General features: G+C 41.1%; 49 protein-coding genes, 2 riboswitches and 1 other annotated feature (2 of these 52 only partly in view). Of the genes, 15 read left to right on the top strand and 34 right to left on the bottom strand.

The genetic code is table 11. The features are described from left to right. The 4 genes in view from trmB to pepV are tightly spaced (at most 32 nt apart) and all read right to left on the bottom strand, a layout consistent with a single transcriptional unit that may run on beyond the window. A protein-coding gene (gene trmB, locus MKX62_RS15385; RefSeq protein WP_067207493.1) for a tRNA (guanosine(46)-N7)-methyltransferase TrmB crosses the window boundary here: on the bottom strand, positions 1-397 show its 5' portion. Its footprint begins 251 nt before the window's first position; only the first 397 of its 648 coding nucleotides appear in the window; its start codon is at positions 395-397; the stop codon falls past the left edge of the window. 19 nt (positions 398-416) lie between these two features. Next, a complete protein-coding gene (locus tag MKX62_RS15380) occupies positions 417-1,397 on the bottom strand; it encodes a nuclease-related domain-containing protein (RefSeq protein ID WP_187047284.1) in 981 nt (326 codons plus the stop codon). 32 nt (positions 1,398-1,429) lie between these two features. Then, complete coding sequence (dat, locus tag MKX62_RS15375; protein WP_340741794.1) at positions 1,430-2,284, bottom strand: D-amino-acid transaminase; 855 nt, start codon at positions 2,282-2,284, stop codon at positions 1,430-1,432. A gap of 2 nt (positions 2,285-2,286) precedes the next feature. Next, positions 2,287-3,693, bottom strand: a complete 1,407-nt coding sequence (pepV, locus tag MKX62_RS15370) for a dipeptidase PepV (RefSeq protein ID WP_187047282.1) — start codon at positions 3,691-3,693, stop codon at positions 2,287-2,289. Between the two features lie 271 nt (positions 3,694-3,964). Between pepV and MKX62_RS15365 the strand changes: the two genes are divergently transcribed. After that, complete coding sequence (locus MKX62_RS15365) at positions 3,965-4,186, top strand: DeoR family transcriptional regulator (RefSeq protein WP_067207480.1); 222 nt, start codon at positions 3,965-3,967, stop codon at positions 4,184-4,186. A gap of 348 nt (positions 4,187-4,534) precedes the next feature. On the opposite strand, the gene MKX62_RS15360 is transcribed toward MKX62_RS15365, so the two are convergent. From MKX62_RS15360 to MKX62_RS15345, 4 genes are all read right to left on the bottom strand, one after another. Beyond that, positions 4,535-5,254, bottom strand: coding sequence for a pseudouridine synthase (locus MKX62_RS15360; RefSeq protein ID WP_187047281.1), 720 nt, complete (start codon positions 5,252-5,254; stop codon positions 4,535-4,537). Positions 5,255-5,264: 10 nt separating this feature from the next. After that, on the bottom strand, positions 5,265-6,875 hold the full coding sequence (locus MKX62_RS15355; protein WP_187047280.1) for a putative polysaccharide biosynthesis protein: 1,611 nt from the start codon (positions 6,873-6,875) through the stop codon (positions 5,265-5,267). Between the two features lie 278 nt (positions 6,876-7,153). After that, on the bottom strand, positions 7,154-7,474 hold the full coding sequence (locus tag MKX62_RS15350) for a hypothetical protein (RefSeq protein WP_187047279.1): 321 nt from the start codon (positions 7,472-7,474) through the stop codon (positions 7,154-7,156). Positions 7,475-7,509: 35 nt separating this feature from the next. After that, positions 7,510-7,662: a hypothetical protein gene (locus MKX62_RS15345; RefSeq protein ID WP_156475988.1), complete on the bottom strand. Its 153-nt coding sequence runs from the start codon at positions 7,660-7,662 to the stop codon at positions 7,510-7,512. Positions 7,663-7,743: 81 nt separating this feature from the next. Between MKX62_RS15345 and MKX62_RS15340 the strand changes: the two genes are divergently transcribed. Further along, a complete protein-coding gene (locus tag MKX62_RS15340; RefSeq protein ID WP_340741793.1) occupies positions 7,744-9,027 on the top strand; it encodes a BaiN/RdsA family NAD(P)/FAD-dependent oxidoreductase in 1,284 nt (427 codons plus the stop codon). A 116-nt stretch (positions 9,028-9,143) separates the two neighbouring features. Here the strand turns inward: MKX62_RS15340 and leuS are convergent, their stop codons facing one another. The 4 genes from leuS to MKX62_RS15320 all read right to left on the bottom strand — a co-directional run bounded on the left by leuS (position 9,144) and on the right by MKX62_RS15320 (position 14,679). Then, positions 9,144-11,561 (bottom strand): leucine--tRNA ligase, encoded by a 2,418-nt coding sequence (leuS, locus tag MKX62_RS15335; RefSeq protein WP_067207470.1) that lies wholly within the window; start codon positions 11,559-11,561, stop codon positions 9,144-9,146. Between the two features lie 63 nt (positions 11,562-11,624). Further along, positions 11,625-11,972, bottom strand: a binding site (T-box leader). A 42-nt stretch (positions 11,973-12,014) separates the two neighbouring features. Beyond that, complete coding sequence (locus MKX62_RS15330) at positions 12,015-12,674, bottom strand: 3-oxoacid CoA-transferase subunit B (RefSeq protein WP_067207467.1); 660 nt, start codon at positions 12,672-12,674, stop codon at positions 12,015-12,017. An 18-nt stretch (positions 12,675-12,692) separates the two neighbouring features. Then, complete coding sequence (locus MKX62_RS15325; RefSeq protein WP_340741792.1) at positions 12,693-13,379, bottom strand: CoA transferase subunit A; 687 nt, start codon at positions 13,377-13,379, stop codon at positions 12,693-12,695. Between the two features lie 112 nt (positions 13,380-13,491). Beyond that, positions 13,492-14,679, bottom strand: coding sequence for an MDR family MFS transporter (locus MKX62_RS15320; RefSeq protein ID WP_067207461.1), 1,188 nt, complete (start codon positions 14,677-14,679; stop codon positions 13,492-13,494). A gap of 146 nt (positions 14,680-14,825) precedes the next feature. On the opposite strand from MKX62_RS15320, the gene MKX62_RS15315 reads away from it, so the two are divergent. Together MKX62_RS15315 and MKX62_RS15310 are read left to right on the top strand one after the other, a co-directional pair. Next, positions 14,826-15,785 (top strand): TIGR01212 family radical SAM protein, encoded by a 960-nt coding sequence (locus tag MKX62_RS15315; RefSeq protein WP_067207459.1) that lies wholly within the window; start codon positions 14,826-14,828, stop codon positions 15,783-15,785. Continuing rightward, positions 15,782-16,369 carry a tRNA (mnm(5)s(2)U34)-methyltransferase gene (locus tag MKX62_RS15310; RefSeq protein ID WP_067207456.1) on the top strand — a complete coding sequence of 196 codons (588 nt, stop codon included), beginning with the start codon at positions 15,782-15,784 and terminating at the stop codon, positions 16,367-16,369. Before MKX62_RS15315 ends, MKX62_RS15310 begins: the two co-directional genes overlap by 4 nt. Before the next feature lie 497 nt (positions 16,370-16,866). Here the strand turns inward: MKX62_RS15310 and MKX62_RS15305 are convergent, their stop codons facing one another. The 7 genes from MKX62_RS15305 to MKX62_RS15275 all read right to left on the bottom strand — a co-directional run bounded on the left by MKX62_RS15305 (position 16,867) and on the right by MKX62_RS15275 (position 25,657). Then, entirely contained in the window at positions 16,867-17,592 is a 726-nt protein-coding gene (locus tag MKX62_RS15305; protein ID WP_340741791.1) for an SDR family NAD(P)-dependent oxidoreductase, read from the bottom strand. Positions 17,593-17,982: 390 nt separating this feature from the next. Continuing rightward, positions 17,983-19,245 carry a group II intron reverse transcriptase/maturase gene (gene ltrA, locus MKX62_RS15300; protein WP_340741359.1) on the bottom strand — a complete coding sequence of 421 codons (1,263 nt, stop codon included), beginning with the start codon at positions 19,243-19,245 and terminating at the stop codon, positions 17,983-17,985. A 597-nt stretch (positions 19,246-19,842) separates the two neighbouring features. Then, positions 19,843-21,180, bottom strand: a complete 1,338-nt coding sequence (locus MKX62_RS15295) for a CitMHS family transporter (RefSeq protein WP_067207450.1) — start codon at positions 21,178-21,180, stop codon at positions 19,843-19,845. Positions 21,181-21,399: 219 nt separating this feature from the next. Further along, a complete protein-coding gene (locus MKX62_RS15290) occupies positions 21,400-22,107 on the bottom strand; it encodes a response regulator (RefSeq protein WP_187047272.1) in 708 nt (235 codons plus the stop codon). Continuing rightward, entirely contained in the window at positions 22,100-23,764 is a 1,665-nt protein-coding gene (locus MKX62_RS15285; protein ID WP_340741790.1) for a sensor histidine kinase, read from the bottom strand. Before MKX62_RS15285 ends, MKX62_RS15290 begins: the two co-directional genes overlap by 8 nt. Before the next feature lie 535 nt (positions 23,765-24,299). Further along, a complete protein-coding gene (locus tag MKX62_RS15280) occupies positions 24,300-24,881 on the bottom strand; it encodes a 3D domain-containing protein (RefSeq protein WP_067207444.1) in 582 nt (193 codons plus the stop codon). A 179-nt stretch (positions 24,882-25,060) separates the two neighbouring features. Then, positions 25,061-25,657: a 3D domain-containing protein gene (locus tag MKX62_RS15275; RefSeq protein WP_067207441.1), complete on the bottom strand. Its 597-nt coding sequence runs from the start codon at positions 25,655-25,657 to the stop codon at positions 25,061-25,063. A gap of 126 nt (positions 25,658-25,783) precedes the next feature. On the opposite strand from MKX62_RS15275, the gene MKX62_RS15270 reads away from it, so the two are divergent. From MKX62_RS15270 to MKX62_RS15260, 3 genes are all read left to right on the top strand, one after another. Continuing rightward, positions 25,784-26,302 (top strand): GNAT family N-acetyltransferase, encoded by a 519-nt coding sequence (locus tag MKX62_RS15270; RefSeq protein ID WP_067207438.1) that lies wholly within the window; start codon positions 25,784-25,786, stop codon positions 26,300-26,302. Positions 26,303-26,317: 15 nt separating this feature from the next. Next, positions 26,318-26,905, top strand: coding sequence for a VanZ family protein (locus tag MKX62_RS15265; protein WP_082786518.1), 588 nt, complete (start codon positions 26,318-26,320; stop codon positions 26,903-26,905). Positions 26,906-26,983: 78 nt separating this feature from the next. Next, positions 26,984-27,646 (top strand): GntR family transcriptional regulator, encoded by a 663-nt coding sequence (locus MKX62_RS15260; RefSeq protein ID WP_067207436.1) that lies wholly within the window; start codon positions 26,984-26,986, stop codon positions 27,644-27,646. A gap of 411 nt (positions 27,647-28,057) precedes the next feature. Here the strand turns inward: MKX62_RS15260 and brnQ are convergent, their stop codons facing one another. The 3 genes from brnQ to MKX62_RS15245 form a co-directional block, all read right to left on the bottom strand. Next, on the bottom strand, positions 28,058-29,413 hold the full coding sequence (gene brnQ / locus MKX62_RS15255; protein WP_067207434.1) for a branched-chain amino acid transport system II carrier protein: 1,356 nt from the start codon (positions 29,411-29,413) through the stop codon (positions 28,058-28,060). 234 nt (positions 29,414-29,647) lie between these two features. After that, entirely contained in the window at positions 29,648-32,725 is a 3,078-nt protein-coding gene (locus MKX62_RS15250) for an SMC family ATPase (RefSeq protein WP_340741789.1), read from the bottom strand. Then, positions 32,722-33,879: an exonuclease SbcCD subunit D gene (locus MKX62_RS15245; RefSeq protein ID WP_340741788.1), complete on the bottom strand. Its 1,158-nt coding sequence runs from the start codon at positions 33,877-33,879 to the stop codon at positions 32,722-32,724. The genes MKX62_RS15250 and MKX62_RS15245 overlap by 4 nt, the downstream gene beginning before the upstream one ends. Positions 33,880-34,029: 150 nt before the next feature. Beyond that, positions 34,030-34,133: riboswitch (TPP riboswitch) on the top strand. Positions 34,134-34,240: 107 nt separating this feature from the next. Here MKX62_RS15245 and tenA point away from each other — a divergent pair. From tenA to MKX62_RS15225, 4 genes are read left to right on the top strand one after another with little or no spacing between them, the layout of a single operon-like run. Next, complete coding sequence (tenA, locus tag MKX62_RS15240; RefSeq protein ID WP_067207426.1) at positions 34,241-34,933, top strand: thiaminase II; 693 nt, start codon at positions 34,241-34,243, stop codon at positions 34,931-34,933. Beyond that, complete coding sequence (locus MKX62_RS15235; protein WP_338652972.1) at positions 34,920-35,669, top strand: ABC transporter ATP-binding protein; 750 nt, start codon at positions 34,920-34,922, stop codon at positions 35,667-35,669. Before tenA ends, MKX62_RS15235 begins: the two co-directional genes overlap by 14 nt. Further along, positions 35,666-36,406 (top strand): ABC transporter permease, encoded by a 741-nt coding sequence (locus tag MKX62_RS15230; protein WP_187047264.1) that lies wholly within the window; start codon positions 35,666-35,668, stop codon positions 36,404-36,406. Before MKX62_RS15235 ends, MKX62_RS15230 begins: the two co-directional genes overlap by 4 nt. Beyond that, complete coding sequence (locus MKX62_RS15225) at positions 36,403-37,380, top strand: ABC transporter substrate-binding protein (RefSeq protein WP_338652976.1); 978 nt, start codon at positions 36,403-36,405, stop codon at positions 37,378-37,380. Before MKX62_RS15230 ends, MKX62_RS15225 begins: the two co-directional genes overlap by 4 nt. Before the next feature lie 208 nt (positions 37,381-37,588). Here the strand turns inward: MKX62_RS15225 and MKX62_RS15220 are convergent, their stop codons facing one another. The 3 genes from MKX62_RS15220 to MKX62_RS15210 are packed head-to-tail and all read right to left on the bottom strand — an operon-like array spanning position 37,589 to position 40,152. Continuing rightward, entirely contained in the window at positions 37,589-38,521 is a 933-nt protein-coding gene (locus MKX62_RS15220) for a metal ABC transporter substrate-binding protein (protein WP_067207416.1), read from the bottom strand. Positions 38,522-38,554: 33 nt separating this feature from the next. Continuing rightward, on the bottom strand, positions 38,555-39,412 hold the full coding sequence (locus MKX62_RS15215) for a metal ABC transporter permease (RefSeq protein ID WP_067213888.1): 858 nt from the start codon (positions 39,410-39,412) through the stop codon (positions 38,555-38,557). Further along, entirely contained in the window at positions 39,412-40,152 is a 741-nt protein-coding gene (locus MKX62_RS15210) for a metal ABC transporter ATP-binding protein (protein ID WP_067207414.1), read from the bottom strand. The genes MKX62_RS15215 and MKX62_RS15210 overlap by 1 nt, the downstream gene beginning before the upstream one ends. A 522-nt stretch (positions 40,153-40,674) precedes the next feature. Between MKX62_RS15210 and MKX62_RS15205 the strand changes: the two genes are divergently transcribed. Then, positions 40,675-41,460, top strand: coding sequence for an enoyl-CoA hydratase-related protein (locus MKX62_RS15205; RefSeq protein WP_340741787.1), 786 nt, complete (start codon positions 40,675-40,677; stop codon positions 41,458-41,460). Positions 41,461-41,475: 15 nt separating this feature from the next. Beyond that, the gene (locus MKX62_RS15200) at positions 41,476-42,510 is read left to right on the top strand and encodes an enoyl-CoA hydratase/isomerase family protein (protein WP_067207409.1); all 1,035 of its coding nucleotides are present in this window, start codon (positions 41,476-41,478) and stop codon (positions 42,508-42,510) included. Between the two features lie 54 nt (positions 42,511-42,564). On the opposite strand, the gene MKX62_RS15195 is transcribed toward MKX62_RS15200, so the two are convergent. The 7 genes from MKX62_RS15195 to mmgD form a co-directional block, all read right to left on the bottom strand. Continuing rightward, entirely contained in the window at positions 42,565-44,025 is a 1,461-nt protein-coding gene (locus tag MKX62_RS15195; RefSeq protein WP_340741786.1) for a CoA-acylating methylmalonate-semialdehyde dehydrogenase, read from the bottom strand. Beyond that, on the bottom strand, positions 44,026-44,928 hold the full coding sequence (locus tag MKX62_RS15190; protein WP_340741785.1) for an NAD(P)-dependent oxidoreductase: 903 nt from the start codon (positions 44,926-44,928) through the stop codon (positions 44,026-44,028). Positions 44,929-44,943: 15 nt separating this feature from the next. Then, positions 44,944-46,671 (bottom strand): acyl-CoA dehydrogenase family protein, encoded by a 1,728-nt coding sequence (locus MKX62_RS15185; RefSeq protein WP_445683535.1) that lies wholly within the window; start codon positions 46,669-46,671, stop codon positions 44,944-44,946. Between the two features lie 144 nt (positions 46,672-46,815). Then, positions 46,816-48,588 carry a sigma 54-interacting transcriptional regulator gene (locus tag MKX62_RS15180; protein ID WP_340741784.1) on the bottom strand — a complete coding sequence of 591 codons (1,773 nt, stop codon included), beginning with the start codon at positions 48,586-48,588 and terminating at the stop codon, positions 46,816-46,818. Between the two features lie 102 nt (positions 48,589-48,690). Beyond that, a complete protein-coding gene (prpB, locus tag MKX62_RS15175) occupies positions 48,691-49,599 on the bottom strand; it encodes a methylisocitrate lyase (RefSeq protein ID WP_067207398.1) in 909 nt (302 codons plus the stop codon). Between the two features lie 18 nt (positions 49,600-49,617). Further along, a complete protein-coding gene (locus MKX62_RS15170; protein ID WP_340741783.1) occupies positions 49,618-51,054 on the bottom strand; it encodes a bifunctional 2-methylcitrate dehydratase/aconitate hydratase in 1,437 nt (478 codons plus the stop codon). A gap of 82 nt (positions 51,055-51,136) precedes the next feature. Next, complete coding sequence (gene mmgD, locus MKX62_RS15165) at positions 51,137-52,267, bottom strand: citrate synthase (RefSeq protein ID WP_338652989.1); 1,131 nt, start codon at positions 52,265-52,267, stop codon at positions 51,137-51,139. Positions 52,268-52,507: 240 nt separating this feature from the next. Next, positions 52,508-52,705, bottom strand: a riboswitch (cobalamin riboswitch). Positions 52,706-53,385: 680 nt separating this feature from the next. Between mmgD and MKX62_RS15160 the strand changes: the two genes are divergently transcribed. Further along, the gene (locus tag MKX62_RS15160; RefSeq protein WP_340741403.1) at positions 53,386-54,570 is read left to right on the top strand and encodes an IS256 family transposase; all 1,185 of its coding nucleotides are present in this window, start codon (positions 53,386-53,388) and stop codon (positions 54,568-54,570) included. Positions 54,571-54,683: 113 nt separating this feature from the next. Here the strand turns inward: MKX62_RS15160 and MKX62_RS15155 are convergent, their stop codons facing one another. Together MKX62_RS15155 and MKX62_RS15150 are read right to left on the bottom strand one after the other, a co-directional pair. Beyond that, positions 54,684-55,946: a hypothetical protein gene (locus tag MKX62_RS15155; RefSeq protein ID WP_340741782.1), complete on the bottom strand. Its 1,263-nt coding sequence runs from the start codon at positions 55,944-55,946 to the stop codon at positions 54,684-54,686. Between the two features lie 109 nt (positions 55,947-56,055). Next, the gene (locus MKX62_RS15150) at positions 56,056-56,430 is read right to left on the bottom strand and encodes a nucleotide excision repair endonuclease (protein WP_067207386.1); all 375 of its coding nucleotides are present in this window, start codon (positions 56,428-56,430) and stop codon (positions 56,056-56,058) included. 409 nt (positions 56,431-56,839) lie between these two features. Between MKX62_RS15150 and MKX62_RS15145 the strand changes: the two genes are divergently transcribed. After that, positions 56,840-57,671 carry the 5' portion of an SAM hydrolase/SAM-dependent halogenase family protein gene (locus MKX62_RS15145; protein WP_067207381.1) on the top strand. Its footprint extends 29 nt past the window's final position, so only the first 832 of its 861 coding nucleotides appear in the window; its start codon is at positions 56,840-56,842; its stop codon lies beyond the right edge, outside the window.

Raw genomic sequence — 57,671 nt, 5'->3', positions numbered from 1 at the left:
GCGTCAATCTTCTTTTCGCATTTCTCGTTTTCGGCCACGGATCAGAAAAATTTAAATACACCCTATCTATCTCCCCTTTGTGGAAGATCTTTGCAAGGTCCATTCCATTTGCACGGAATAGTCGTAAATTTGATGGCTTTTCTGCTTCAACAGCCTTTTCAAGCGCAGATACGATAACGTTGTCAAAATGCTCAATGCCAATATAATTCACATCTGGATTGGCAACAGCCATACCAATTATAAATTGGCCCATACCTGATCCAACTTCAATGTGTATTGGATTGCCATTACCAAACAGGGTATGCCATCCATTCATCATTTTTTCTGGTTCAGCTAATAGGATATCTGGGTGTTCTGCCATGTAGTCTCTTGCCCATGGTTTATTACGAAGCCTCATTATATACACTCTTTTCTATTTATAGGTTATTGCCATCTTCTGGTTGTTCTTCATCGCCAAATAATCTGCTTATTGAAGTAGTTTGCCCCACGTCAAGTATTGCCTGGCCCGCTTTGAATTGCGTAGATTTCATCGGAACCGGCAATTTCTGAAGTGCAGAAAACCAGTCCTCATATGACCGTCTATCGATAATATCAACATCGAATGCCGAACCTGGGTGATCGATATACCCGTTACGTGAAATCAAATATTTACGTACAGGAAAATCGATACCTTGTGCTTTCAATATACTCGAAACAATCTTTTCAGTTCTGTTCAATGCTATAAGCGGGCTTAGAAATTTCGTTTCTTTTTCCCCAAGCTTCTTTAACCAGAATCTGTCCCCGCTCCCACTAAACGCTGCAACGTCTTCTTTCTCAAGCACCGTAATACACATGCATTCAACAGGTGTCACAATGATAATGTCTAGTTCAACAGGTGCTTTCTTCAGTAGTAAGATTGGATAATAGAACAACAAATAATTATCCGGAAGATTCTGAGCGAAACTTCGTAAAAGTGGATCTCGGAAAAAGCGAGATTCAACCCTTGACTTGTCCATTAACGTCGAACTTGCCCACTTGATTTGAAAATGAAATAGTTGATCCAAATAAAGTCTTCTTAAGTGCTCAAGACTTGAGGGGTTATGAATCAGATTTGGACTAAATCCAAAATTCTCTTCCTTATCACCTTTTTCATCTTCGCTATTGTCGTGATATTGCTCTGCCTCAACATCTTTACGTTGGCCGAAGACCCGAAGTAGAGGAGAAAACCATTTGTTCTCTTCCGGTTCTACTACCTCTTTAATATCCTGTTGCCATTCTGATAAATCAGCTCCACTTTCCCACTGGGTCTTCATACGTTCCCATTGATACCTTTTCAAACGGATATACTGCGAAGGATAACGCGTAAGATCTTGCTCGTAACGGGAGACATAGTCAAGCAGTTTAACAAGTTGCGCCATGTCCATTCACTCCAATCACATACTATACATTATTATTCATCTGCTATAAAAGATGGGATTTGCGAGCTGAATGCTTTTTGTAACTTCATTGTCAATGGTCCCAATATTCCCGAGCCTACAGGACGTCCGTCGATTGAAATGACTGGCGTTACTTCAGATGTCGTTGACGTTAAGAAAAATTCATCCATTTCAAAAGCTTCATCTATTGTAAAGGATTTCTCGACGACAGGAATTCCTTGCTCTTCACACAGCCCCAGTACAACTTGACGCGTAATTCCATTCAAAATAAGATTTGTCACAGGATGAGTATAGACTGTTCCATCCTTTACCCCAAACATATTCGACGAAGAACCTTCCGTAACAACACCGTCACGGTGAAGCAATGCCTCTATACAGCCTGCTTCAAGCGCCTCTTGCTTAGCGAGAACATTGCCGAGCAAGTTAAGACTTTTAATATCGCAACGCAACCAACGGACATCCGCTACTGATTTAACCCCAACTCCGTTTTCTATACCTGTCATAGGTCTTGGGTTGTTAATTGCATATCCAGTCACGACTGGCGGTACTGCCGGATCAGGGAATTGGTGCATCCTTGTTGCGGATCCACGTGTCACTTGGATATAAACATGCCCAACCAAAATGTTATTTTTTGCCACTAATTCACGGGCAATTTCCATCAATTGCACTTCAGCATATGGCATTGTCATCTTTATCTTCGTAGCACTTTGAAATAAACGATCAATATGTTCTTTCGCAGTATATAATTCTCCACCATATACTTTAATTACCTCATACACGCCATCACCAAAATAATAACCGCGATCATCAATCGAAATAGCCAATCCATCACGTTCTGTAAACTGTCCATCAATAAAGTATACTGTCATCCTTATTCCCCTTCCGTTTTTTCAGATACGAGTCGGCTGATTGCATCTGCATAGATCCCAGTTGCTTTCACTAAATCATCTATATAAACATATTCATCTGCCTGATGAGCTACGTCTTCCCTGCCAGGAAATAGCATACCAAAAGCAACCCCTTTTTCAAGGACACGTGCGTACGTTCCTCCCCCGATTGCCAATAGTTCTGCATGTTCTCCAGTATGATCAGTATACACTTCTTGCAACGTCCGAATAAGGGGGTCGTTTGCGTCCACATGATGCGGTGCAGAGTTCGATCCAATATCGACCGAAAAAGGTGTTTCCGTTAACCGTTTCATACATGTCGTCATTTTCTCTTCAAATAGATAGCTGACTGAATAACGCATACTAACATTAATTTCCCCACCACTTGTGGGATTGTATGTCACGATACCCGCATTCAGCGTTGTATCGCCTGACATTTCATCATTGAACGCCAAACCTAAGAACAGTCCTCGAGATTCATTAGCAAATGCATCAAACATGAATTGTGTAAAGTCTTTTGATTGACCTTCTTTCAATATGCGATTCAGGAAAGAAGCAAGTAGGACGGCGGCATTGACGCCATTATCTGGCTCCATTGCATGTGCTGATTTTCCATTCAAACTGATGATGGTCTTACCACTATCAGTGGAAACTCCCCCTGTTACGTCATGAATATTCAAAAATGTAACAAACTGTTCATTGTCAAATACAACTTCCTCTGCCAGGTGTGCCTCTGCATAATCTGGCACCATATTTGTCCTATTTCCTGACTTGAATAGCAATAGTTGTCCATCTGAAGTTACTACCTTTTGTTTAAATAGGATAGAAGCAATTCCTTTTTCGGCGTTAATGATGGGAAAATCAGCATCTGGCGCAAATCCAATAGTTGGCATTTCTTCTTTTTCAAAATAGCGCTTCACACATCGAAAACCACTTTCTTCATCTGTTCCGATAATGAGCCGCACTCGTTTGTTCATCGTGATACCTGAATCCCGGACTATTTTCATCGCATGCCAAGCGGCTATAGTCGGTCCTTTATCGTCAATGGCACCGCGACCAAACAGCTTTCCGTCCTCGATAGTACCGCCAAACGGCTCATGTATCCAATTACTTCCTGCTGGCACGACATCGACATGGCAAAGGATCCCGATGAGTTCGTCCCCTTCCCCCATCTCAATATGCCCCGCCATATTATCTACATTTTTCACAAGCATTCCCGCTTTTCGACCTTCTTCTAACAGCCAGTCGAGTGCACGTTTTGGTTCCGGTCCGAATGGTAAATCTTTAGTTGCCGCACTTTCATCAAGTACAGAAGGGATAGCGATTAAACTTTGTAAATCAGCTAGCAGAGATTCTTGTCTTTTTAAAGCTTCATTTTCCCAATTAGACATTCAAGGCACCTTCTTTCACAATAAGTCTATTTTCACACGTTAGCCCAAGAAAATAAAGAGGAATCATCTTTTACAGACTCTTTACAATAAAATTCATGCAAACTTCACGAGAATACGTTATACTAGTATTGTCAGAAGATTTAATCTGACTTTTCAACTTTTTCGAAAGGATGTGCGTCGTCAGGGATAATTTCAACGTGCTTTAGGCAACATTCATAAGTCTCATGACCAAACCTTTTTGGAAAATGAAGATGAAGGGGTGATTCCACACTTGAAACCTGCAACTGATCGTATGCTTACACGCATAAAGGATATCTATTTTTATATCCTTGATAATGGCACTGTAACTACCGAAAACCTGGTCGAAGAATTTGGCATCACTCACCGTACGGTCCAAAGGGATTTAAATGTCCTTGAATACAACGAGCTCATTATGAGCCCGGTACGCGGTAAATGGACGACGACAGCAAAAAAAGTGAAGTTATCTTCGTGACCCGCACATGACCTAGAAAAGCAAAAAGCGCCAGCTCTCATACCTGCTTCACGTAGGTATAAGGGAGCTGGCGCTTGGAGCCTGTATATAACAAAAGCGGAAACGCCTGTTTAGCCCCAAAAAGTAGGAGGGATGCAAGTTCAATCCCTCCCGGTAGCCTTGCTGATAAAAGCACTCTTTGCCTTTAATCAGCAAGACAGAAACTGCATGACCCGCGTCGTGTAGGGCTAGGCGCTGGAGTCTAGACGTGAAATTTTCAAATGGTAACTTATCCCCAGTACGAGATTTCATTATTTTCTAGACAAACAATAAAGAGCTGAACCGTATTCTTAAACGGCTCAGCCCTTTTTATTTTCCAGAAATCTGCATGAGTTGCTGTAATTCCTCTTCCGTCAATTCCCGGTATGATCCAAGCGCTAAAGTTTCATCCAAAGATAAAGGCCCCATCGATAAGCGTTTTAAGTAAACAACTTGCTTACCAACCGCTTCAAACATTCGCTTGACTTGATGGTATTTACCTTCCGTAATCGTCAACTCGATTTCGGAAATATCCGCTGATTTCAATATGCGCAGCTGACCAGGCTTCGTCTCATAGCCATCATCCAGAGTAACACCCTCTGAAAACTGCTTGGTATCTTCTTCTGTAACAATTCCTTCGATATGAGCATAATACGTTTTCGGCACCCCTTTTTTAGGTGACAATAAGTTGTGCGCAAGTTTTCCGTCATTCGTCAGTAACAAAAAACCTTCTGTGTCTTTATCTAACCTTCCAACAGGAAACATTTCAAAAATGTTATATTCTTCATCTAATAAATCAATAACTGTCTGGTCCCTTTTATCTTCAGTAGCAGACAAGACTCCTTGTGGCTTATTCATCATTAGGTACATAAATTCTTTATAGACGACTTTTTGACCCAGTACCGTTACTTCATCCTTCACTGTATCTACATGCAGTGCGGCATCTTTCACTGCCACTTCATTAACCCGTACGGAACCTTTTTTCATCAAAATCTTTACTTCTTTTCGCGTACCAAATCCCATGTTCGACAATAATTTATCCAAACGCATTTTATTCCTCCTAAAAGCCTAATTTCTTGGTGAATCTAGTCAATCGCTCTCCGAACAATTTCTGTGCAAGCCCCGTTTTAAGCGATAGATAACCGTAAATTGCAGCACCAACTGTAGCGCATATCAAAATATACAAGATAGACTGCATTTTTCCGTCAGCAGGACTGATTGCTGTCAGTCCTTTCAATGTAAATGTGACAGCTATTAACATAATGACATTTAATATAGCGATAAGGATAAGTCTTCTAAACACCATCTTCGACCTGTAATTAAGGGTCTTAGTAATGATGACGATATTAATGCCTACCGCGACTGTATAACCAATTGAAGTCGCCATAATGGCACCATTCGTTTCAAATATTTTGATGAGCGGTATATTCAGTACCAGTTTGAAAAACAGTCCGAGTAATGAAGTGAAAACTATCCACTTATGTCGATCGATGCCTTGCAAAATGGCTGCTGTCACTGTATATAAGCCAAATAAAATCGCGACAGGGGCATAATTCGCTAGTATCTCTGCACCCATTGCATCTTTTTCATATAGAAATTGGTAGAACTCATTTGACAAAACGATTAATCCGATAACGATTGGTACCGTCAAGAACAGCATAATCTGATAGGTCTGATCAAGTGAATTTGTAATCCCTTTTTGATCATTTTTCGCATAATAACTTGTAATGACCGGAATAAGAGCCATTGAAAATCCTGTCGCAATCATGACAGGTATCATGACGACTTTATGCGTTAAAAAGTTCAGCATCGTTAAATAGATGTCAGTTACCTTTGCAAAGCCGATTGAAGACATCGCTTCGTTAAAAGTAATCATATCAACGAATTGATAAAGGGGATTGATAACCCCTACCAGGACGAAGGGCAAGATATAAGCAAATACTTCTTTGTACATGTCTTTGAATGAAACGTCACTTGATGAAGTACTATTCGCAAGAAGATGGTCGAATTCTGGTTTATAACTTTTCCAATACTTGAACAAGACAGCGAGACCCGCAAGCGCCCCGATAAACGCCGCAAATACCGCGAAGTTCACTGCAGTTTTCGGAGATCCATGCATGAAGTTCACGACAATAAACGCTCCTGCCAGAACGACAATAATTCGCACAACCTGTTCTACTAACTGAGAAACCGAAGTCGGCATCATTTTTTGATTGCCCTGTAGGAAGCCTCGCACGATACTCATAAGTGGAACGGCAAGCAGTGCATAACTGACCCAGCGAATCACATTTGCAATCTCTTCAATTGTGAAGATTTGTTCATCATCTTTACGAACAAGTTTCGCAATCGGTTCAGCTAAAAAGTACAGCGTTAAAAAGGAAAGTATTCCTGTGACTGCCATCACAAGCATCCCTGACTTTAACAATTTTCGTCCAGTTGCATAATCGCCACGAGCATTATATTTTGCTACGAATTTTGAAATCGCAAGTGGTGCTCCTGATATCGCGATAGCTAACGCGATATTGTATGGGATGTATGCATATTGATAGAGACCGATACTTTCTTTCCCAACGATTGCGTAAAATGGAATAACGTATAATAGTCCAAGCGCTTTCGATAAAAATAGACCTATTGTCAGTATAAAGGTCCCTTTTACAAGATTTGATGACATGTTTGATCCTTCCATTCTCCCTAAATCTACTTAACAGTTTACCCCCAGACGACGCTTTTCACAATGTATATCCGTCATTAGTGTGGAATAGAGAAAAACTGAAAGTGTGGTTTCCATTATATATGACGTCATCATATGATAATTAGTTAGTCAAACGTACAGACCAGTAAAAAAAGCGGGCAGTCGCCAAAGAAAAATCAGGCTACCCATCTCCACTGGATTCTGGAGAAAAGGCAGCCTAATTTTGTTCTGTATGTGTCTCTAATTACTAGGTAAACTCAGTATGATTCATCTCGTTTTATTTTAATGTTTTCGTTAGCAATCAGTACACCTTGCTTAAATTCTTCATAGTCAGGCTCTGTTGAGTTTAGGAAGCATGTGGTAGCAATTTTTTTCGCAATCAATCTCCTACCTTTTCTGACTACATCCATTCCCCCTGCATGGCTAATCAATTTATGATAGATGCGCTGACACTCTTTGTGTTGAAAAGCATCGTGTCTTATTTTCTCGTTCTCCGCGCTCGTTGGATACGACTGCTCTTGATATCCCTCTGGCTGACTTATATGCTGTTCAACTTCGCTATTTACTTCTCTAGTCATTCCGTACCCTCTTCCTATTCTTCGTCAAAGTAACTCTACTCTGCTTCCTCATCATTCCAATTTATCACAGGCACTATCCCAGTCTTGGGAAAGAAGTTTGCAAACACTTCTACTCGCACTATTCTTGAAAGTTTTATTGTTAAACCATTTTTAATTGTACCACATGCCGTCGTTATATTTTCTTCCATTTTGACCGCCCCTACTATTTTTCAATGATGCTGTGTTAAACTGTTATTTAATAATCCATTACCGAAAGGCTTGATAACACAATGACTACTAACCATGTTGATGTAGACGTCATCATCATTGGCGGGGGACCATCAGGATTGATGGCCTCCATTGCCGCTGCTGAAAACGGAAGGAAAGTTCTCCTTCTAGAAAAAGGTAAAAAACTTGGCACTAAATTAGCCATTTCAGGGGGCGGGCGCTGTAACGTTACGAATCGCCTGTCACAAGAAGAAATCGTTAAAAACATTCCAGGGAACGGGCGATTTTTATATGGTCCTTTCTCCGTTTTCAATAATGAAGACATCATTCGTTTTTTCGAAGGTCTTGGCGTTGCATTGAAAGAAGAAGATCATGGCAGAATGTTTCCTGTGTCGAACAAAGCAAAAGATGTTGTCAATGCATTGCTGACAGAAATGGATCGCTTACATGTTGAAGTGAGATTAGAAACGCGCGTTAAAAAACTTTTGATGGATGAAGAGCAAATTCTAGGTGTCAGACTCGATTCTGGCGAAGAGATCCGTTCACACGCTGTTGTTGTAGCGGTCGGGGGAAAAGCAGTTCCTCAAACAGGTTCAACAGGAGACGGTTATCCCTGGGCAGAAAAAGCCGGACATACCGTGACGGAACTTTATCCAACAGAAGTACCTTTATTAACAAATGAACCTTTCATTGTTTCAAAGGATCTACAAGGACTTGCACTTCGTGACGTAGCAGTATCCGTCCTTAACGCCAAAGGTAAAAATCTTATCACGCATCAGATGGACATGTTGTTCACCCATTTCGGCTTAAGTGGGCCTGCCATTTTACGATGCAGTCAATTTGTTGTGAAAGAACGTATGAAAAACGGCAACAAGCCCGTTGAAATGCGAATTGACTCAATGCCCGAGCTAAATGAAGAAAAAGTATTCCAACTACTCAATACCTCACTAAAAGAAGACTCAACAAAAGCAGTGAAGAATGTATTAAAAGGGATTGTGCCTGAACGTTGGATGCTATTTTTATTCGACCGGGCAGGAATTGATCCGGCTGAAACTGGAGCTCAGATGCTAGTAGAAAAGATTAGGGCATTAGCTAAATTATTGAAAGCATTCCCAATGAACGTCAATGGTACGCAGCCACTTGAAAAAGCATTCGTCACAGGCGGCGGAGTCTCCGTAAAAGAAATCGTTCCGAAAACGCTAGGTTCCCGCAAGAAAGAAGGTCTTTACTTCTGCGGTGAAATTTTGGATATTCACGGCTATACAGGCGGTTATAATATCACTTCTGCACTTGTTACCGGCAGGATTGCTGGGATGAATGCAGGAGAGCATGCAACCGATTTATAAACGTTGATTATGGAAAAACTTTATAATAGATTGTACGAACTAAACTACAGCTATCCGATACTGGACAACAAAAAATCCGCGTAAGAGGGCCAACCCTCTTACGCGGATTTTCTTTTTTAACCTACTGCAACAATATTAATCAGTCTTCCTGGAATCGCGATGACTTTTTTCACTTCTTTGCCTTCAAGAAGTACTTTCACATTTTCATCCTCTAGTGCAAGCTTCTCTAGATCATCCTTCGTAACGTCTTTCGATACGACGATTTTCGCACGTACTTTGCCGTTGATTTGAACAGCCATTTCAACTGTATCATCGACCAGTTTTGATGCGTCAAATGTCGGCCATTGTTCATACGTAATTGTATCGCTATGACCCAACTTCTCCCATAACTCTTCTGCAAGATGCGGAATAACTGGCGCTACCATTTTAACAAAGCCTTCAACATATTCTTTTGGAATCGAATCCACTTTATAGCCTTCGTTAATGAAGACCATCATCTGAGATATTGCTGTATTATTACGCATTCCTTCAAAGTCTTCCGTCACTTTTTTCACTGTTTGATGGTAAACTTTCTCAAGCGATCCGCCCGTTTTTCCACCGATTTTCGTGCTAAGTGATCCATCTTCATTGACGAACAGGCGCCAGATACGATCTAGGAAACGACGAGCACCGTCAAGACCATTCGTCGTCCATGCTTTTGAACCTTCCAAAGGCCCCATGAACATTTCATAAAGGCGAAGTGAATCAGCTCCGTGTGAATGAACGATATCATCTGGATTAACTACATTGCCTTTTGATTTCGACATCTTCTCATTACCTTCACCAAGTATCATCCCTTGGTTGAATAGCTTTTGGAATGGCTCTTTCGTATGAACAACTCCGATATCATAAAGCACTTTATGCCAGAATCGTGCGTAAAGCAGATGTAGAACCGCGTGTTCTGCTCCACCTACGTAGATATCTACAGGCAACCAGCGTTTCGCAAGTTCAGGATCGATGATCATTTCATCGTTATCCGGATCGATGTAACGCAAGTAATACCAGCAGCTACCCGCCCATTGTGGCATCGTGTTCGTTTCGCGACGACCTTTCATCCCTGTTTCTGGATGAGTCACATTTATCCATTCATCGATGTTTGCAAGTGGTGACTCGCCCGTTCCGCTTGGTTTAATATTATCCGTTACTGGTAATACGAGCGGTAAATCTGCTTCTTCAACAGGTGTCATTGTGCCATCTTCCCAATGGATAATTGGAATCGGCTCTCCCCAGTAACGTTGCCTTGAGAACAACCAGTCACGAAGACGGAATGTAACTTTTTTATCGCCTTTGCCTTTTTCAACAAACCATGCGATTGCTTTTTCGATTGCTTCATCTTTGAGTAATCCATCAAGGAAACCTGAATTGACGTGTTTTCCATCTCCAACATATACTTCTGCAGAAACGTCCCCGCCTGCTACAACTTCAATAATTGGCAGATCAAATTCTTTTGCAAACTCATAGTCACGCTCATCATGTGCTGGAACCGCCATAATCGCGCCTGTTCCATATGTTGCAAGAACATAGTCTGCAATCCAAATTGGCATCTTCTCGCCGCTTGCAGGGTTAATTGCGTAAGCTCCCGTAAAGACACCCGTCTTCTCTTTTGCAAGATCTGTACGTTCAAGATCACTCTTCATCTTCACTTCGTTTAGGTATTTTTCAACTGCATCCTTTTGTTCTGCAGTCGTCACTTTTTCAACAAGTTTTAATTCTGGTGCAAGCACTGCATACGTCGCTCCGAAAATTGTATCCGGACGTGTTGTAAATGCTTCAAATGACAAATCAGTTCCGTCAATTTCGAAAGTCAGCTGTGCCCCTTCTGAACGACCAATCCAGTTACGTTGCATGTCTTTCAAGCTTTCCGGCCAATCAAGTTCATCAAGATCCTCAAGAAGACGGTCTGCATAATTTGTAATTCGCAATACCCATTGGCGCATTGGACGACGCTCAACCGGGTGGCCGCCACGTTCTGACTTGCCATCGATTACTTCTTCATTCGCAAGAACTGTACCTAGTGCTGGACACCAGTTAACAGCTACTTCATCGACGTAAGCTAAGCCTTTATTGTAAAGTTGGATGAAAATCCATTGCGTCCACTTGTAATAAGATGGATCTGTCGTATTAATTTCACGGTCCCAGTCATAAGAAAAACCAAGATCATTCATTTGACGCTTGAACGTTGCGATATTTTTCGCGGTGAATTCGGCAGGATCATTACCTGTATCAAGCGCGTATTGCTCTGCCGGAAGGCCAAATGCATCCCAGCCCATCGGATGCAGGACATTAAAGCCTTGCTTCCGTTTGAATGAGCTCAAAATATCTGTCGCGATATAGCCAAGCGGATGCCCGACGTGTAGTCCAGCACCTGATGGATATGGAAACATATCAAGCGCAAAAAATTTCGGTTTAGACGGATCATCCATCATTTTGAATGTTTTATTGTCTTTCCAGTACTGTTGCCACTTCTTCTCAATTTGTCCGTGATTATAACTCATTTAAAATTCCTCCTTGATAAGTAGAAAAGCACTAAAAACAAAAAACTCCCGTCCCTTAAAAAGATAAGGGACGAGAGTAGTATAATTCCCGCGGTGCCACCCAAATTGACGACAAAGCCGCCCAACTTGACTCCTTAACGCGGAAAACGGCACGGGTTAATAAATCAATTGCGCCTCGGCGTAATTGCGTCCAGATTTTGAATCGAGCTTGCTCGATTGACTCCCTTCAAAATCTGTGACATCCGCCGGAGGCCAATTTGATTTGGCAAGGAGTTTGAACTCCTTGCCAAATCAAATAATTCACCAATGCAGGCTCCAAGGCGAGTTCATCTCTATCGTACAGGCTTCCACCAACCGCCTGCTCTCTAATAAACGACAGTAAAGATTACTACTCCTCTTCAACACCAAAGCTATTGCTATTAGTTTACCCGAATCATGCCACTTTAACAACAATCATTTTACGCCTTCAATAACATCCTTCACAATTAACACCGCTTCTGTCGAATCAATGACTTCTTGAATAGTGAATCCTTCGAACACTTCTTTCAATTCCAGTCCATCGGCTGTCACGTCAATCAATGCGCGTTCTGTAATGATTTTATGGACGACCGCTTTTCCTGTTAACGGAAGTGAACATTCTTTCTTAATCTTCGCAGAGCCGTCTTTCGCAACGTGATCCATAATAACGATAATTTTTCGCGCGCCATGAACAAGATCCATCGCACCGCCCATTCCTTTGATCATCTTGCCAGGAATCATCCAGTTAGCCAAGTCCCCTTTTTCAGACACTTCCATCGCGCCAAGTATGGCAACATCGACATGTCCTCCGCGAATCATCGCGAATGATTCAGCACTGTTAAAGTATGCTGAACCTGGAATAGATGTAACAGTTTCTTTTCCCGCGTTAATGAGATCCGGATCAACTTCATCAGCAGCCGGATAAGGTCCAATACCTAACAATCCATTTTCTGATTGAAGTACAACTGTTTTTTCAGGTGATATATAATTAGCAACGAGCGTTGGCATACCAATTCCAAGATTGACGTAGTTGCCGTCCTCGATTTCCTTTTCAGCCCGTCTTGCGATTCGTTCCCTTACATTCACTTCTCCCATATCACAATTCCCCTTTCCTTAGCGAGTCGTCAGACGCTCAATTCGTTTTTCTTGTTGCGCCTGCAGAAGTCCTTGGACATAAATGCTAGGTGTATGAATAGTCATTGGATCAAGATCGCCCGTTTCCACGATTTCCTCCACCTCTGCAATTGTGATTTTCCCTGCAGCCGCCATCATTGGATTGAAGTTTTGTGCGGTCTTGTTGTAAATCAAATTGCCGAACTTGTCGGCTTTTGCTGCACGAATAAGTGAGAAGTCCGCACGAAGCGCCTCTTCAAGAACATACTCTTTACCATCATAGACACGGATCTCTTTCCCTTCCGCAACGAGCGTTCCAACACCAGCCGGCGTGAAGAATGCCGGTATACCAGCGCCACCTGCACGAATCTTTTCTGCAAGTGTTCCCTGCGGCGTCAACTCAACTTCAATTTCACCTGATAGTACCTGACGTTCGAATTCTTTATTCTCACCAACATATGAGCCTATCATTTTCTTAATCTGTTTATTTTTCAATAGTAGTCCAAGTCCCCACTCGTCGACTCCGCAGTTATTTGAAATAACCGTTAAGTCTTTCACACCTTTTTCAACAAGTGCTAGAATGAGTTGTTCCGGAATTCCTACTAGTCCAAATCCCCCAACCATTAATGTTGCACCATCTTCAATCTGTGCAACCGCCTCTTTCGCTGATGAATAAATCGGCTTCATTTTACATCCCCCTTTGAATCTTTTAAAACTTACGTAATAATCCTTCTTCTCAATTAAATCAAACTCTACCGAATGTTGCAATGATAGTAGCGTACAGAAAAAAACGGAAAGCCTATAAGCGGCTTTCCGGTTGATAGCCGGCTTTTTTAATGGGCCGGTCGTATAGCAAGCTAGTGATGATTGGAATGATCATAAATGCTGTCAATATGAATAGCATCACTTGCATACCATATTGGTCTGCAAGAATTCCTCCAATAAATGGCCCAAACATCCGCCCCATTGTCGCAAAGGAATTGACAATTCCTTGATAAAAGCCTTCCCTTCCTTTAGGAGAAAGTTGGCTCGCAATGGTCGGCACAGCCGGCCAGACAAACATTTCCCCAAACGTCACAATCACCATTGCAACAATGAACATTGTAAATGAAGCTGCAAAACTGACTACAATATAAGAAATACTAAAAATAACAATCCCGATAATTATTTGCGTTTTTATTTTATTTTCCAACCTAGAGATGACTGGCTTAATGATTGGTTGTCCAATCACAATCAGCAATCCATTTATCGTCCATAACAAACTATATTGTTTCAATGAAATACCAAGTGATAATGAGTGGGTAGAAATTGTCGTCATCCACTGGGAATAGACAAGCCACATAATCAGATAACCGCCTGAAATGATAAGTAGCGCATAAAAAGGTGCTTTTTGACGAATTTTCTTATTCTCCTTAATGACACTTGTGTGACGATCAGGTGCAATTTCAAGTTTGCGGTAACCGAAGAAAGCGATAAAGAAAAAGACCACATAAAACACCAAATTCGCAGGGAAAATATAGTCAATACTGACCGAAGCGACAAGTCCTGCTAAGGCTGGCCCAATCGCCACACCGACGTTTTGGGCCAGGTAAATCGAGTTAAAAGCTTTCCTGCCGCCCTCCGGCCAAAGCGTCGCCATCATCGCATACATACTTGGAAAAATAAGACCCCCACTGAAACCTAGAAGCGTCAAAAACCAGATGTATGGTTGCCAGTCATGCCAAAATACAAGGCCAACAAGGCCGATGATTGAAATGATGATTCCAGCCATGATAGACTTAAATCCACCTATCCGGTCAAATAAATAACCGCCAAGCAAGTTGCCCACGACACCAGCTCCTGCATTAGCCATCAAGACAAGTCCAGCGACAGAAAGCGATTTCCCTAAATAATCGTGCATATAAATCGTATTTAGCGGCCATAGAAACGAGTTTCCCATGACATTAATGAACATTCCAATCACGAGAAGCCATACTTTTTTAGGCATACCCTACGCCTCCGTCCATATATAAAGTCAGTAAAAGTGTATGACTTTTTCTACATTCAGACAAGACCCATAAAATAAGTTCCATAATTCAGATGATGCCAGTACGGAAAAACATGATACAATTAGCTGTTAGAGGAGTGAATAAAGTGGATAAATTAAACTTACCTTTCCCTACTGAAGGGAAACGCTATCATACATGGTCACGTCACTTAAAAGATGAATTCGGATTCAAAGTAATGAAAGTTGCGCTTGACGCTGGATTTGATTGCCCGAACCGGGACGGCACTGTTGCTTTCGGTGGCTGTACATTTTGCAGCGTTGCAGGATCTGGAGATTTCGCCGGGGACCGCGTCGATCCAATCGACGTACAATTTGCAGAAATCAGCGAAAGAATGCACAAGAAATGGAAAGATGGCAAATACATGGCCTATTTCCAGGCATACACAAATACCCATGCCCCGCTTCCAAAGTTAAAAGAAAAATTCGAAGCGGCATTAGCGCAAGAAGGCGTCGTTGCATTATCAATCGCAACTCGTCCAGACTGCTTACCTGACGATGTTGTCGAGTATTTAGCTGAGCTGAATGAACGAACTTATTTATGGGTTGAACTTGGCCTACAAACTGTCCACGAAAAAACGGCAAACCTTGTCAATAGAGCCCATGATTTCAAATCCTACGTTGAAGGTGTCGAGAAATTGCGCAAACACGGTATTCGTGTCTGCACACATATCATCAATGGCTTACCGCTTGAGGATTATGACATGATGATGGAAACGGCACGTGAAGTTGCAAAACTCGATGTTCAAGGCATCAAAATCCATCTTCTTCATCTACTTAAAGGAACGCCAATGGTGAAACAATACGAAAAAGGCCAACTTGAATTCTTGGAGAAACAAGAATACATTGACCTAGTTGCTGACCAACTTGAAATTCTTCCACCAGAAATGATTGTCCACCGCATTACAGGTGATGGTCCAATTGAATTAATGATTGGCCCAATGTGGAGCGTCACGAAATGGGAAGTGTTGAATGGCATAGACAAAGAACTCGAACGTCGTGACAGCTGGCAAGGGAAACATTATGCAGGGGCGGTAGAATTGATTTGAAGCTACATCGCATTCTTCCCTTCGCAAGACAATTATTTAGTGAAACAGTCAATGCTGGTGAAACCGTTGTTGATGCAACTACCGGCAACGGCAACGACACACTCTTTTTAGCTGATCTCGTCGGTGAAAATGGACATGTTTTAGCATTCGATATTCAACAGGCAGCACTCGACTCAACAGCCGAACGACTCGGTAATTTAAGTGAACGCGTGTCACTAATATTGGATAGTCATGCAAACGTCGAAAAATATGTTAGCGGACAAATTGGCTGCGCCGTGTTCAACCTTGGTTACTTGCCGCATAGTGAAGATTTGTCAATTGTTACAAAAGCCGACTCTACAATCAAAGCAATCCATACAATGCTTGGGTTGCTGAAAAAAGGCGGTATCATAGCGGTTGCTGTCTATGATGGACATGAAGGTGGCGGAGAAGAGCGGGATGCACTTCTGGCTTATGTAAAAAACTTACACCAGGCTGATGTCCATGTCATTCGTTATGAAATGATCAATCAGCGAAATAATCCCCCGTTTTTGATAGCGATGGAAAAGATGAAGGATTTTATAACAGTAAAACTAGTTGAATGACAAAAAAAGGTTGCCCGATTGAAATAAAATCAGGGGCAACCTTTTTTCTGTTGTTTTTTAGTTTCTGATTGATTGAACAGCTTATATGCTTGGGACACATGCTATATGATCGGTCAGACCAGTTATATGATTGGTTCGCAACGCTATATGCTCGGCAATCCAGTTATATGATTGGTTCGCAACACTATATGATCGGCAAACCAGTTATATGATCGGGACGCGACGTTATTTGATCGGCAATCCAGTTATATGATCGGGACGCAATGCTTTATGATCGGCAAACCTGTTATATGATCGGGACGCAATGCTATTTGATCGGCAATCCAGTTATATGATCGAGACGCAACGCTATTTGATCGGCAATCCAGTTTTATGATCGAGACGCAATGCTATTTGATCGGCAATCCAGTTATATGATCGAGACGCGACGTTATTTGATCGGCAATCCAGTTATATGATCGGGACGCAACGCTATTTGCTCGCTTCTAACTTCAGTGTCAAAAATCCCGTAAATCAGCAATCGCACCTACTGTTTTGAAGTCTTCATTCACCATAAATGCAATCAATTGGCCAGCAGTTTGTTCAGCACTGCTTAACAACCCTTTTTCCTTATAGTCTATAAAACGATCAAGGAGAGGGAATGCCTCTTCCTTACTTCCCCGAATGGTTTCCTGCATTCCAGTATCTATAATCCCCGGCGCGATAGAAACGATGTCTACTGGGTGTTCCGCGCTCCCCTGCTCAAGTGCGACAACACGCGAGAAATGATCAAGTCCAGCTTTCGTTGTGCAATATGCTCCCCATCCTTCATACGCATTGCGGCCTGCTCCAGATGAGATGTTGACGATTCGCTTCACTCCTTTGAAGTTTTTCAAAGCCCCAATAAATGTATTGGATAAAATAATTGGTGCCGTCAAATTTAATGCTACTGCTTTTGTTATATCTTCCGCATTTATAGCACCCATTAATCCAATAGGGTCAACCATTCCAGCGTTATTAATAAGTGTGAATGACACCGCTTCTCGTGGGAAAACAGTGATTATCTCATCCATTAGCGCTTCCAGTTTCTCCGTTTCAGAAAGATCTGCTCTAATGAATTTTACACCGTCTAGTTTACTTATCGTGCGTGCAATCCCGATGACGAAATGCCCCTCACTACCTAGCTGCTTTGCAAGTTCAAATCCAATCCCTTTTGACACACCTGTAATAATATAGACGTTCATTTATTCCACCCCTCCTGCATGTATTTCAACCATTCTTTGAAATCGCTCTTTTTTAACGGCTCCTGTACTTACTCTATGAATTGGATAGCATCCCTTAATTCTGAGAGATTGGTCCCGAATCAATTCCCCTCATTGTTACAGTCGACGATTAATGACTCGTTCAGAAAGCACAGCTCGATTTTCTCCAAATTTTTTATGAGCACAAATATATCGAAATCTATTTCCGAGACTTCTACTCCCACTCATCTTTTTCTTTATTGTATCATCCGAATTGACTGAATCACAGTCACCCAGTCAGTTTCGAAAACTATTCAAAATCGAGTAGGAGGGAGTGATTAACTCCCGACCTCTCACACCACCGTACGTACCGTTCGGTATACGGCGGTTCAATTAAGATTGATAACGCAAAGTTTCGTAACGTGACAGTAGACTTTTGAGCCCTTGGGAACTCCAGTAGGAGTTTCCGAGGGTTCTATGTAATACGGGACTTTTAGAAATTCTCCAGTAACTTTTACGTGAGTTACCCCATTCGTATGCCTTATCTTTCGGCGCACCTAATCCAATGAGTTTCCTCACCTTCGTACTTGGCTTTTTCCAGTTCTTCCACATACACATCCGGAGTCTTCTTTTAATCCAAGAATCGAATTTAATGAACACGCTTGGCGTATCTGCCAATGCGAAATAGCCACACCAACCCATCAGATATTGATTGAGTTTCTTTATCCGATATTCCATGGGATAAGGTTTCTTCCTTGAAGTGATTTCGCGAATTTTATTCTTCATCCGTTTCACACTTTCTTTGGCGATGCGAACCTTCGGTTCTTTACCATTGGTGAAACTGAATCCGAGAAATTTCCTCTTCCATGGACGGTCAACTGCAGATTTACCCAGATTCACTTTCAACTTAAGTTTCCCTTCAATAAATGAAGTGACAGAACTCATGACCCTATTACCTGCTCTCTGTGTTTTCACATAGATGTTACAGTCATCAGCGTATCGGACAAATTTATGTCCTCTTTCCTCCAATTCTTGGTCTAGTTCATCAAGGACAATATTGGAAAGTAATGGACTGAGTGGGCCACCTTGCGGCGTACCTTCCTCACTGGTTGTCACGATACCATTTATCATGATTCCTGATTTCAAATAGTCACGGATTAGCTTAAGCAGACGTTTGTCTTCGATTCGTTTCGAAAGTGTTCCCATTAACCTATCATGGTTCACTTTGTCGAAGAACTTCTCCAAGTCTATATCGATTACCCACCGATTACCTTCCTGTATATATCCTTTCGCTTTCCTTATTGCGCCGTAGGCGCTTCGCTTTGGTCGAAAACCATAGCTATGGTCGGAAAACGTTGGATCATACAAAGTAGATAATACTTGGGCAACGGCTTGCTGAATGAGACGATCCGTCACGGTAGGGATACCTAATAACCGCACGCCACCGTCAGGTTTCGGGATTTCGACCCTGCGGACAGGTTGCGGCTTATAAGTACCCTCAAGAAGTTCCATTTTCATGGATTCCCAGTGTTCCAAGATGTGCTTTCGTAGGTTTTGTACGGGCATTTCATCTACACCATGGCTCCCTTTATTGCGTTCCACCCGTTTCAGGGCAGAAAGCAGATTTTCACGCGACAGTATTCGTTCCATCAACATTGGTTACGCCTCTTTCCGTGAACAACGCTTCTTCTTATACCAGCTCTGCTCCACCATCTCGAAGTCCCCCGTGGGATTCACCACTTCCTCCTTCAAGCATGCCTTATCGGTTATCTGTGTTCTTCGCAGGTTACTGAATGCCAAGATGTTGTTCTCTCTTAATTGTTCAGCCCTTCCCATTCTTCTCGAGTTCGAATGGTACTATGGCTTCTGCTGACTTCTGATTGTTCAGCTACCCATCACTGAGTAGGTTACCAAGTGTACTTGGCGTATCAATCAGACCTCCCCAGGTAAGAACGTAGTCTTTCCCTCCACCTATCTGCTTCATTTACTACATACGACCTTCGGCAGAAAGGGCTTTGTTTTGTTTGGCAAACTCACCCAATCGTACATAGCCTTATATGAAGTTCGTGTTCCTCAGACCGGAGGTTTGCTGCTCGCTTCCTTCAGATTCCACGTCACCATGGACACCCTTGCGTTAAGCTAACTGTTACTTCTGCCTTCACAGTTCGGGACTTGCACCCTATAGACTACACCCATGCTGGGCGCACCAAAAAAACAACTTCCCCGAAGGAAAATTGTTTTTCAATTTTAAACTTAGATTTTAATAACACCGATCACAATAGCGATTGCCAATAGAACAACACTGAAACCCCACATCATCATAAATGAATAACGGATATGACGGCCCATTTCAAGCCCTGCCAATCCTAGTGCAAGCCATAGAGCCGGAGATAAAGGACTGACAAACGTTCCAATGATATTTCCGATAATCATAGCATAAGCGACAGAGAGTGAAGATACTCCAAAACCAGTTACAACCTGATCGACAATCGGAAGCAATGCGAAATAATAGGCATCCGTACTTAGCAGTAAATCGAATGGAACACCGAGCACTCCTATGATGATGTGCAAATATGGAATGATGAATGCGGGCAAAACAGTCACAAGATCTTTTGCAATCGAATTCAACATATCCGTCCCATTTAGAATACCTAAAAACGAACCTGCGGCCAAAATGATCGTTGCCATAAGAATCGCACCTGGTGCATGATCTTTTATGCGCGACATCTGGTCCTGTATATTAGGATAGTTAATAGGTAAAGCAATACTGACCCCAATCATAAATGCGAATCCAGCTGGAATTACGCCCCAGACCAAAACACCGATTACACTGATTGCTAATATGACGTTTACCCAATAAAACCTTGGTCGGCTCAATAACTTTTCCGCGACCGTATCTTGACCCTGATTAACATTTACCGGCAATTCAAGTGAGTCATCTACGGACATGGATTTTTCATCCGCTAATATATTTTTCGCGATGCGACGTTTTTCACGAAGTCCAAGTAAAACTGCCAAAACAACTAATAATACTAGGCCGATTATTTGAATCTTAATGAGTGGTCTCCACAGTTCAGTGACATCCATATCAAGCACTGCCGCGGTTCTTCCTAACGGGCCAGCCCAAGGAACCATATTCATTACACTTGCACTTGTTCCGACCAACATGAGCAACAAATAGGGACTCATCTTTAACTTTTTATATAACGGGAGCAAAGCGGGGATTGTAATTAGGAACGTCGAGGCTCCTGAACCGTCCAAATGAGCGATCGCAGCAATGATGACAGTACCAACAGCCACTGCAATAACATTTCCACGAGTAAGTGATATCATCTTATCAATGAGAGGGTCGAATACCCCTACATCCTGCATGATTCCGAAAAACAGTATCGCAAAAATGAACATGACAGCAACACTGAAGACAGATTGCGTTCCACTTGTGAAAAACTCACCAATTTGTTCGAAGTTGAATCCTGCACTGAACGCCCCCACTATCGGAACAAGTACTAGCCCTACAATTGGAGAGACTTTGCCACTTATAAGTAGCACAACAACAATGAGTATTGTAAATAAACCAATAATACTAAGCATAATTTCCTCCTTCTAGTAAACGGCTGTTTACTAATGAAAAGGAAGTTCACATAGTGTAAGCGGATACATCAATTTTCACAACGATTGAAAATTTGTTTCGACAGACAAAATGATCACTCTCTTTTTCAAAGTTTTCTATACTCAGAAACTTATCATAAAGAGGTTAGAAAAATAAGTTTAATTAAGTAAAAACATTATTGATCTTTCTGTGTGTTTTGTTCATTTTGTCCACGGTATGTATTTTCGTTCAGGCCGCCCGATGTCTCCATATTTTAATTGTGCTTCTGCTTCCTTAACCGACACTAAATACTCTAAATAACGTCTTGCGGTTGATCGACTTACCCCCACTCTTTTGCCAGCGTCCATTGCCGTAACGCCAGAATTATCGGTTGCCTGTATAACATCTTTTATTTTATCTAATGTAATTTGGTCAATTCCTTTCGGTAACTTTCCTATCGCAACAGTTTCAATCTTTTGGGATGTTTGCAAACCTGTCAACCAATCGATTTCATCTTGTTCAAGCTCTTCCCTTGAAGTCAAAAGGACGTGCTGATTACTGAAACGTTTCAACGTCTGTTCAAAACGGATGAAATCTGCAGGTTTCACAATATAATCAAAAATCCCGCCACGTAACGTTTCAGCAATGGTCGTTACCTCCTTAGCTGCAGTCACCATAATGACGTCAATTTCAGTGAACTCTTTTCGTAATTGCCAAAACAGACTCAATCCTTCGGTATCAGGTATATAGACGTCTAATAAAATTAGATGTGGCAACTTCGCTTTGTTCCGCAATAAAATCAATGCTTCTTCCGCAGTTTTAACAACTTCCATGACAGTAAACCCATCTACCCGATTGACGGATTGACGATTTATTTCAGCAATTCTAAAGTCGTCTTCCACTATTAATACTTGAATTGTTTCACGCATTGTTTTCTGTCCCTTCAAGTGGATTTTTCGGTATGGAGACAACAAAACAAGCTCCACCCAGCTCTCCTTCTTCTAAATAGAGTGCTCCATTCACTTCGGCTATTAGCTGTTTCGTCAAAGCAAGCCCGAAACCACGATTCGTGCCTTCTTTCGAAGTAAATCCTTGTTCAAATATCTTTTGAGCTAGCTTCTCAGTAATTCCTTCTCCTGAATCCTCTATTTCAAAAATGATATCATCACCTATATCAGTGAAAAAAATCGATATCTTTCGGTTTGAGGAAGGATTCTTTTTCACTGCGTCCATTGCGTTATCAATTAGGTTCCCTATTGTTGTCAATAACACCTCACTTTTCTTCTCAGATAATTGATTTTCCAATATACTATCCTGGTGAATTACCAAATCTATACCTGATTCATTCGCCTGATTTAATTTCCCTAATAAAATTCCACTTATTAGCGGATCTGCTACTTTCCTTATCAATATACGAATCCAGTTTTTTTGCAAGTTACTTTCTTTTTGAATATAATCAATAACTTCCTTTTTCTTTCCCAGTTGTAGTAAGCCGAGTATCATATGTAGCTTGTTTGAGAATTCATGGGTTTGGGCCCTTAATGCATTTGCGTATTGTTTAACCCGAGTCAGCTCCTTCGTTAACGACTCAATTTCAGTCTTGTTCCTAAAAGTGGATACCGTCCCGATGAACAGCTGTTCAAAGTAGATTGGAACAGTGTTTATGAAAACACTGTTATTACCTATCACTATTTCCTTATCAGATAGCCCGTTTACGTCATTCAACAACACGGATAAATGTTCAATTGGAGATACTTCTGTTATTTTTTTACCAACGTAATAATCTGATGCAATCTGTTTATCGAATAATAAAAGTTGTGCAGCAGAATTTATCATCGTGATCATTCCATTTTGATTTAATGCAATAATCCCTTCATGCGTCGACTGAAGAATCGTTTCTTTTTGGATCAGCAAATGGGTTATTTCCTCTGGTTCTAATCCATATAATACTTTTTTAATATACGATGCAATGATGATTGCACCGATAACTGCAACTCCTGCAATGAGCAACAAGACAATCCATAACTGACTATTATAGTTATGGATTATAGTTTGCATATCATTAGCTAAAAAACCGACAGATACGACACCGACAATGTTCCCGTCAAGGTAAATGGGTACTTTCGCCCTTAATGAGCTGCCTAATGAGCCGATCGCTTTTGAGAGGTACGATTCACCACGCACTAATGCCCTCTCATTGTCTTCCCCCATCATTTTCCCTCCGACTTTAGCGGCTATAGGGTGAGCATACCTTATTTCTTCCGCATTTCCGATGACGATGAATTCAGCGCCAGTCACCTCTTGAATTGGTGCAATAATCGGACCGATGATTGACGCAGGATTGTCATCCTTAAATGCATTAACCAGTTCGGGGATATGTGCAACGCTTTCAGCAACGCCGAGCGCCCGATCTCCCATCTGCGTTTCTAACATATCAGATATAAAATAATTCATAAAGACCCCGATGACCAAGACGATTGCGATGATTAATATACCAATGAGAAGAATCATTTTCAATTTCAAATTAACTGTTACATTTGGTTTGATATGGGGATTTTTTATGTCACTTTTTTGGAAATAGATCATTGCTTGAAACTCCTTAAAGTTCGATTAATAGGTGAATACGAAATATAGCAGACAGGGCTATGAATAGCAATGTACCGATATGTATTATACATTTTATGTTTCATACTCCTTTACTTCAATAAGAAAAGCGACAGGCTCCCTTTAAGACGCGACAGGTATAAGTCGGACAAAGGGAAGGCAGTCTAAGTTCGCGACATCATGTCGCAACGACTGCATACCTGCATCCTTGCAAGCACGACGTGGTGTTCTTTGACACATAGCTAGATTACTTATAACTAGAGCGGTTAACGCCTGAAGTCTAGACACTGTTCCAAATCTAAAAACTTATCCTTTCAAGAACAAAAGCGTAAGCGCCTGTTCATCCCCGACAAGCGCTCTTTGCCTTTACCTACAGGCCAGAAGTGACTCGAGGGGCTAGGCGCTGGAGTCTAGACGTAAAATCTCTACGTTACAACTTATCCACAGTACGAGATTTCATGATTTCCTAGACAATAAAAAAAACTTGCCTAATCGATCAGGCAAGCTTTGATAGTGATTATTCGACTATTGTTATTTTGACATTTTTTCGCCCCCACTTATAGGCCTCGCTTTTCGTAGGTATAAAAACATCAATTTTATTTCCTTTAATCGCTCCTCCAGTATCACCAGCAATCGCGTATCCGTACCCTTCTACGTGTACTTTCGTTCCAAGTTTAATAACATTCGGATCGACGGCGATCACTTTTAGATCTGAGTTTTTTCTTAAATTTATGCCCGTTTTTGTGATACCGGAACAACCATTACAATAAGCTGTATATGCAGTTGCCGAGACGGTAAATTCTTTGACGGCATTCGTAGACGTTGACCGTGATACAGCTTTTGATGCGGGCTTATCAGCTGCTTTCTTAGATTTCTTAGCGTTTGAACCGATACTAAGTTTTTGATTCGGGAAAATGAGATCCGATTTCAAATTATTCCACGACTTCAATTTCGCTACTGTTGTATTATGCATTTGAGAGATTTTGTATAATGTATCGCCTTTTTTGACTTTATACGTTGCTGATGAAGCGAAACCCTCATTTGCTCCGCTAATTAATAAGACAATCGTCAGGATTAATGTCAAAAGTATGTTTTTCATTTACTCGTCTCCTTGTATTTTATTCTCAGGAGACAGCTTGCCCAAGTTGTATGACAATAACATTACAACGAGTTGTCTTTTTCATTACAAAGAGCAAGCAAGATTAAGTGCACACTTTGACTGTAAATCGACGCATAAAAAGCGCCAACCCTCCAATCGGAAAGTTGGCGCTTTATCATTTAATTCAGTATTTTTATCGTCACGTTTTTACGACCCCATTTATACGCTGCCTCTTTTGTCGGGAAAAATACATCAATCTTGTTTCCTTTGATTGCGCTTCCCGTATCACCGGCGATTGCATATCCGTAGCCTTCCACATATACCTTAGTTCCGAGTTTAATGACACTTGGGTCAACAGCAATGACTTTGACATCCGGGTTACTTTTCAGATTAATACCTGTTTTTGTTACTCCTGAACATCCATTGCAATTGGCCGTAAATGCACTGGCCGAAACAGTGAATTCTTTGACAACATTATCAGAATCGGATCGAGATGGTGTTTTCGCAACTGATTTAACCACTTTTTTCGGTGCTGCTGCTTTTTTAACTACTTTTGCCCCAGAAGCGACTTTCAGCTTCATGTTCGGCTGAATTATATTTGACTTCAAGTTGTTCCATGATTTTAATTTGGAAATGGATACGTTATGCATCTTAGATATCGTGAATAACGAATCACCTTTTTTAACTGTGTAATTTGGCGATGCTGCCCAGCTTACATCTGCTCCGCTGACCAATAATGCAATCGTAAGAATGAGGGTCATTAATAATTTTCTCAATTACTCTACTCCCTGCTATTTAGTCTATACTTATAATAGCAATCGACTATTACAGGAACATTACAGAAAGCTGTCTTTACCATTACAATCAGTATGTGTATTATTACATGCAAAGAGGTGTCTGCAATGAAGACGATTACTATTCGTAGAGCGGCAAGGAACGATGCCGCGGCCATAACTGACATACTTATAACGAGTCAATGGTTTACATACGACAAGCTTTATTCCAAGGATTATATTACTAAAATAATTGACCAATATTACAGCGTGCAACGTATTGAGCAAGAAATCGTCTCTATTAATGAACAATGGCACGGTTATTTCATTGCTGAGTCAAATGGAAAAATCGTCGGTGCTATCGGCGGCGGAATGACTAGTAAAACTGCTGGAGAAGTATATGTCTTTTATTTAGACCCTTTAATGCGAGGAATGGGTATTGGCACACGACTTCTCGACTTCTTTACTAAAATACAGAAATATACGTATGGCGCAAATGAACAATGGGTTTCCGTCGCCAAAGGAAACCATTATGGCATTCCCTTCTATGAGGCTCGCGGATTCATCTTCCAGCATGAAGAACTTGCATATGGAACTTCTAAAGAGGATCAAGATATCTCTCTGAAATATAAGCGCGACATTACATAAAATAAGGTGGATTTAATGACTACAATCTTAGGGTATATCGCAGAAATGATTCCTTATCTATTCATCGCTTTGCCAATCATCCTCATCACCCGCATCATTTACAATAAAATACGCGGATACGTGAAACTTCATGTCTACCATGAAATTGGTGTTGTCATCTTTTTATTATTCATGACGGCGTTATTTTCACAAACAATCCTGACGTTTCTTTATACAGGACCGGTCGTTACACGCTCATTTTCGAATGTAAATCTTATTCCTTTCAGGGTTTTTCAAGATAATTATTATGCCATTACGGAATTGAATTTCTGGCAGCCATTTATTATAAATTTTTTAGGTAATATATGCATTTTCATGCCCATTGGTTTTATGATTCCTTTATTATGGAGCAAATTCAATCGATTTTGGAAAGTTTGTTTGATTGGGTTAAGCATATCTCTTTTTATCGAAATAACGCAGTTGTCCCAAGCCAGAAGTAGCGATATTGATGATTTATGGTTAAACACACTAGGTAGTATGATTGGTTACTACGTGTACATTGTTATGAAAAAACGCTTTCCGAAGACAAACCATCTTTTTAAAAACAGAAAAATTCACTCGTAATATATTGCATATCTTCCAACTGACCTTACTTTATTGTATACTAGAGCAATAATGACAAATACAGGATGGTGATTCAAAATGCCGGTACCGACAGATCATACGAAGCCACTTCGAATTTCCGCAAAAGAAAATGCATTTAACCAACTCCAGCAATGGATTATAGATGGCACATTACATCCAGGTGAAAAGTTAAACGATACAGAACTTGCCGGGGCGCTCGGGGTTAGCAGGACACCTATTCGTGAATCGTTGCAATTGCTTGAAGTGCAAGGGTTTGTGAGAATGTATCCTGGGAAGGCAACGCAAGTAACGGAAGTCGATAAAGAATCTATCACAGACCTCCTTCCCCCCCTCGCAGCATTGCAAGCCTTATCCGCTGAACTTGCAATCCCGCAGCTTACAGAAGAGACGATCGCCTTACTTGAAAGTACGAATAGAATATTTGCCCATGCAGTCTATACTGAAGATTACTTTTCTGCTTTAAAAATCGACGAAGAGTTTCATCAGATTATCGTTGACGCAGCGGACAATCCATACATCATAACTATGGTCGCTTCACTTCAAGCACATGTCAGAAGATTATTCTTCCATAACTCTATTATCTTAACTGAAAAATCGATTGATGAGCATGATAAAATTATCAATTCAATGAAAGAACGGGATCCTATAGCTGTTTCCTCAATTATGAGTGGAAACTGGCTACGTGCGATTGAAGAATTTCATTCTCTCAAATCAAATTAACACATGTATTGATTAACCCAAAAAACAGTAAATAACTTGATCAAACACTAGACGCTTTGTGTACAGTTATGTTTGAATTGCTTTGGATCGGAGGACCTCTATACGATTACCGAGAGGTCTTGATGTGTAGGTATGCGACAGGCAACTATTCGTAACAGAATTACCTAGGATGGAATGAACTGCAATTCCTCCCCAAAAGTGTGGCTAGAAATGACAATGTTATTTCTAGCCACACTTGCCTCTCGGTAAATATGTCATGAATAGTTCGCCAAAAGCGAACCGGAAATGATCCAGTGAAAATGGATTTTCCCAAGCCCTACTCACCAGTATTTTATGACAATAAATAGTTAATCAACAGACGCGTCAAAGTATAATAAAAAGCCGGTTCCTCAGTGAGGAACCGGCTTTTTATTATACTTCTACTGTAGGTTTTTTCCGAATGCGTGCGGCTATTCCGGTTATTAGTATGACAACGAGTACCGGTAAAAGCCAACCAAGCCCTTCCTCATAGAAAGGAAGTACACGATCATAAAAGGATATAATTGGGGCTAACCAATCAAAATACGCTATCTCAAGTGATTTACAAAGTGTTTTAAATCCATCAATAATACTAATCATAAATGCAACGACCGTTGCTGATACATACACTACACGAGCATGGTTGAATAGCGGTGACAGGAATGTCAGAATCATTAAAACGACTGACAACGGATACAAGAACATCAATACCGGAATCGAATACGTAATGATATTCGCCAATCCAAAATTCGCGATAACGAAACAGAATGTTGAGAAGAAAATAACGAAAACTTTGTAGCTAATTTTCGGCATAATTGTATTGAAATATTCACCACATGCAGTAATCAGTCCGATACTCGTAGTCAAACATGCGAGTAGGATTACTACAGCGAGCATAACCAATCCAAATGTCCCCAAATAATGAGATGATGCACCGCTTAATACAGGTCCGCCCGTATCAAAGAGTCCAAATAACTCTGTGCTCGTCGCCCCTAAGTAAGCAATTCCTACATAGATAATCGCAAGGAATGTAGTCGCAATCGCACCTGCTTTTGCTGTCGCCATTAGAATTTCACGTTTATTCGTCACACCCATCGAGCGGATTGCGTTAATGACGATAATCCCGAAGACCAATGAAGCGAGTGCGTCCATTGTGTTATAACCTTCCATAACGCCTTTTATTAACGCTCCGCTTGTATAATCGCCTTGCGGTGACTGAATTACACCCATTGGTTTTACAATAACCATAACCAACAAAGCGAACAAAAGTACGATGAGTGCTGGTGAAAGGATTTTACCTACACGGTCAACGATTTTGGCGGGATTTAATGATAACCACAATGTAAGACCAAAGAACAATAAAGTAAAGATAATTGTAGCAATCTGCATATATTCCGCGCTTATAAACGGAGAGATTCCAATATCAAATGCGACTGCACCTGTACGTGGTGCGGCGAAGAATGGACCAATTGTTAAGTATAAAAGTGATGTGAAAACAACTGCATAAACTGGATGTATCCGGCTTGCAAGTTGCTGTAAATTTTGGCTCCCCGAGAAGCCCATCGCTAAGATGCCGAGAAATGGAAGCCCTACTCCAGTAATTAAAAACCCAAGAACAGCTAGCCACATGTTCGTTCCAGCATATTGCCCAAGCTGTGCTGGAAAAATAAGATTTCCTGCTCCAAAAAATAGTGCGAATAGCATCAAGCCAATGGCAAGATACGATGAAAATGATAACTTCTTTTGCATAACTTCAGTTCCCCCTTGATGTAAATAACATTACACGTATGCAATATATCGCTGAATTAATAATACTCTTTTCCTTTACAAAATGCAATATAATAATGGCAATTTATTATGTTAAAAAGAATAATAAAACATTGATTTTTCTGATATATTAACAATAAACAAATCATAATACTATTTTCGATATAATAATTGTCCGTTTGCATGATCGAACATGCAAACGGACATAAGATTAACTCATTTAATAGTAAACTTCGTGTGACTATGGCCTTCTTTTGCTTTTTTCACTTCGAGAATCGCAGGGAATGCAGCTTTCAGTTCTTCAACGTGAGAAATGACGCCAATCATACGACCTGATTTCTGCAGATCAATTAATGTGTCAATTGCTTTGTTCAACGACTCTTCATCAAGTGACCCGAATCCTTCGTCAATAAACATCGTATCAATTGACACCGAACCTTGGAAACTTTGAATGACATCTGCCATACCAAGTGCTAGACAGAGAGAGGCATTGAACTTTTCGCCACCTGACAATGTCTTCACGTCACGTGTTTGCCCTGTATAAGCATCATATACATCGAGACCCAGTCCACTTTGTCTCCCTCGTACTTCCTGACGGTCACTGCGGATTAAGACAAACTGCCCGTTCGACATTTCTTTCAAACGTTCATTCGCCGATTGGATAATACGTTCCAAGTATTCGATTTGAATATAGCGTTCGAATGACAACTTCAAACCGTTCTGTCCTCTTACGATATCGTAAAGGTCTGTGATTTTCCCATATATTCGTTCAAGTTCAATCACTGTTACGGATGACTGTACAAGTTTCTCCTTCAAACTGAATGCGTTTTTTTCATATTCTGAAGAAGCATTATAGTCAGTAAGAGCGGCTTCATAATCAGTTTTCAATTTGGCCACTTTCGTTGCCAAATCGCTCAAATCCACCACTTCTTTCCCTTCAAGCAGTACCCGTAACTCCGCTACTGCATCGCGTAAACTATAAAGTTGTTGTTTGAATACCGCCACTTTTTCTTTCAACAAAATGCGGTCAACTTCTTGCATTTTCGCCTCACGATAAGCCTGTTCTGTTGGGAATGCCGATTCTTCTAATGCTTTTTTGAATCTACTCTCCGCCTGACCCTTCTTCCCTACAACTTCTTCCAAGGTTTCCCCAGCATGAATTTCTGCTACTTTCGCCGCCCCCAACTTCTCGCTCGTTTCCTCACGCACTTTCTGGACTACTTCCCAAGCGTAATCTAATTCTTCTTTTTTCTTTTCAGTTTCAGCAATCCGCTCCTGAAGCGTGGCTAGTACCCGTACATCTTCGGGTATCGTTTGTAATGTCATGTTAAACAGGGCTAGTTGTGTATCATAGGACGATTTTTGTTGAAACAATGCACGTTCCATTTCAGTTTTCTGCGCCACGATTTGCGCTGTAATTACTTCTTTCTTTTTCAATTCCACTTTCAGATTAACAAGCAATTTTCGATCTGCGCGAAGCTTAGCCACTTCCGCTTCTAGCTTCTGTTTTACCTCATGTAAATTATTATTATCCTTTTCTATAGCTAACCGCTTCATTTCATTTTCTTTATCAGTTAACTGCTCGATTGTATTTTGGTAGGTAATAGCCGCGGTTCGGAATTGCCCCTCGACTTCTTTCAGCCGTTCTTTCTCCACTTCCAGCTTTTCCCTTGAAATGGTTACTTCAATTGTTTTATGCGATTTAGCGGGATGATGTTCACTCCCACATACCGGGCAGGATTCCCCGTCTTTTAAAGACTCAGCCAACATAGCTGCTTGGTTATTTAGCCAAAGTTGTTCTACTGCATCGTATTCCGATTTACTTTTCTCATAACGCGCCTCGTGATCATTCTTTCCTTGTTCCAATACGTGTATCCGATTTCGAATGGCAATGAATTCATCCAGTAGTTTGCACTTTTCAATCGTTTCATTTAGTTGATCGATACGTTCATCGTACTGAACTTGTCCCACTTCAAACATCTCGATTTCTACTTTTACTTTTTCCAAGTTCTTCGTTTCTTCATCTGTCATTCTAACGGTTTTCCCAAGTTCTTTTTCCAAATGATTGTTTTCTTTTTTCATCACACCAAGAGCAGTTTCCTTCGATGCCAAACTTGAAACAGCCGGAAGGAAATCTTTTAGTCGTATCAAACTTTCCGTCAGCTTTTCACGGTCAGTTTTTCTTGCTTCTTCCACTCGAAAACGCTGCCCAGCAAGTTCCATTTTTTCTGTTACTATCTGGACTGCTTCCTTCGCATTCTTAAGATTACCTGCTTTCGTGGCAGTTTCTTCTTTCAATTTGAGTAATTGCATCTCAAGTTCACCGATTGAAACAGCTCGCTCTGCGTCGGCTATTTGTTGCTCTTTTTGTTCCACAATCGGCAAATGTTCCGTTAACTTATTTAACGATAATTCTTTTTGACGTAGTTCAATAAAACGTTCATTCATACTTTTCGCGGCGTGGTACATTTCTTGCATTTTTGTATGTTTTACATAAACTTCATCGTAACTCTTTTTAACAACAACCGTCTTGTCTTGATAAAACGCAAATTCTTCTTCTAATCCTTGAACGACTTGATTCACATTGTAATGTTCATTCGCAAGAACAGTAAAGACCGATGACTCACGCTCGGGCAGTAAGGTCGCTATTTGTCCAATATGCCCCTCGCTCTGTTGCATCTCTTTCGTTAGAGTCGCTTGTGCGCTGTCTTTCTTCCCTTTTAGCTGCTCCACTATTTCACGGTACTTATCTGTTTTAAATATTTTCCGCATGATTGTTTCTTTATTTTCTGTATCAGACGTTAGAAACTTTCGGAACTCTCCTTGCGGCAGCATAACAATCTGACTGAATTGTGCTTGTGTAAAGCCGATTAGTTCTTCTACCTTCTTGTTAATTTCAGATACAATCTGCCTGTCGACAAGTGGTACCTCCCCGTCTTCCGTCAGTTCATAGAACTCGCAGCGCGCAGACGTTTCGGACTTGTTCCCCTGTTTGACATACGGTATTTGCCGCATGATGCGGTACGTTCGATTATGAATGTCAAACGTCAATTCAACGGTCGTTTGAACTGCGTCGTCTGCGAAGTCGCTTCGCATCGCACGATTATCCGTTCGATCTTCTCCGCTCGCCTGACCATATAGCGCAAAACAAATCCCATCAAATATCGTGGTTTTCCCCGCACCAGTAGCTCCTGAAATAACGAAGAGTCGATTGTCTTTCAATTCCCTGAAATCGACCGTTTCCGTCCCTTTATATGGTCCAAATGCCGTCACCATTAATTGAATTGGTCTCACAGCTGTGTCCCCTCCTTGTGCATAACTTCATGGAGCACTTCTGAAAAGAGGGTCTCCGTTTCTACGTCTGCCGCTTCTCCTTTCATCTCTTCGTAAAATGCTTTAAAGAGTGCTAAATCATCATGCTTCCCATGTTCCATACGTTGTTCATCAACCGCATTTGCGGTCAGCATGAGCACTTTACGCTCAACATGCATCGCGTTCGGATAGACTGACCGTACTTTTTCCATCGGGAATAAAACCGGTGTCTCATCTAGCAATTTAACAAAAACATAATCCTCACTTACTGGGTGCAACAAAATATGTTCCATCGTCCCTACAACCGTCCGCATATCATGCTTTGGCTTCAACTCCCGTTTCTCAACAGATACCTGCCCTGCAGCGTCAAGTTCGATAATTAGAAACCCTTTATTATGATGTTCTTCTGAAATCGAATATTTCATTGGCGAACCCGCAAATCGCACTGTTTCATTTAACACATAATGTGCCTGATGTAGGTGGCCAAGTGCAGTATAATTAAATCCTTCGAAAAGATGCGCCGACACATATTCTGCCCCACCAATTGCCAACGGTCGTTCGGAGTCACTCGTGTTATTTTCACTTTCTCCGTGAGGTGTCACAAAAGCATGTCCAACAAATACATGTCGGACCCCCTCTGCCATTTGTTCACGGATAGTTGCCGTCACTTTCTTCATCGCATCGTTATGGTTCACAATCGTTTCATCTTCGTGCAAATGTTTTACAACAGAAGGATCCGCAAATGGTACGAGATGGAAATGAACCTCACCGTAGTCATCTGACAAAACGACCGGTTCGATTACTTTCGTCATCTGACCTGCAATATGGTAGCCATTTACTCGCATCAATCCGCTTCCAAAATGGAGGCGTCCCGGGCTATCATGGTTTCCTCCAATCGCAAGGACTGGTATTCCAAGTTCCATAGTGATTTTTCCAAGCACTTCGTCAAGTAGTGCAATCGCTTCTGTAGGTGGCACCGCACGGTCATACAAATCGCCTGCGATAACGACCGCATCTGGCTTCTCCTTTTTGACTACCTCTACGAATTGATTGAGCACATAACGCTGTCCTTCTGTCATATATATACCTTGAACGAGCTTGCCTAAATGCCAGTCCGCTGTATGGAAAAATTTCAAATTCATTTCCCCTTTCAATACTTTTTCTTTCTACTTTACAGGATAATTCTTGTAAAAGGAAACATACATTCCTTTCTAACTTTTCACAAAGTTAAGGTTGACCTTCTATTTTTAATATGCTTATAATGGGGATGAGTCCAATTTCATATGATCCACCGCTAGGGGTGCTCTAACAGAGCTGAGAGAGGCATGTGCCTTGACCCTTATAACTTGAACTGGTTAATACCAGCGTAAGGAAGAGGTGCTGACACAATAATTCTGCCGGTCTATTTTCCGGGATACTTTTGATTGTCTACAACCCACTTCTTCTTCAAGGAGTGGGTTTTTTGGTTTTCAAGAATACAAAGGGAGTGTTGATATCATGAAGTTCACTGACCGTTTGTTAGAAAAGACGTTACCAATCTGGAGACAGAATCATAGCCATCCGTTCGTACAAGGAATTGGCGATGGGACGCTTGATCCGGATAAATTCAGGTTTTATATGGTACAGGATTACTTGTATTTGATTGATTATGCAAAACTGTTTGCGATCGGGGCTGTAAAAGCTGACGACTTGGAAACGATGGGCAAATTCGCGACACTACTCGATGGGACGCTGAACAAGGAAATGGCCCTGCATCGAAGCTACGCACTGCGGTTCGGCATTTCTGAACAGGAACTTGAAAACGCTAAGCCGTCACCAATTGTTCTTGCCTATACGCACTACATGTTACACGTCTGTCAAAATGGAACCGTTGCGGAAGTGATGGCTGCTCTGCTTCCTTGCGCATGGAGTTACTGGGAAATCGGTAAGGAGCTAAATGCTATTCCAGGTGCTGCCGATCACTCGTTATATGGCGATTGGATTCAGATGTATTCTTCGGATGAATTCAAGGAACTTGCGGGCTGGTGTATTGATTTAATGAACAAATCAGCAGAAGGAAAACCGGAGCATGAACTGTTAAAGCTCGAGGAGATCTTCCTCAATACAACTCGTTATGAATATATGTTTTGGGATATGGCAAATACAAAACAAATGTGGCCTGGAGTTGAAATGATAAATGCTATCGTTTGACGGTGTTTCATTCACGTACGAATCAGGCAACAGCATACTCGATAATCTGTCATTCAACATTCTTCCCAGTGAGTTTATTTCGATAATTGGTGTTAGCGGTTCCGGTAAAAGTACGATTTTTCGTCTTGTAACCGGATTAGATGAACCCTCAGGGGGTACCATTTCTCTTGAAGGGAATCCAAATACTCAGCGCCTTGGAAAGGTCGGCTATATGCCACAACAAGATTTGTTACTGCCTTGGCGAACCATTTTAGAAAATGCATGTCTTCCGCTTGAAGTAGCCGGATTAGATAAGAAGGCCGCCAAGGAACAAGTACAACCATTATTACAAGAGTTCGGTCTTGGTGGAACAGAGGATAACTATCCAGGAGAACTTTCGGGTGGAATGAAGCAGCGCGTCGCTTTCTTACGCGCTGTTCTTTCTGGCAATTCCCTACTATTGTTGGATGAACCGTTTTCAGCACTCGACGCCATCACCCGACTGGCTATGCAAGAGTGGCTCATCAATCTGTGGGAAAAGCGCAAATCAACTGTCCTTTTCATCACACATGACGTAGAGGAAGCACTGTTTCTGTCAGACCGTATTTTTCTGTTGCAAAACAAACCTGTCACTTCATTCGTGGAAATCGAAGTGCCTCTTGAAAGACCTCGAATAAGAAACGATTTACATCGCGCTGAAATGCTCGAGCTAAAAGAACTGCTTATCGGCAAGCTCAGAAGTGAGGTTTCGCTGTGAAAAATACGGCTTCCTTAGTAATCATTGCAGGATTTCTAAGTATCTGGGAGTTGGGTGCACGCCTTTACGGTAAAGCGTTCATTCTCCCTTCCCCTATACAAATTTTTATACGTTTTTGGGAACTGAGGGAAGTATTATTGTTGAAACATCTACCGGTTACTTTGATGACGATTATTATCGGCCTAGCCATTTCGATTATTTCAGGAACAGCAATTGCAGTGCTAATGTCTTCCCGTCCAGGCATACGAAAAGCGCTCTATCCAATTCTCATTGCATCTCAAATGGTTCCTATTATTGCGCTTGCACCTATTTTTGTACTGTGGTTTGGTTACACAATTTGGAGCAAAGTTGCTGTTACTGTGCTCATCACATTTTTTCCGATAACAGTGAATACATTCGATGGTTTATCGTCAGGAAAAAAAGATATACAAGAACTTTTTTTGACGATGGGTGCTTCAAAAAAGGATATTTTCTATAAATATTCCGTACCAACTGCCCTCCCTCATTTCTTTTCTGGTATGAAAGTCGCTGTGACACTAAGTGTAATTGGCGCTGCAATCGGAGAATGGTTAGGCGCGCAGGCAGGCCTTGGTTACTTCAGTAGGCGTATGATGACGCAGTTCGATGGTGCAGCTGTTTTCGCACCCATCTTTGTACTGAGTGCCGTCGGAATCGGTCTATTCATCTGCGTGACCATTATTGAAAATCGAACGTTAAAATGGAGGATTAAAAATTGAAGAAAATCACATTATCACTTACAAGTATTGCGCTAATTCTATTGCTCAGCGCGTGCAATACTAATGAAAAAACAGAAAAGGTAAGTATCATGCTTGATTGGTATCCTAATGCTGTACATAGCTTCCTTTATGTTGCGGAGGAAAAAGGTTATTTCAAAGATGAAGGCATTGAACTGGATATCAAGTTCCCCGCAAGTCCGACTGATCCTATTAACCTTGCAGCAGCAGGAAAAGTGACTATGGGCATCACCTATCAGCCTGACGTTATAATTGCAAAGTCTGAACAGAATATCGGTATTAAATCCGTCGGCGTTCTCGTTCGTTCGCCATTGAATCACGTAGCATTTTTAAAAGAAAGTGGTATCGAGTCACCAAAAGATCTAGAAGGAAAAATTGTAGGCTATTCAGGAATCCCTTTGAACGAAGCAATACTAGAAACAATGATGAAAGCAGATGGTGCAGACTACGGTAAAGTAAACATGGTCGATGTGGGGTTTGAATTAAATTCTGCATTGATTTCAAAAAAAGCAGACGCTGTTATCGGGGCATATATTAATCATGAAGTACCGCTACTTGAATATGAAGGATTTCCAACAGGCTATATTGACCCCACAGACTTCGAAATACCTTCGTTTTATGAACTTATTGTTGTGACAAGTGACGATACCTGGAAGAAAGACCAAAAGAACATCGAAGCATTTTGGCGCGCTGCCGGAAGAGCCTTTGATGATATGGAGAAAGATCCTGAAGAAGCGCTGTCTATCTTGCTAAAATACCAGGATGAAGCGAATTTCCCACTCGTCGAGGTTGTTGAAAGAGAGTCACTTTCGATTCTTCTTCCGAAAATGACAGCACCTGGTACGTTTGGTGAGCAGGATGAACAGGCATGGCAAGCAACTGCCGATTGGATGTCAGAAACCGGATTATTGAAAAACGAAGCAAATCTTGATGGGATTTTCATTAATATGGACTAACAAAAAAACAAGCTTATACTGAGTTTATCACCGTTATGGATTGTGTTATCACCGACTCAAACGAGGTTATCACCGCCACGGATTGGGTTATCACCGGCTCAAACGGACTTATCACCGCCATGGATTAGGTTATCACCGACACAACTATTTCCACCAAAAAGCAGCCAGGACTTTTGAAGTAAAAAGTCCTGGCTGCTTCATCATTTTGTTATTGATTCAAACCACTATAAATCATGTCTGCGTTCCATCTTAGCATTTTCACATACGTATCGCCATCATCACCAGGTTTCCCTAGAGAGTCCGTAAAGATTTTCCCTTTAATCGGCACATTCGTTTCCCTTGATACCATCTCCATGCTACGTGGATCGATACTTGTTTCTAAAAATAATGCTTGAACCTTTTCCTCGTTGATAGTTGCAATGATAGTTGTCAGCTGTTCAGGTGTTCCTTCATGGTGTGAATTGATTTCCCAAATGTAGGCTGCATTAAAATCATACGCTTTGGAGAAGTATTTGAACGCACCTTCACTCGTCACGAGTATCCGTCGTTCTTCTGGGATCTTGTTCATTTTCTCCACGATTTCTTCATGAAGGGCTTTGAGTTCAGTGATATATGCATCCGCGTTTTCATCATAGATGTCTGCATTTTCTGGATCAATTTTCTTCAGGGATTTACGCACGTTTTCTACATACTTGATGCCATTGCGCACGTCAAGCCAAGCATGGGGATCTTCTTCCCCTAAATGGTCCTTCGAACTGAGGAGCATCGGTTCAACCCCTTCACTTACACGAAATACCGGCGCATCCTCCCCCGCTTTTCCAGCGGTTTCCATCAATTTAGTAAACCATGCATTTCCTTCTTCTAAATTTAGCCCGTTATAAAAAACAACATCTGCATCTGTCGTCAAAGCGACATCTGCCGGAAGTGGATCATATTGGTGAGGATCTGATCCAATCGGTGCAAGGCTGTGAACATCGACCAAATCTCCCCCGACATTTTTCACAATATCGTAGACAATCGAATACGTCGCAACGACTTGCAGTTTTTCACCCTTCTCTTTTGGAGCAGTCGCCCCTTGGTTACATGCCGACAACAAGACTCCAACAACAACCAGTGCAAACAATAGCATACTTTTTTTCATTCACAATCTTCCCCTTCTATTTTGAATTACCTTTTATAAAACGGCTGATTTTTGTTTATTTGTTCGAATAGCTCTCCACAATAAACCTTGTTTCGGTGAGAATATAAATGCTAAGAAAAATAAAGCGGTTGCGACGAGTACGATTGTTGCGCCAGATGCAAGATTGTACGTGAAGCTCAAATACAAACCAATTATCGCCGAAATCGTTCCACATGCAGCTGAAATGACTATCATGACAGACAGCCGATCAGTTAATAAATAAGCTGTCGAAGCGGGTGTAATAAGCATCGCAACGACTAATATGATGCCCACTGTCTGTAACGATGCGACCGTAACAAGTGTTAATAGAACCATTAAAAAGTAATGGATCATCTTAGTCGGAAGCCCATATGCTTGAGCCATAATCGGGTCAAACGAACTGACAAGCAACTCTTTATAAAATATAAACACACTTAACAACACGAAAATACCAACTATTAGTGTCATCCACATATCAGAAGGTCTGACCGCCAACACATTCCCAAACAGGATGTGATACAAATCTGTACTACTCTTCATAAATGTGATAAGGATAATCCCAGCGGCAAATGCAGCAGTAAACATGATGCCAATCGCAGAATCATTTTTCACTCGACTGTTCTGGTTGATGAATCCTATACCGATAGCTGTTAAAATACCCGTTATCACCGCTCCGATAAAGAAATTGATACCTAGCATGAAAGAAATTGCGACACCTGGTAATACGGCATGAGATATCGCATCCCCCATCAGGGCCATTCCTCTTAAAATAATAAAACAACCAATGACGCCACTAATGATACCAACCATCACCGATGTAATAAGCGCTTTTTGCAGAAAACCATATTGCATAACTGCCTCGATGAAATGCATCATTTCGCCATCACCCCATCTAAAAACGATAATTGTCCGCCGTATGCTTTTGAAATCATTTGAGGCGTAAACACTTCTTTCACACTGCCCTTCGCAATTAACTCCTTGTTTAACAACAACAGTTCATCAAAATATTTTTCCGCCTTGTTCAAATCATGATGGACGACGATGATTGTTTTTCCTTCATCGCGCAACTCTTTTAAAATCTTCACAATCATCTCTTCACTCGTTGCGTCAATTCCAACAAATGGTTCATCGAGTAAAAACAAATCTGCCTGCTGAGCAAGTGCTCTAGCCAGGAAAACACGCTGCTGCTGACCGCCAGATAATTCTCCAATTTGCCGATCCTGAAACTCGATCATATCAACCTTTTCAAGGCACTTCAGAGCCAATGCCCTTTCCTTTCGCCCTGGCCTTTTTAATAATCCAACTGTCGGATACGTACCAATAAGAACTGTATCTTTGACTGTAATCGGGAAATCCCAATCGATTGTACTACGCTGCGGAACGTAAGCAATTCGTTTACGGACCTCTTTCAGCGTGGAACCAAGGATTGTAATATCCCCTTTATCTTTTGAAATCAAATTTAGTAACACTTTAAGCAAAGTGGACTTCCCTGCTCCATTCGGTCCAATGATTCCAACTGATTTCCCACTTGATATCGTGAACTCTATATCATGTAGCACTTCTTTTCCGAAATACGACACATGCAAATTCGAAACTACAATTGCATCTTTCATATTTACACACCTCCATATATCTATTTATATGCCGGAGTTTCCCAAGGGAAACTTTAAATCCAAATTTTTTTTGCCCTAGGGAAACTTTATAGGCAAAAAAATGAATTACATTATTGTTTCCCTCAGGAAACTTTACTAACTTCATAGTAGAACATCTAAAACCAAAAGTAAAGAAAAAAATATTTTTTTGAAAAATAACCCCTAGAAAGCCATACCAACAGCATCCGTAGATTCCCTGATTAGATTTCAGTTCACAGGCTTCAACCGATGAAAATCTCCCGACTACGAAAACTTTCATCTGACGAAGAACTGTAAAACTGTCTAGACAGTTTTACAGTTCCATATTAATTAAACATTCCTACTACACACTCTTTAGACTGGCATGATAATTGCATAACTAATATATATATTGAACTAATGATTCTATATAATCACCAGCGAAGGCGCCTCATAGGGGGGCCAAGCGTTGTTGAGTGGATTCTTTATGTCAACATATATAGTTAATAAAGGAGTGGAAAAATCATGTCAAGAAATTTCACAAATCTACTGATTGAAGATGACATTGCAATCGTGGAAATAGACCATGCACCAGCCAATACATTGTCAACAGCATGCATTGCCGAACTAAGAGAGGTTTTTAAATGTCTTGCCAATGATGATAAGTTGAAAGCGATTATTTTAACTGGGGCAGGTCGCTTCTTTGTTGCCGGTGCTGATATTAAAGAATTCACTGACGCACTAGGTGACGACCAGAAAGGATTGGCAATGGCCACAGCGGGACAAGCAATTTGCAACGAAATAGAATCGATGAAAAAACCCGTTATCGCAGCCATTAATGGTGCTTGTCTTGGTGGAGGATTGGAATTGGCTATGAGCTGCCATTACCGGATTGCCGTATCTGCAGCCAAACTGGGATTACCCGAGCTTCAACTTGGGCTTATCCCTACGTTCGGCGGAACGCAAAGATTGAGCAGGATAACCAGTACAGCCACTGCATTGGAACTAATTTTAACAAGCAAACAACTTAACGGCGACGAGGCAAAGGAAGCTGGACTTATCCAATTAGTCGTTTCCCCAGAAGATCTTTTGCCAACTGCTAAAACGATTGCAAAAGCATTTGTAGACGGTAAGAGTATGACCAGCATCACGCGAGCTGTAGAATGTATCATACAGGGAGCAAATGAATCCTTAGTAAATGGGCTAGAACGGGAACGTAACAATTTTGCTGAACTGTTTTTAACAGACGATGCCAAGGAAGGTGTACACGCATTTATTGAAAAAAGAAAACCGCTATTTAAACATACGTAAAAGGGGTTGTGAACAATGACAGAAGAAGTCCTTTTTTCAATAAGCGACAATGGAGTTGCTACAATTTTACTCAATCGGCCGAAAGCTTTAAACTCACTGTCCTTCGCGATGGTTCAAGCAATCAGGGAAAAATTAACAGATTGGAAGACAAACGAACGTGTCAAAGCTGTCATAATCAAAGGTGCAGGAACAAAAGGTTTATGTGCCGGCGGAGATATTAAAACATTATATGAAGCGAAAAATAGTGAAAATGGTCTCCAAAAAGCAAACGACTTTTTCACAGAAGAATATCAAACAGATTTATCCATTGCCCAATTCCCTAAACCAATCATTGCTTGTTTAGATGGTATTGTCATGGGAGGCGGCGTAGGTTTAACTTATGGTGCTTCTATTAAAATCGTTACCGAGCGTACCGTTTGGGCAATGCCAGAAATGACAATTGGTTTTTTCCCAGATGTAGGTGCCGCCTATTTTTTAAATAAGGCTCCGGGATTCATCGGAAGATATTTAGCATTGACGGCTACACAATTAAAAGCTGCAGATGTACTGTATATAAATGGAGCAGATCATTTTATGTCTCATGAAAAACTCCTGCTTTTCATCGATGAATTGGAGGGAAGGAAATGGGAGCAAACAACCATTGACACATTGCTCGCAAAATACACATCAACCGCACCGGATGAAGGCAAACTAGTATCTTTGCAAAAAGACATAGACGACCATTTCTCTCAGACGACGATAGAATCCCTCTTCGATGCCTTAGGGGAAAATGATACTTCATTCGCGAAAGAAGCCATAGAAACAATGCGTACGAAATCACCTGTATCATTAAAAGTGACACTAAAGCAGTTAATTGACGGCGAACAAAAAACATTGGAAGAATGCCTTGCCACAGACCTTATTCTTGCAATGAACTTCATGAAACACGAAGACTTTTTCGAAGGAGTTCGCTCTGTCTTGATTGATAAAGATTTAGCACCCTGCTATAAGTACCCACACATTTCATCTGTTTCGAATGAAATGGTCAACGGCTTTTTCATAGCCGACTAATTAGAGAAAGCCGAATCCCCCCAAAAAGGAATTCGGCTTTTTTCAATTCTTTTCTTAGAACCAACGCTCCGTTACAACTTTTTTACGCGTATAAAACTGTACCCCGTCTTTCCCATTTGTGCCGAGATCTCCATAGAACGAAGATTTGTTACCGGCAAAAGAGAAGAATGCCATTGGTGCAGGTACATTCACATTTACTCCAATCATACCCGCATCAATTTTTTCACGAAACGTTTGAGCGCTTTTACCACTTCCCGTATAAATGACCGCTCCATTGGCAAACTTCGATTGATTTGTCAGCGCAATTCCCTCTTCTAAATCCTTCACACGCACAATGCTTAACACTGGAGCAAAGAGTTCTTCCTGCCAAATTTTCATTTCGTTGTTCACGTTATCAAAAATAGTCGCTCCGAGATAATTTCCTTCTGCCAGTTGACTATCTATTTCTCGGCCATCGACAATCAGCGAAGCCCCTTCAGCTATACCACTCTCTATATAACTAAGCACACGTTCTTTATGCGATTTGCGAATAAGGGGGCCAACAAAGTTCTCTTCATAACGTCCATCTCCTACTGATAATTCACGCGTTTTTGCAACAAGTAGCTCCATAAAATCATCTGCAACTTCATCAACAACTGCAACGACCGAACAAGCCATACAACGCTCACCGCTACTGCCAAACGCTGCACCAATAACTCCTTGAACTGTTTTTTCGAGATGACAGTCCGCCATGACAACCGCATGATTCTTTGCACCAGCAAGCGCCTGAACACGTTTACCGTATTTCGTACCCGTTTCATACACATGTTTTGCAACCGGTTCTGATCCAACAAAAGAAATTGCTTTGACATCTGGGTGCTCCAGTAAACCGTTCACCACTTCTTTTCCCCCATGCACCAAACTTAAGACACCTTTCGGGAAACCGGATTCGTGAAATAATTCAACAAGATGTCCCGCTAAAACGGGCGTTCTTTCAGATGCTTTAAGCACAAATGTATTCCCGCAAGCAATCGCGAGTGGAAACATCCAGAGGGGCACCATCATCGGGAAATTAAATGGAGTGATCCCTGCGACAACTCCAATCGGGTAGCGCCAGACAGATCCGTCAATACCCGTAGCCATATTTGGTAGAGCCTCTCCCATCATCAAGCTAGGCGCTGACGTAGCAAGTTCCACTACCTCAATCCCCCTTTGCACTTCCCCTCTTGCATCTGTCAATGTTTTTCCGCTTTCCATCGTAATAATCTGTGCTAACTCCTCTTTATGTTCCTCCAACTTTTGCAAGTAAGTAAACAGAAGACGCGCACGGTTCGGAACTGGTATATCGGCCCACGATAGAAAAGCTTGTTTTGCCACTTCTACTGCAGCATCGACGTCTTTCTTTGTAGATAGTGGTACATAAGCAATTGTTTCACCTGTTGCTGGATTAGCAACTGTTTCCGTTTCAGTACCAGATGAGTCCACCCATTCACCGTTAATCCAATTTTTCATTTGCTTTATAGTTGTTGTAGTCATTTATTTCAATCCCCCTATTGTAAATGCTATTTTTTGATGTCCAATTCTCTTATACAAAGCTGACATATCCTCTTCCGCTAATCCCGCATGTTCCGCTTCTTCATAAACTGCCAAAAGGGCTTGGCTGATTGGGAGATGCAACTGATTACTCTCTGCCAATTGCAAGGCGAATCCCATATCTTTTCGTAATAACTTCAGCGCAAATCCCGGTTCATACTCCTCATTTTCGATAAATGATTTGAAGTTCCGTTCATATATTCGACTCTGTCCATAGCTAACATTTAACATATCAAAAAGCTTGTTCATGTCCATGTTATTTTCATTTGCTAATGCCAATGCTTCACTCACCCCTGCGGTATAGAAACCGATGAGCAGATTATTTATCAATTTTGCAATTGTCCCACTGTCAATTCGCTCATTCACATGAAACAAATTTTCGCCTAGTACTGAAATAATTGGTAATGAACGCTCATAGTCCACCGCTCGGCCACCAACCATAAATGTCAGTGTCCGATTTTCCGCACCTATCACACCCCCACTGACTGGTGCGGCTAAATAAGCAACTCCTTTCGCTTGTGCTTCCTCGCTTATGCGGCGATTCACTTCCGGCGAAACAGTGCTCGTATCAATCAAAAGAATATTTTCATCGCTTTGGTGAATCAACCCTGCTTCTCCTAAATAAACTGATTCCACCGCGGCTGTTGATGGTAAACTCGTCAAAATAATAGCGCAACGTCCTGCCATTTGTATTGCAGAAAGACCAATTATTCCGCCCGCTTGCTGAAATACAGTTTCAGCTAATTCACTTCGGTCATTTCCATAAACAGTGAATCCAGATTCCAGTAAGTTTTTCGCCATGGGCATTCCCATATTCCCTAAGCCGATCATGCCAATTTTCATCATCGAGTCCCCCATATTTTAGACGTTATATCGAGCGCTTTCTATTATTCCTTGAACAATTTCTCTCTTCTTGATAAACATATTACTGTAAAGCGGAGCTGAGATTGCTTGAATTTCCATCAGCATAAGCCCACGACTTTCCTCATCGGGTAGTGCACTTGATACAAACGAAATAGCAGCTGTTTGAATACTTCGATACCCCTCTTCACAAATGACATCGGACATTAGCATCTTCCTTTTTTCCTCGGATTCCCCATTTTTAATTAGTGCCTTCTCAGTCCTTAGCAAAGCAGATTCCATGATGAATAGCCTTTCATTCATACTGGCTAGTAATCCTAAATACTCTTGTTCCTCTTCAATTGATTTCCCTAAAGGTCCAGCAAGCGCTTTCACGACAATTCCGATAAGTTGTTTTGCCTTTACTAAGTAGCCGTAATGCCGCGTCAAAGCATGCGTCCGATTGTCCACTTCGTTTTTTGCAGACCATAGTTGCCCCTTTTCGATTTTTTTCAGTACACCTTTAGCAATTGCAAGACGATTAATTTCATTCGTCCCTTCGAAAATCCGATTGATTCGTGCATCGCGATATAAATTTTCTACTTCATATTCCTGCATATAACCATATCCCCCGTGGATTTGCACTGCCTCGTCAACAATATAATCAAGGGCTTCTGAACTATTCACTTTATTTATTGCACAATCAATCATGAAGTCAGCGACAATTCTTACTAACTCCTCTACCGAATCAACAGATTGAAGCGCTTCATCCATTTCCCCCGCTGTTCGGTATGCCGCACTTTCTGCACCGAAGATTCGTACCGCCATATTGGCTACCTTTTCTTGGATCATCGTGAAGCCAATCAATGCTTTGCTGAATTGCTTTCGCTCTTTCGCATAAGCTACTGATAGATGTAATGCATGCTTTGCCGTTCCGATATTGGCAAATGCAAGTTTCAAACGAGCCATATTTAAAATATTCAAAGCAATATGATGCCCTTTCCCAATTTCCCCCAGGACGTTTCCAACAGGTATTTTGACGTCTTCCAAAATAAGAGTAGCAGTAGAAGAACCGTTAATCCCCATCTTTTTTTCCTCGGGTCCAACTGACACACCTTCAAATGTTCGCTCTACGATAAATGCAGTCATACCTTCGGCTATTTTTCCAAACACTACGTAACAATCAGCGAGATGGGCATTCGTTATCCATTGCTTTTCACCATTCAATATCCAATCCGTCCCTTCTTTGTTCAAGACGGCAGTTGTTTTCGAATTCAAAGCATCCGACCCTGCATTCGACTCTGTCAAGGCGTAAGCACCAATCCATTCCCCACTTGTCAATTTCGGTAAGTACTTTTCCTTTTGGGATTCTGTACCAAAATAGACATATGGCAATGTACCAACACCAACATGAATATTAAACGAAACGCTAAATGAGCCGGCCGCACCCATTATCTCTGCAACGAGACCTGCAACCATTTTCCCTAACTCAAAACCACCATAGGCTTCCGGGACTTCAATACCAAGAAGACCGATATCCCCAGCTTTTTCAAAAAGTACGCGAACATCTTGATTTTCTATCGACAAACCTTTTTCAAGTTGAGGCTTCACGTCCAGTTTCAGAAATTGTTTGGTTGTTTTAGCAATCATTTCATAGTCGTCTGTAAAATCTTCGGGTGTAAAATAGGAATAAGTCATACTACTATTTGTTAAATTAGTGTCTGAGATTAAGTGTTGTATCTGCTCCATTTCTCATTCCCTCCATTCAATGTTATATATTGCAAGTTGCATGCCAATAAAATCTCGGACGGAACACAGATGTTTCTAAGCTATGGAAAACACCAACTGTCTAAGTGACTAGACAAGTTGACGCTTCTAGTTAGCAGTTTGCATTTATAACTGATAACGAGATAGTTTATTATAAAGAGTTGCTCTTGTAATGCCGAGACGTTTAGCCGCTTCCGACTTGTTCCCGCTTACTTCTCTTAATACTTTTTCAATGATATTCTTCTCTTCTTCCTCATGCACAAGTTGTCTTACTTCATTTCTTTCGCTTAACGACGAGGAAATAGTCATATATTCTTGTTTCTTTTCTATTCGAAAAAATTCGTTTGGCAAATCATTCATTTTAATATGGGATTCGCTTGTCAAAGCAAATAATCTTTCCAATACATTAATTAACTCGCGTACATTCCCTGGCCAATGATATCGAAAGAATAGTTGCATGACTTCCTTATCAATCGTTTTCCCCTCACTATCGTACATTTGACAAAGAGTGGGTAGCTGTGCGGAAATAATCAGTGGGATATCGCTTTTCCGCTCCCTAAGTGGAGGAATATTCAAGGGGATCACGTGAAGCCGATAATATAAATCTTCTCTAAACTCGCCTTCCCTCACCATTTTTTCAAGGTTTTTATTTGTAGCTGTAATAATCCGGAACTGGACCTGAATCGGTTCAGTTCCACCAATCCGTTCCACCTCTTTTTCCTGAATCACCCTAAGAATTTTCACCTGTGTCGCAAGGGGCATGTCACCAATTTCATCCAAGAAAATTGTCCCCATGTGAGCAAGCTCAAATTTTCCGGGTTTCCCTCCTTTTTTCGCACCTGTAAACGCACCTTCCATATAGCCAAATAGCTCTGATTCGATTAAGTTCTCGGGAATCGCCGCACAATTAACACTGATAAAACGTCCACTGCTCATCTTACCCGTATCATGTATCGCCCTTGCAAATTGCTCTTTTCCAACACCACTTTCCCCAGTGATCAAAACGGGAGCCTTAGACTGTGCTGCCTTTCTTGCAAGCTTCTTTGTATTAGATATGGCGGGACTCTCTCCGAGAATATCTTCAAAAGTGAACCGTTTCTGTGCAGCAACTTTGCCCACCTCAATCGACGTTTCACTCCCTTTTCGTTGCTCTAACAAATCTATTTGAGTGATAATTTGCTGGACTTCAGAAACGCCTTCATAAATAAGCATACCGACGGCCCCAACAATACGACCATTTTTCCAAATCGGCATTCGGTGAACAACCATTTTTTGCCCCTGCAGCCAATGGATTTGATTACGCTCAGGGATACCCGTTCTAAGGACAATTGGTATCCTTGTATTCTCAATAACATTTTCTACTGGAAGGCCAATAGCCTCCTCCTTAGTCACGCCAACATAGCGGCTATAGTTTTCATTAAACAATTGAATCACACCCGCTTCATCTACAATCGTCAATCCTTCATAAGCCGTATCAAAACATAGTGTATACCACTCGATTGTCTCCTTTGATTTTTCAAGTCGTTGAAAAAGAGCTTGATTAATCTTCAGCAGTTCTATTTGTGTGATTACTCCTTGGAGCATGCCTGTCTTCTCACATACGATATAGGTTGGACATCCATCCAATTGCTTCACGGAGAAATCTTCATTCACCGATTGGAAGACTGCACTAATAATAGAGTTAATCGGTTCATTCCAACCTATTCCACTCTTAATAGTAGCAAGGCAATCCCCTATTGTGACGACTCCGATTAGTCGTTCATGATCCACAACTGGCAGTTCCGAACAATGTCCTTCGGAGAGCAAACGTAATGTTTCTCCGATTTCAAGGTCCTTTGTCAACACTTGCGGATATTCGCTCATCCATTCTTTAACCCTATAATAATCTTCTTTTACCATTTCTCATCATCCACCTTTTGATAATGTGAAAAGGCGATGATCCATTCTCCAGCAGGCCTTACCTCCATGCCTTAAAGAACGAATCATCGCCGCTATTCAGTATTACTGCTCTTTTGTTAATACGGTCTTCGCTATTGACTCGTCCAATGCTTCAAATTCATCATAAGAAATAGTAACGTATAATTCACTTCTCGTTTGCATATCAGAAAGTGCTTGTTCTTGTGAGCCCTCATTGATGATTTTCTCAAAAACACGTTCATAGGCTTTGGCAGCAACTCTTAATGATGTGACTGGGTAAATTACCATTTGGAAACCCATTTCAGCAAATTCATCGGCGCTATAATAGGGTGTTTTTCCAAACTCAGTCATGTTTGCAAGCAAAGGAACCGAAATCTCTTTGGCAAACAGTCTGAATTCCTCTTCTGATTGAAGAGCTTCCGGGAAAATAGCATCCGCACCCGCTTCCACATATGCCTTCGCTCTATCAATCGCTTGCTCTAAACCTTCCACTGCGCGCGCATCTGTTCTCGCAACAATAAGAAGTGTCGGTGCAACCTGTTTCAACACTACTATTTTCTGCACCATTTCTTCAGTAGAAACCAAGTTCTTTCCATTCAAATGGCCACATTTCTTAGGTAACTGTTGGTCCTCTAATTGTACTGCTGCGACATTCGCTTCTACCATTTCACGGGCTGTCCTTGCTACATTCAATACACCACCAAAACCTGTATCTATATCAACAAGCAGCGGTAAATCGGTAGCACGCACTATATCCCTTGCTCGCTCCGCAACTTCAGTTGACGTCACAATCCCTAAGTCTGGTAAACCACGACTAGCCGTATAGGCGGCCCCCGATAAATAGAGTGCAGAAAATCCGGCATCTCGTGCAATAAGCCCTGCCATCGCATCATGCGCACCAGGGATTTGAACGATTCCTGATGCATGCATGATTGAATGGAATTTCTTAGCTAATGTCTCTTGTGATGATTGTTGATCAACAATCCACGCCATTGTCATTTCCCTCCTCTCTTAAAGCAAAAATAAGTCGACAAATTCTTTGACGTTCATCTGTTCTAACTTACTTTGGCTTTCGCACGCCACTTCTATTTCTGTTCGCTTCTTTTCAGGGTAATGAGTCATCAATGTAGCCGAAAATTTCTCGCGTATTTGAGGAATAGCTTCCTCTCTTCTAAAGCGATGACCAAGCGGATACTCACTTACAACTTTCTCTGTTGTGGAACCGTCTTTAAATGTAACTTGAACAGCATTGGCGATCGAGCGCTTGCTCGGATCGAGATAATCTTTACTATACTGCTCGTCCTCTACGACAATCATTTTATTTCTTAATTGATCGATTCGTGAGTCATTTGCCACGTCATCTTCATAATGATCTGCAACAACATCGCCATATAGTAAACCAAGTGCCGTAATGTATTGGATGCAATGGTCACGGTCAGCGGGATTGTTAAGCGGACCTACTTTATCGATAATCCGAATAGCAGATTCATGTGTCGTGATTGTAATTTTTTCAATATCATCAAGTCGCTCCTTTATCTCCTGATGCAGGATAATGGCACATTCCGCCGCTGTTTGCGCATGGAACTCGGCTGGATACGATACTTTAAACAGTATATTCTCCATCACATAAGAGTCTAAAGGACGTGCCAGTGTTAATTCCTTTTGATTGTATAAAACATCTTGGAATCCCCACTCCGGAGCGGATAGCGCTGTCGGGTAACCCATTTCGCCTGTCATTGCCATCATCGCCAGTCGTACACCCCTACTCGTTGCATCTCCTGCTGCCCACGATTTTCGTGAACCGGTATTAGGTGCATGACGATACGTTCTAAGGCTTGCGCCATCAATCCAGGCATTTGTCAACGCATTATTTATTTCTGTACGTCCCCCGCCAAGCATTTTGGTGACGACCGCAGTTGTAGCAATTTTGACGAAATGAACATGGTCAAGTCCAACACGGTTCAAACTATTATCTAATGCCAGTACGCCTTGGATTTCATGTGCTTTAATCATCATTTCCAATACATCACGTACAACAAGTGGTTTTTTTCCTTCCGAAAGACGTAAACGGCTTAGATAATCTGCTGTAGCTAAAATGCCACCTAAATTATCGGACGGATGACCCCACTCAGCAGCTAACCATGTGTCATTATAATCGAGCCATCGTATCATGCAGCCAATATTAAATGCGCCTTGGACCAGGTCCAGTACATACGATGTACCAGGTACACGACTGCCATTTGGAACAATAGTACCCGGTACTACAGGTCCTAGTAATTTCGTACACTCCGGATAGCTTAATGCCAATATTCCACACCCGATTGTATCTATTAACACATTATGTGCTGTCTTATATGCTTCCTCGCTTGTAATTTCTTTATTTAAAACATAGTCCGTAATTTCCTCTATCAGTGTGTCCATTGTCATTTGTTCTTTCAATTTCAACATCTAACTCTTCCTTTCCGCTTTCAATTTGTTTAGAATAGTACTAAGTGATGCCTAGTGTATCGCTGTTGTGGTGAACGGCCAGTTACAACTCCCCAGTTGAATGATTGCTGTGTCGTTCGCCTATATAATGAACCCTTGGACGGTATAAACGATTATTTTCATGTTGTTCAATAACATGCGCACACAATCCTACTGTTCTCGAACCAAAAAAGATTGGTGTGTATAATGGGATTGGAATGCCCAGCATCCAATATACCGGTGCCGCGTAATAATCTAGATTTGGATAAAGTCCTTTCTCTCTCTCCATTATGGTTTCTCCCGCCTCACACATTCGGTAAAGGAGATCGTCACCCTTTAGCGCACATAACTCCTTTAAAGCATCCTTCATTACCAAGGCCCTTGGATCCATCTTTTTCATATAGACTCGATGACCAAACCCCATAATTTTCTCTTTATCACGTAAACGCTTTTCTAATAACAATTCAAATGCGTCAACAGAACCAGCCTCTAAAAGCATATTCATGACTGCTTCATTCGCTCCTCCATGTAAATAGCCCTTTAAAGAAGCAACCGCTCCAGTCAATGCACCATATAAATCCGAAAACGTCGAGGCAATTACCCTTGCGGTGAAGGTGGAATTTGGCATTTCGTGCTCGCTATAAAGTAGTAGCGACTGGTCAAAAATAGATTCTTCCAACTCTGTCGGTTTCCTCCCCGTAATCATATAAAGGAAATTAGCACTGTATGACAATTCTTTCAACGGGTGAATTTGTTCCTCTTCCTGTAAAATGTGAAAGCTGTTCGCAATTATTTCTGGAATTTTGCCAAGTAACTCGTAAGCTCTTTTTTTATTGATAGCTAGAGTGTGCTGATCAATTTCCTTATCATAGCCCGCTAAAGCAGATATCCCAGTTCGCAATGCGTCCATTGGATGTGTCTCTTTAGGCAATGCTTGCAAAATCTTTGTGACACCTTCTGGCACACCATGCTCTTTTTTCAATTTATCTGCCACATCTGCTTTTTCAGTATCAGACGGCAAGGTATTTTCCATTAGCAAGTGGACAATATCAAGATACCCTTTTGTTTTTGAAAGCTCGATTAAATCGTATCCTTTGATAATAATCTGACCCAATTCCGTATCGAGCAGCGAAATGGATGTTTCAGTGGCGATCACGCCTTCAAGTCCTGGTAAAAATGTAAGTGTATTCGTCAAACTATTTTCCCCCAATCTGAATGGTTATGACTCTGAGATTTGTAAACGCTTTCACTTCACCAAAAATTATCCTATTTGTATCTGTTCGCAGCGCTTCCCCTTATTTCTGACCATAAAAAAAACAACTTCATAAGAGAAGTTGTTAAAGAGCGCTAGAATCCCAACTAAAAGAAAGCTGCCTGTTAAAAATAGGCATAGCTCATCCGCGCGTCCTTAACACCCCCTATCCTCGTAGGTCAACATGTGTTATAAAAAGAGGCAGGTCTCCTGGCTAATGATCATTGCTATTCGTACCTTCCCACTTTTTTTAAAAAGCAGTGGTTTAAACGAAATCGCTCCCATTTACAGTTGCGGGACAGCGTCGGATTCTCACCGAACTTCCCTTTTAAGCAGACCAATACGTCAGTATTAATCCGCACCTATTTTTACACATATTCAATTATCGAAATATCCCCTTGACTATAACACAAACTTTTAAATATTCCAATTCTTTATTCATATCTAATTTCTATTGTTTCAGAGAGGCATTAAGTATACCGACTTCAAGAATGCGTAAACAATAATTGGATACTCTTTTCATTTATCATCACTTATCATTACTATTACATAAATGGGAAACGGGTATTCAATCCCCATTTACACACTATATATGTTGAATTAAAGAATTCCATTGAACCGCTACGGCGATCCCTGTTAAGGCGCCTTCGCTCAGTATATATACCGGATTCAACATATATAATTATAGTCAAGAAATCCGCAATCTAGGTTGCAGATTTCATCGCAGATAATGAAAAGCTCTTTCTCACATAGACCATCTAGCGAAGGCGCTACTTCGTGGTAGCCGGAGCGATAAGACTAAGGAGGGATGCAGTTCAATCCCTCCCATGTGGTCTTCTTTCTGGCTTATCGCGGGAGGCATCCACAAAGCGTCGAAGCGGTATTAGCGGGAATCCTAAACCATTCCAAGTACTAATGCTTTTTCAGTGACCTCCCAAAAGCCCTTGTAAAGCGCATAGAGAGTGTAAAATATCTTGTGTAAATGAATAAATACAAAAAGGAAGACCTTTTCTTGGTAGAATTAAGTCACCACAACCAATCCTAGAAAAGAGGTCTTCCCTATGACTCAGTTTACAGCAGATATTGTCCAAGCACTAGTCCAAAAACAAGATATTACCGAAGTTTTTCGTTCGCATTTAGAAACAGCGGTAAATGCGCTGCTCGCCACGGAGCTGACGGCTTTTTTAGATTATGAAAAATACGACCGAATCGGTTTTAATTCAGGTAATTCACGTAATGGTTCATATGAAAGAACGCTACACACGGAATATGGTGACCTCCAAATCACAATTCCCCGTGATCGCAACGGCGAGTTTAAACAACAGACAGTCGCACCTTATAAGCGGTCAAATGATACACTTGAATCATTTGTCATTCACATGTTTCAAAAAGGCGTGACCATGTCGGAAATTGCCGATTTAATCGAAAAAATGTATGGCCATCATTACACACGTCAAACAATATCTAATATGACACAGGTAGTGGGTGAACAAGTAGAGGCCTTTACTAAAAGGAAACTCAGTGCGCGCTACGTCTGTGTTTATTTAGACGCAACCTATATTTCTGTTCGACGTGAAACGGTCTCTAAAGAGGCTGTTTATATAGCTGTGGGCATTCGTGAAGATGGATCAAAAGAAGTAATTGCTTACACAATCGCTCCAACAGAATCAGCATTTAATTGGAAAGAGCTCTTACTAGAAACAAAAGAGCGTGGCGTTGAAGAAGTCCTTCTATTCCTTTCAGACGGCTTAACAGGTATGGTTGACACGATTACAAGCGTATTTCCTAAAGCGCAATTCCAAACATGTTTAGTGCATGTGGCGCGCAATATTTCACATAAAGTACGTGTTGAAGACCGTGCTGAGATTTGTGATGACTTCAAAACGGTTTACCGAGCTGATAATCAGGAAGCTGGGCAAGTCGCGTTAGATAATTTCTGTGAAAAGTGGAAAAAATCATACCCAAAGGTGACAAAATCACTCGCTACAAATGACCATCTACTTACCTTCTACAGCTTTCCAAAGTCAATTTGGCGAAGCATATACTCAACGAATTTAATCGAGTCATTTAACAAGCAAATCAAGAAATATACAAAGCGCAAAGAGCAGTTTCCGAACGAAGAAGCACTCGAACGCTTCCTAGTCTCGCAGTTTGAAGAGTACAACCAACGTTTCTCCACACGATGCCATATCGGTTTCGATCAAGCACGCGCAGAGCTGGCTGAGATGTTTGAAGTGAAAGAATAAAAAGTGTGATGATCATTAAGAAGAGGTCCGATTGTCATTTACACATAAATATTGACACTCCCAGCGCATACGCCATATTCATTTGTTCAACATATAGAATTAATTAACTGAACCTATATATCTCCTAAATCGACAATTTCCCCTGTCACCGCATCAACACATTCCGCCGCATCCAACAAGCCGCAAAGAATATACTTACCTGCGAACTCGTCATATACATAAGTCGGATCAAGCGTAATATATGGTATCATTTTCTCAAATGCTTCTTCAGGTGTTACGACCGCGTTTGCGGCAGGGAGAAAGGCTTCAAAAATCTCAAACATCGAGCCGTTATCAAGATAATTTAGCACCTTCATCGTTTCCGGATTCATGAAAACAACTACTTTTCGATTAAAAATCATTGGGTTTTCTTCATTTATTTCACAATGCGCTTCGATAAAGTTCTCTTGACAACGAAGTTGGGACAGCTTCCACTTCCCTGATTCATCAGGATATTCAGCCCGTAGGACATCCCGAACAACTTTTTTACTACGTTCAATTTGATCAGCCGACAACGTCAGTTTTTTACCTGCGTCGACGTTACCGAATGCTTCTTCTACGTTTGCTTCGGAAACAATTGTGATTTCTTCACGATCAATATTTTGTTCTAACGGTTTATTCCATTCGATTACTTCATCAATTTTAACTTCTGAACGCTCATGTTCCATAAATGGGATGATTCGGGCCCCGTCAACCGTTACGTACACTTCTTCCATTGCATAGACGGGAACAAAACGTTTTTCAGTTTCAGATGGAAACTTTATAAGTTGAAGCTGTTTTTTGACGATTGGTTCAATTTCTTCAAGTGTTAACGTGAATTTTGACTGCTCAACGAGATTTTGCGAAGGCATCGTTCCGTACGAATGATAAGAAGTCAGCTTGCCAACATCATCAAATTCAACTTCAATTATACAGCTCGGAGAAAAATAGATACCATCGATGTCTGATGTAAATTGAAACCCATTTGCATTCGCTTGCGTTAGTTTGAAATCCTGTTCGTACACCAATCCAGTTTCCTTTTCAAGCCATGCAGCGACTTCAGCAGCGGCTTTACCCGGAAAGTGCGTTTTTGTAGAAAATGATTCACCTTGTACGAATGACACATTACTAAAGTGTTGCTTTTGAATTGCATATTCAACAATCGCTGTTCCCTCGGGATTATAACCTTCTTCGATTGGCTCGTTTAACTCTTTAGGAAACCACTCCATAGTAAACGTATAGTAAGCATCCCCCATAGTATCTCGTACTTTATAAATCGTATGTCTTGCCATTCGGTAAGCATCCAAACCAAACTTTTCTTGCGCTTCATCGACAATCTTTTGTAGTCTCTTGTCCATGTTCCCACCCTTTTCCTATGTATTATTGAAATAAAGAACTTCATTCGTGTTGTTCAACATAAATGGTCAAAAATAAAAGCTGATTGCGCATGGCAGTCAGCTCTGTAGTTTATTCGAAAAATACTTTATCAAGATTATATTTCGCACGTTGTGTATTAATGATATACGTTTCATAAATTTCGCGTTCCATCGGGTCTTCGACAACGATAATCGCAATTTCATGCACTTCGTTACGATGATTTTTGATTGGAGAGACCGTGTCTTCAAAATGCTTCTTAACACGTTGGCGCAGTTTACGTGCTTTCCCAGCAAACAGCAATTCATCTTTGTTGTTATAAAACAAAATGATGCCGCCTTTATCACGTGGAATTTCATGTAAATCAATAAATCCATAAATTGGTTTTATCGGGGCAACATCGGCACCCATTTCTTGTTTACGTTGTACAATTGTTACATCCGGATTTGGTATAGTAATTGTGATCAATTAAACGTCACGTCCTCTTCTGTTATGAACTTAAATTCTAACATAAAACAGCCCAAAAAGCGAAGAATGGTGTCATTCAAATCAATTCAAAACAACTATATTTCCCTTACTAATTGCTCTGATTGTTCATTTTCTTTAAAATCGGACAACATTTCGGAAATAACAGGAAGATACTAGTCACACTACACTATTGATTCGTAGTAGTGACAGGCATTTTTATAGAACCTTATCATGCAGCATTGTTGACTTTTGATTCATAATCGTGTAAATTATTCAATAATACATACGAGCATTGAAGAGAAAAGTAAAGTGATGAATTCCGTCCTTTTCAATCGGTTAACGATTGATTTGAGCGGGATTTTTTTGTTTCTCACTTTCATAAACTATAGGAATGAGGAGTGGATTTGTAATGACAACAGGTTTATTAGTTTTTCAATCCGATTTCGGCAAAAGTGATGGTGCAGTGAGTGCGATGCATGGCGTAGCAAACTCCGTTCAACGCGGAATCCCAATTTTTGAAATCACACATCAAATTCCTCAATACAATATTTGGGAAGCTTCCTATCGGTTATTACAGTCGATTGGTTATTGGCCAAGTGAAACGGTCTTCGTATCAATTGTCGATCCAGGAGTTGGATCGAACCGTCGTGCGATTGTTGCGAAGACTGCGGATAATCACTATATTATTACGCCGGATAACGGGACATTAACGCATGTGTTGCAATTCATCAAAATAACGGAGATCCGGGAAATCGATGAATCAAAAAACCGGCTTCCAAATTCAGGTGAATCGCATACCTTCCACGGACGCGATATATTTGCTTACACGGGTGCGCGGCTTGCTGCTGGAATTATACAATTTGAAGAAATTGGTGCATCAGTTAATCCATCAACTATTATTGCACTACCATTGAAATTGTCCACCATTGTAGATGAAACAATTACAGGAATAGTAGATATTATCGACCGTCCCTTCGGCAATCTCTGGACCAATATAAGCCGAGAACAATTCAAGGAAATCGTAGAACAGTATGGCGATTCAATAGAAGTTTCTATAACGACAGATGGCCGTACAATCTACAACAACATCATGACGTTCGGCCGATCGTTTGCAGACTTGCATATTGGTGAGCCACTCGTTTATGTGAACTCCCTCGACAATATCGGCATTGCTATCAATCAAGGATCTTTTGCAGATGCCTATCGTATTGGTACCGGAACAAACTGGGAAATTATTATTC

Origin of the sequence: Sporosarcina sp. FSL K6-5500, from assembly GCF_038005665.1 — a bacterium.
In the GTDB taxonomy this organism is placed as follows: Bacteria; Bacillota; Bacilli; order Bacillales_A; family Planococcaceae; genus Sporosarcina; species Sporosarcina psychrophila.
This window is presented reverse-complemented; position numbering and strand designations above follow the sequence as displayed.

What these genes read in the sequence shown, in the direction of transcription:
- MKX62_RS15380 (WP_187047284.1), bottom strand. Translation starts at nt 1,397, where the DNA reads ATGGCGCAACTTGTTAAACTGCTTGACTATGTCTCCCGTTACGAGCAA.
- dat (WP_340741794.1), bottom strand. Translation starts at nt 2,284, where the DNA reads ATGACAGTATACTTTATTGATGGACAGTTTACAGAACGTGATGGATTG.
- pepV (WP_187047282.1), bottom strand. Translation starts at nt 3,693, where the DNA reads ATGTCTAATTGGGAAAATGAAGCTTTAAAAAGACAAGAATCTCTGCTA.
- MKX62_RS15360 (WP_187047281.1), bottom strand. Translation starts at nt 5,254, where the DNA reads ATGCGTTTGGATAAATTATTGTCGAACATGGGATTTGGTACGCGAAAA.
- MKX62_RS15355 (WP_187047280.1), bottom strand. Translation starts at nt 6,875, where the DNA reads ATGTCATCAAATCTTGTAAAAGGGACCTTTATACTGACAATAGGTCTA.
- MKX62_RS15350 (WP_187047279.1), bottom strand. Translation starts at nt 7,474, where the DNA reads ATGACTAGAGAAGTAAATAGCGAAGTTGAACAGCATATAAGTCAGCCA.
- MKX62_RS15345 (WP_156475988.1), bottom strand. Translation starts at nt 7,662, where the DNA reads ATGGAAGAAAATATAACGACGGCATGTGGTACAATTAAAAATGGTTTA.
- MKX62_RS15340 (WP_340741793.1), top strand. Translation starts at nt 7,744, where the DNA reads ATGACTACTAACCATGTTGATGTAGACGTCATCATCATTGGCGGGGGA.
- leuS (WP_067207470.1), bottom strand. Translation starts at nt 11,561, where the DNA reads ATGAGTTATAATCACGGACAAATTGAGAAGAAGTGGCAACAGTACTGG.
- MKX62_RS15330 (WP_067207467.1), bottom strand. Translation starts at nt 12,674, where the DNA reads ATGGGAGAAGTGAATGTAAGGGAACGAATCGCAAGACGGGCTGAAAAG.
- MKX62_RS15325 (WP_340741792.1), bottom strand. Translation starts at nt 13,379, where the DNA reads ATGAAGCCGATTTATTCATCAGCGAAAGAGGCGGTTGCACAGATTGAA.
- MKX62_RS15320 (WP_067207461.1), bottom strand. Translation starts at nt 14,679, where the DNA reads ATGCCTAAAAAAGTATGGCTTCTCGTGATTGGAATGTTCATTAATGTC.
- MKX62_RS15305 (WP_340741791.1), bottom strand. Translation starts at nt 17,592, where the DNA reads ATGAACGTCTATATTATTACAGGTGTGTCAAAAGGGATTGGATTTGAA.
- ltrA (WP_340741359.1), bottom strand. Translation starts at nt 19,245, where the DNA reads ATGTTGATGGAACGAATACTGTCGCGTGAAAATCTGCTTTCTGCCCTG.
- MKX62_RS15295 (WP_067207450.1), bottom strand. Translation starts at nt 21,180, where the DNA reads ATGCTTAGTATTATTGGTTTATTTACAATACTCATTGTTGTTGTGCTA.
- MKX62_RS15290 (WP_187047272.1), bottom strand. Translation starts at nt 22,107, where the DNA reads ATGCGTGAAACAATTCAAGTATTAATAGTGGAAGACGACTTTAGAATT.
- MKX62_RS15285 (WP_340741790.1), bottom strand. Translation starts at nt 23,764, where the DNA reads ATGATCTATTTCCAAAAAAGTGACATAAAAAATCCCCATATCAAACCA.
- MKX62_RS15280 (WP_067207444.1), bottom strand. Translation starts at nt 24,881, where the DNA reads ATGAAAAACATACTTTTGACATTAATCCTGACGATTGTCTTATTAATT.
- MKX62_RS15270 (WP_067207438.1), top strand. Translation starts at nt 25,784, where the DNA reads ATGAAGACGATTACTATTCGTAGAGCGGCAAGGAACGATGCCGCGGCC.
- MKX62_RS15265 (WP_082786518.1), top strand. Translation starts at nt 26,318, where the DNA reads ATGACTACAATCTTAGGGTATATCGCAGAAATGATTCCTTATCTATTC.
- MKX62_RS15260 (WP_067207436.1), top strand. Translation starts at nt 26,984, where the DNA reads ATGCCGGTACCGACAGATCATACGAAGCCACTTCGAATTTCCGCAAAA.
- brnQ (WP_067207434.1), bottom strand. Translation starts at nt 29,413, where the DNA reads ATGCAAAAGAAGTTATCATTTTCATCGTATCTTGCCATTGGCTTGATG.
- tenA (WP_067207426.1), top strand. Translation starts at nt 34,241, where the DNA reads ATGAAGTTCACTGACCGTTTGTTAGAAAAGACGTTACCAATCTGGAGA.
- MKX62_RS15235 (WP_338652972.1), top strand. Translation starts at nt 34,920, where the DNA reads ATGCTATCGTTTGACGGTGTTTCATTCACGTACGAATCAGGCAACAGC.
- MKX62_RS15220 (WP_067207416.1), bottom strand. Translation starts at nt 38,521, where the DNA reads ATGAAAAAAAGTATGCTATTGTTTGCACTGGTTGTTGTTGGAGTCTTG.
- MKX62_RS15215 (WP_067213888.1), bottom strand. Translation starts at nt 39,412, where the DNA reads ATGCATTTCATCGAGGCAGTTATGCAATATGGTTTTCTGCAAAAAGCG.
- MKX62_RS15210 (WP_067207414.1), bottom strand. Translation starts at nt 40,152, where the DNA reads ATGAAAGATGCAATTGTAGTTTCGAATTTGCATGTGTCGTATTTCGGA.
- MKX62_RS15205 (WP_340741787.1), top strand. Translation starts at nt 40,675, where the DNA reads ATGTCAAGAAATTTCACAAATCTACTGATTGAAGATGACATTGCAATC.
- MKX62_RS15200 (WP_067207409.1), top strand. Translation starts at nt 41,476, where the DNA reads ATGACAGAAGAAGTCCTTTTTTCAATAAGCGACAATGGAGTTGCTACA.
- MKX62_RS15195 (WP_340741786.1), bottom strand. Translation starts at nt 44,025, where the DNA reads ATGACTACAACAACTATAAAGCAAATGAAAAATTGGATTAACGGTGAA.
- MKX62_RS15190 (WP_340741785.1), bottom strand. Translation starts at nt 44,928, where the DNA reads ATGATGAAAATTGGCATGATCGGCTTAGGGAATATGGGAATGCCCATG.
- MKX62_RS15185 (WP_445683535.1), bottom strand. Translation starts at nt 46,671, where the DNA reads ATGGAGCAGATACAACACTTAATCTCAGACACTAATTTAACAAATAGT.
- MKX62_RS15180 (WP_340741784.1), bottom strand. Translation starts at nt 48,588, where the DNA reads ATGGTAAAAGAAGATTATTATAGGGTTAAAGAATGGATGAGCGAATAT.
- prpB (WP_067207398.1), bottom strand. Translation starts at nt 49,599, where the DNA reads ATGGCGTGGATTGTTGATCAACAATCATCACAAGAGACATTAGCTAAG.
- MKX62_RS15170 (WP_340741783.1), bottom strand. Translation starts at nt 51,054, where the DNA reads ATGTTGAAATTGAAAGAACAAATGACAATGGACACACTGATAGAGGAA.
- MKX62_RS15160 (WP_340741403.1), top strand. Translation starts at nt 53,386, where the DNA reads ATGACTCAGTTTACAGCAGATATTGTCCAAGCACTAGTCCAAAAACAA.
- MKX62_RS15155 (WP_340741782.1), bottom strand. Translation starts at nt 55,946, where the DNA reads ATGGACAAGAGACTACAAAAGATTGTCGATGAAGCGCAAGAAAAGTTT.